Here is a 57,671-nt window from a genome sequence, read left to right as displayed (position 1 = left end):
TGAGACCAAGGTTGCTACGATTTCGGTTAGCCCGCAAGACCTGAGATATGTGAAGCAGGTGAATTATCAAGGCAGACGTTGCATCATGATTGAAGTGGACGAAGATGTCGTGATTGAAGGCTTTACCCTTAATACAGAAAAACTTATAAATGAGTAATTGATTCTAGATCATGAAGATGAAGATGTAAAATAATCCTGCAAGGACGAATAAACGTCCATTTATTGCAAAAAGCCCAAGCCAAAAGCAACAGTGAACTGCTCCTGTCATAGTAGACCGTAGAAGACTACGATGGGAGCAGTTCATTATCGCCAAGGCATGGGCTTTTTTGCTGTTTCATGACTGTCGCAGCAGTTGTTTGATATCCGCTGCCGGACTGGAGCCAAGCTCCTCTTTGAGCAATTCCTCCAGCACCAGATACTGTCGCTGCGCTTCGGTTCTTCGTCCAAGCGACAGATACAACAGGATGATCTCGCGATGAATATCTTCCCGAATCGAATCAATCTGGAGGATACGTTCAAAATAATACAGCGCCCGTAACGGCTCGCCTGCCTTCGCGTGATAGTGGGCCGCAGTTTCCATCGTCATGATGAAATCCAGCTCCAGCTGTCTGGACCAAGCGAAAGCCCACTCATAATGCCTTCCTTTCAGAAGTTCACCCGTATACAACGTATCCATCCGCTCGAAGAGCTCGGGGCGATGTGCCGAGGCCTGACGCATCTGCCGGAACAAAGTCTCGAACTCGTACAGATCACAGTTAATCGCTTCCCGGTCGATACGGATACCGTTTCTGTCCTTGAGAATGATCGGCACGTCACTGTTATCACCGATGGCACGTCGCACGTAGTACAGTGTGGAATTGATGTTGGTCCAGGCTTTCTGCGGACTGAGGTCCTTCCACAACGTATCGGCCAAGGCATCGCGGGTGGTTGATTTGGTATACAGCAAGAATGCAAGTAACTCTTCGGTTTTGGGCGTTCTAAGCTTGATGGGACTGTCTGCTCCGGCACCGCCAAACACGGTGAATTCACCGAACAGACGAACGTTCAGTTTGGGTCCAGGCACCGCTGGTTCAGGTGTTGTCACGGACTTGTGAAGCTTTTCCTGCAACCGTTTGATGCTGCGGTTCAGTCGCTCAGCCGTGACCGGCTTGATGACGTAATCGATGACCTCTTTGTCGAAGGCCTGCACCGCATATTCCTCATAACCGGTCACCAGCACGATTGGAAGCGAAGGATGATGTTTACGCAGTTCACCAATGAGTTGCATACCCGAGATGCGAGGCATCGTAATGTCCAGAAATGCCGCATCGAAGCTATTCTCTGCCGCATATTCACAGGCTTCCTCCGGGTCATGAAACGCACGAGATACCTTGACTTCTCCGCTTTCTGTCAAAATGCGATTCAGTCGCTTCAGCGACAAATCCTCATCGTCCACGATGATGACTTTCATCTTCATGTTTCATAACCTCCGTTCCCATCTGTGCTTAGACGTTGATTTGGAAGATCAAATGTAATCCGCGTTCCCTCGCCGTCCAGACTTTCCATCTGAAGGTGTCTGCCATACAGCAGGTTCAACCGGCTGGAAATATTCCATAGTCCAACGCCGTTACTGCCGTCCGTGGATTGCCGAATTTCGTCCATCCGTTGCTTGGTTATGCCGATTCCGTTGTCCTCGATGGTGAACCGTGTTTCCGTATCATTCAGATTGCGGATAGACAACATGACCCGACCACCGCGAATGCTGGACATCAGCCCATGCCGAATCGCGTTTTCGATCAGGGGCTGTAACGTGAGCGGTGGAATGTCCATATTCCGGTTCACGTCCGCATCCACATCGATAATGACCTCCAACCTTGAGCCAAAACGGGCTTGCTCTATGGCTACATATGCCTCGATCATCTCCAGTTCGTTCATCAGGCTAGTTTTTGAGTCGAGATGTTTAAAGTGCACACTCCGCCGTAAGTAACTCGATAATTGCAAAATCAATTGTTCTGCCCGATTCGGCGCATCCACACACAATTCGGCAATGGCGTTCAGGGCGTTATACAGAAAGTGTGGGTTCATCTGAGACCGCAAAAAAGATATTTCCGCATCTCGCGCAGCTTGCACGGATGTTTTCATCCGAGTCAAACCGCCGATCCGTGCCAGCAGTTCCTCCGATTCGAACGGCTTGGATACAAAATCATTGGCGCCTTTCTCCAAGGCCAGCTTCAATTGATTAGCTTTATTACTCGCCGTCAGCATGAGTACAGGCAACTCGGAAGGAGAGAAGCGCTCCCTGATTCGTTCCAGCAATTCGTAACCCGACATGTCGGGCATCATGATATCAGCAATGACGAGATGTACGGCGGGAAGCTGGTCGAGCAGTTCCAGTACGGAAGGGGAACGTGCAGTTACCGCGTAACTGTATCCTTCCAGCTTCAAGAGATTCACTATTGTCTGCAAATTAGCCGAGTCGTCATCCACAACGATGATCCATTCGTCTTTATTCCCTTGTACAATCGTTGGTTCTTCGAATCGGAGTAGCCGATTACCAGAACCTGTAGGAGCGATGGTAAGCGGCATGACGTTAGATCGTTTCTCACCTTTGCCATCTGCCAGTGGAAAAGTCAGGATGAACGTGGCACCCATGCCGGGTGCTGATTCCGCATGAATGGTTCCCCCATGCAGCTCGACCAGCTTGCGCGTAATGCTTAGTCCCAGACCGGTGCCTCCAGCAACGACTGGTCCCGTATCCGCTTCCTGCTCGAACGGCAGGAAGATGTGCTCCAGTTTGTCCGTACCGATACCACGACCGGTATCCACAATGCGTATTTCCGCTTTGCCTTGCACAACCGCAGCTTTGATGCTTACCGTGCCACGTTCCGTGAACTTAACGGCATTGCCGATCAGATTATGCAAAATCTGAATCAGTCGGTTGCCGTCTGCATAGATCGGCGGGAAATGCGCCGGGATGCGGTTGATAAGCTCCACCTTTTTCGCGCCAAGCAGGAAGGAGTGCATACGCATGACCGATTCGACAAACGAGTACAGATCGGTCGAAGACCGGTGGAGCGGGATGTCGCCATGTTTCATTTTCGAATAATCCAGCAATTCATCGACCAGATAGGTTAATCGTCTGCCACTTCCCGTCACGATCGCCAGATTGTGCGCTTGCTCATCGGTAAGGGGACCTTCTGCGCCTTTAAGCAGGCTTTCACTGATGTTAACAATCGCGTTCAGCGGTGTTTTGAGCTCATGCGAAGTATTGGACAGGAAGTCGTCCTTCACCTTGTCCAGCAAGAGCAACTGATCTTTGAGGGTGCGGACCGTACGATAGGCCTCGAAGAACCGAAGCACCGCTAGAAACAGCATCAGGATGCTGAACAGGACAATGGAAGCCTGCCCGATATTCATATTTTCCTTGAGCGAGATCGAGAAGAGATTAATGTCCAGACAATACAGCATGATGCTTAAGAGAGCTGCGTACCACAGAAAAGTAGACAGCCGTTCGCCCTTCTCACTAGTTAGGAACTGTTTTGCACATTGATACAGCAACCAGAGCAACATCAACGTGTACATAACGACGACGTAAGGCGCAGCCAGCCCGTAGATGGAAATAGGCAGGAGCGTGACCATACATAAGTAAGCTCCGAAGATGATCAGGATCAACGCCGTGAGCATACCGGACAGGATGCCTGTTTTGAATCGGTAGAAGTAAAAGGTTAACAGACCCAGACATGCCACAGAGCAGAAATCTTTTAATTTATAGAGTGTGCTAAAGGAGATTTCCGTGCCCGCCATCGATAACACACGTTCGCTGATCATGCCGTTATAGAGTGCATACAGCAGACAGATTAGACCAATCAGCAGCAGGGAGTCGTCCCTGTTTCGGTAGAGTGCAGACCCCAGGTAACTGATGAGGAATATGATCGAAATGGTACCCAGTACAGCAAGCGTGCCAAATTCGATAGCTGTGTTGAATTGATGTTTTTTCAGCATGGCTGCTTGTTCGCCAAAAAAGAGTGGACCCGGAATGCCAGAGTCCGTGTAATCGTAATTAGCCACCCGGATCAAAATCTCAATGTCACCGCCATGATAGGGGAAAAAGCCAATCTGGGGGGAGTTGCCTGGTCGGTAACCTGCGGATTTTGCCACGGCATGCCCGTCTTCCAGCAGCTTGTTGCCATTGATGTAGATTTCGCTAGCAAAACGGATGTTCATTTTTTTGATCGCCAGTGTTCCTTCAACAGGTGCATTACGCAGCACCAGTCGATACGTGGCGAAGCCGTGGGTTGGCAGTCGTTCACCATCCACTTTAAGTCGATTCCAGGAGCCGGGAACGGTTGCATAAGTGTCGGGTGCTTTCGTTGGACCAGCCTGATTCGATGTTGCAGATTCGTCAGGAAGCAATCGCTCCCAGTAAAATTCCCACTCCCCGTCCAGCTTGATCCGCTCGTCTTGTTCAGGGTCCCAGGCCGAGAGGTCCAGAACACCTTGACGGGCATGAAGCGCAGCAGATTGTGGTTCTCTGATCGTTGACAGCAGCAGTACTGTAATAGCGAGTAAAACAGTCAGGACAACGCCTGAAATTTTTAATAACACGAAATGCTGCTCCTTTAGAGATTGTTCAATCCTTTGGTAGCTTCGGACAAAATCTCTTGTATTCTATCGGCATTGTAGCGAATATCTCTGGGGGGCGCAATCACATTTCGACAAATTTTTTTCTGTTTATTGCTTGTTTATTGTGATCCATTATAATGCGGAAGCAAGATATGTCGAACGGACGCAGAAAAAGCATCAAAAGACCTATCTTTGCGCGACTATGGGCTGATGGAGTTGAGAGAAATGAAGAGGAGCATCACATCATGGCGTTTGCGGCGTCAGATGATTGGCTTGCTGGCTGTACTGATTGCTGTGGCATGTCTGAATGGATATACAGGTGTATCCGTTGCCAAAGCCGCTGGAACCGGACAAGTGGCCATATCGGGAGCTGAAAAAGTGTATCAGTCCGCGGCGCAAGCTGTCTTTTACTTGAAAGCGTATCGCAAGGACGGAACGCTCAAAACGGTAGGTACCGGTTTTCTCATCGGTAATGGTAGAGCACTTACAGCAGCCCATGTTGTGAAGGACGGGGTTTCTTTCGAAGCTGTATTTGAAGATGGTTCCATTGAAAAGATAACGGTTCTGAGCGCTGACATGGATACCGATGTGGCTATGCTGTCTGTGCAGAATAGTAAAAAACGTCCGGTCCTTACCCTCTCAGCGGACAAGCAGTCTGCAAGATATGGGCAACGATCGTTTGCCATCGGATACCCGCTAAAGGATGGCAAGATCATTACGGAGGGCATCGTGAATGCACCAACCGCCGAGGTGAACGATGTCATTCGCTTGCTGACTTCCGCGCAGGTGTCTGCGGGCATGTCGGGTGGTCCTTTGTTAAATGAAGAGGGTCGCGTGATCGGATTAATCTCCGGTTCGTTTCGGACAATGACTGGCATTCATATCTGTGTAACGATCGAAGATATTCGCAAGCTGATGAAGAAGTCGAATACATAACGGGGAAAAAGGGGAATCTCGCATGTTCAAAAAGTTATCAATCTGCCTGCTTGTTGCCTTGCTGACGTTGACGTCTGTGAGCTGGCCACACCTGCCGACCGTTTCCGCAGCTGCGGAGTACACGGATATTCTTATTCCGAATGGCGGCGGCAAAATCATCAATCGGGAAGACATGTCTTCCTGGAATAACAACGTGAAGAAGGACGAAGCGAACAGCTTTGGAATATTTGCTGGCAAGGCACAGGGCGTATCCACGGATTTGAAGAATGTAAAATCATTGGGACCGAGTTACATGACTTTTGAAAAGGGTTTTGCAATGGATACAAGATTCAGCGGAACGATTAACGTTCAATCCAATCCCGTCTTGAAGCGCCTGGCTGAAAGCGGTGATGCCAAAATGCTATTGAAAATCAAACGTCTTACAGGATCCTGGACAATGGCAGCTAGTTTGGATGTTTCCGTTAATGGAGGTTCCAAATATAGGCAGGGTGCAATGCAATCAGGGGCCTCCGCAAATTCGTCATGGATTTCATTTGGCGCTAATGATACCATTCAAATTTCGATTACGGGGTTTACGATAGAGAACATCGACGACATTGAACTCTATTTCGCGGATATCACACCCCCTACATACAACGGCAATACACTGACCCATACCGGTGCAGTTCGATTCAATGCTGATCCGGCGGTACAAAAGAATGAATTGTTCCTAAAGCAAGGGAGCAACCTCAACCTTGCGCTGAACTTCAGCGAGCCGGTGTTTCCTGATTTTGCAGAGCTTGCCTCTGACCGAATTGATGGCAAATTCAGCTTCATGCGTACCGAACTGTTCAGTAATCCGGGTGGAGACGGCTTCGATCCTTCCGTTTATTATCTAACAAGCGCAGATAGCGGATACAGTGACTTTTCGCAGGGTGGACTGGATCGGAACATTCATGCACGCTCCACTTTTAACCTCCGATATCAGGCTGCGTTAAATGATAGCACAGGCAACATTCCTATTGATCCGAAGCGCCTGATCGCGCCCTCCGAGGAGGACCGTCCAACATTGCTGGAACGGATGAATGCAGCGGGCTTTATCGATGGCGCGGGTAATCCCGTTGCCGCTTTTAACGGCATTGGAACAGTTCCTTTTGCCGATAACGCGAACCCGAGTGGTACGTTCCGTACCATTATCGACGCGCGAGTACCGCAGTACTCAGCATCTCGCAACGGCGTACAGCCTGAAGTACTTACGGGACTTGTGCTGAACAAGGGCGACGTTGTTGATTTTACCGTGTACCTTAACGAACAGGTGATCAGCGCGTTTACTCCGACCGAGGATACACGACTCAAGTTTACCAATGGCTTGACCGCAGCATATGTTGGCGGCCAGAACACAAATACATGGACGTTCCGTATGACGGTTCCAGATGGCAAGAGCATCGAAACGTCATTGCTGGAGACGGCTGCCTTGGAGCATGCCAGTAATCCTGGCGACGGGAAGGCTCTGACGGACTACGCTGGTAACGTGCTTACTGAGCCAGTCAAAAAGATTGATTGGGCTGGATTGTCTGTGGACAACACGGCACCTGAAGTGAATTTTGTTTATGAGAATCAGGACGGAGAAGTCATTCCCGAAGGGCAATACGTGGGAAATGGATCATTCACGATTAATGCGTTCGATCCCGACTTAAACGGCCAGACGAGCAAAGGATTGTTCCGTCCAGGCAGTGGTTCAGGGCTCGTGTATTATGTGCTGAACCAGAGTCCGAATGATCCCTTCGCTGGGCAAAACGACAACTTTGCCGCTGTGAAACGGTATTCCCTGACACAGAAGCAGCCTTCCGATGAACTGTATACATCTGGTTTCCAGGATGTTGTATTGTCTACCGGACAGAATGGCGTGACAGTAGAACTACCTGATGACGGCAAAGATTTGAACGGGAACTGGTACTTGCATACATGGACTGCGGATATGAGTTGGGACTCGGCACGTCAGCGGATGCAATACGACAAAGGCAGCAACGAACGTGCGGCTTACCTTGCCCAACATCCAGATGCAACACCTGCTGAGTTAGAGGAATATTATCGCTCAAGTATATTGCCAAATCTGTCCGATTACGGCAATACGACGCAGTGGCCTTTGGCCGATTTCAAACAGGATGATTCCAATTGGTCGTACCATGTCGGCCTGTTGAAAATTGATAATGACGATCCAACCGTCGAAGTTGCAAACATCGTGGACAATAACTCCGACAATGTGAAGATTACGGTTAAGGCCACTGATCCGACTTCTTCTATTAAAAATAACAACGTGCAATACCAGTTCGTGGCAGCGGGCAAGAGCCCTGTCGCTTCCGGGTGGCAGGATGCCGAGCTGAACGCACAAGGTGAAGCTGAGATATCAACATTGAATGATCCGGCGATCTCCAAAGGCGGACAATACGAGCTGCATGCCAAAGCCGAGGATGTGGCGGGCCATTCAGCCACCGCCGATCCCAAAGCGGTCGATGTGCTTGTTATCTCAACCAAGTTCAAAGCCTATCCGGGTACCTATGCGATTAATGACGGACCCGACTTCACCGTAGCCGGTGTTCCGATCGATACGATTGAATATCAATACAGTGAAAGCTCTGAACGTCCTGTGGGCAACAGCAAATGGATTGCTTTTGAGAATGCACCGAAGGAAACAAAGCTTGGGGAAGTACCCGCCGAGCGCTACAGCTTCCCTGCCGACAAAACGTTGAACGGGACCTGGTACGCCCATGTGCGCATCAAGCAGCAGGATACCGGACGTTTTTACTACTATTATCAGGAGTACAAATTCGACCATCTGCCACCTGTTACGAAATTTGGTTCGCAGGGATACTTGTATCCGATGCCAGAGCAGACGGTACAGATTGATGTGTCTGACACGTTGGTGGACTTTAACGGTGTAGCAGCCAAGAACATTCGTTACCAATGGATCAAAGTGGTTGACGGGCAAGACGAGAAGGAACCAGATCCGGAAGGCAAGGGCTGGAGCGTGTCCCCTGCGGATCGTTTGATCACATTGCAGGTAGACAACAAAAAGGACAACGGTAATTACCGTCTGTACGTCCAGGCCAGCGATAGCCTGGGTAACAGTAAGCTTTACCACACAAGTGGTCTGTTCTCCGTGTTTTATTTGAGCAGTGAACCACCTGTTGGTAGCGCGCGTTTGATTCGGACAGAAGGTCCAGGAGATGACGGGTACACCGCCATTATGGAACTGACGATTGATGTGCCAGCACAGGAAGGGTACTTCTATTCCGTTTCCACCAACGGCGGAGACAATTGGAGCACTTGGCTGCCGTATACGAACTATGTCGGCGTTCCTGTTGGTACGAATGATTCGGGACAACTCAAGTCACAGGTTCGTGTCAAATTCAAAGGTTACTACGACAACATCAGCGATATCGTAACACCTGAGATCGAGCTTCAGGATGCCCCTGCATATGGGCTTGCTTCATTGGAGCAGATCATGCCGGTTCGCGGAGGCGAGAAGTTGCAGGATGGTGGGCAGAACGAAGGACAAGAGATCCTGTTCGACCTCGTTGATGGCAAAACCGTGAAGCCAACAAACAGCAACCCGGAAATGCCGGAAACGCTGGAGGCGAATAAACGGTTCAAAATATACCGCAACGGAAGCTACTCCTTCACCGTGAAGGATGGCAGCAATACAGCAACCGTGTTCATCGTCGTCTCCAACTTCGATGATACTCCGCCAATGGTGAATGCGAAGTATTCCACGATTGCGGCAACGAATAGCACAGTTAAAGTAAGTCTGCAATCGAGTGAACCGATCCGCATCACGAATCTGCCAACGTCGTCCAAAACGTTCCGCGAGAACGGAGAATTCACGTTTGAGTACGAAGATGCGGTTGGCTTTACAGGCAGTGTGATAGCAACGGTGAGCAACATTGATACCACGCCGCCGGAAGCAGATATTGTCATGCACTACAATCATCCCGATCTCAAAGCGTTGATTCGTTACGGTAGTGGTACTGCTGTCGTGGATAGCGCGGGTGATGGATACAACGCAAACGGAGAATTTACTCATTTCGCAACACCGACAACAAGTAATGTGATCGCGTCTAATCTGATTGTGGCGCAAGTGCTGCCGAAACAGGGACAAGTTCAGGATTACCAGGTGGTGTCCAATAGCTCGGGGACGAACCAATCTTCATTGGTCATGACTTCGGGCAGTAAAGCACGCTTCTCATTGGCAGATGCCGCAGGGAACAATGCAAAGCTGGAGTCCGATGCGATTACAACACTCGTTGGATCGATCCCGGCTGTAGAAGAGATTACGATGGTTCGAGTAGACAATGACGGACAGACCATCGATGACAGCAAGCTGGTGCAGATCGGCGATCAAGCCTACTCCAAAGGCAAAGTGCGTGTAGGTCTTGTGATGCCATCATCTGTAGTGGAAGGCAATACGATCTATGCGGGGGCAACCCCGGTAGCAAACTTTAGCGCCGACTACGCCAGCAATGGCGAGCATTCGATTTTACTTTCAGACGTACTTGGTAACAAGAAACAGGTCAACTTTACGATTGCGGGTCTGGATAACACGGCACCAACGATCCGTCTGAACAAAGCTTCCACAACGGTTCTGCAAAACAAACCAGGCTTCGATCTGGTCACCGATCTGGGTGGATACACAGTGAGTGACAATCTCACATCTGCGGAGCAGATTCAGGTGACGGCTGCGGAATATGTTCTGGAAGGCGGACAATACGTGGAGAAACCTCTGAACCTGACGGTGACGGGTAAACACACCATTCGTTACACCGCGAAGGACCAGCTCGGCAATGCAGGCTACGCGCTCCAAACGGTGTTTGTTCGTTCGACAGATGGCATGTTTGTTACGGCCAATGGCATTCCGTTGTCGGATACCGAATCCGAAACAGCAATCGTGAATACAGGTACAGTCACGTTCAATGTGAACAACTTCCGTACGATCGAGACCGCTGGCGGAACCAAGCTGGAGAACGAACTCGGCACGTACGACATTTATTATTTCCCGGGTCTGGTGCGCGAAGGACAGATGAAATACATCGCCACCCGAGTGACCTATAAAGAACTGATCAGCAAAGACTTCAAGGTTACACTGCCCAAAGCAGGATGGTACACCATCATTGTGCAAAATCAGGAGCGCGAACGCGTATACTCCACGCTGCTTGTTAATCGGGCCAATTAGAGAAACGGAAGGGGTTCACCCATGCGACGGAACAAAATCATTCGGATAATCGCAACGTTGATGGCCATGGTCATGCTGATCAGCGTCTTGCCAATTCACATCGCGGTAGCAGCCGTTTCCTCAGCGGGAACGACATCCATTAAGAACGGGTTTATCAAGGTAACAGTGGACAATGCAAGTGGGCGCTTTAGTATTCGTACAGAAGATGGCCAGCCAATCCGCAAAAAGGATAACGGTGTGGATATGATCTTTGGTGGAGATAACCCGGAGACGTCGTTCACAACGTTCCGTATTAACGGAACGGATCTGATCTTTGGTAATCCGTACAAAATGGCACCGAACTGGACCTCGGAGGTTACACCTCCGAAGGTCGTAACGGGTAATGACGGTACTCAAAGTCTCTTGACCGTATGGACCGTTCAAGGTATTCGCATTAGCCAAGTCATCACTTTGCTGTTGAAGGAAGACAAGGATCAGGGCGGAAATGCCCGTGTTCAATATGTGGTGGAGAATACGACAAATGCCAAGGTAGAGATCGGGTCACGTGTATTACTGGACACGTCGGTCGGTGGCAATGACGGCCCGGCCTTCCAGATCGGGCAGAATTATTCCGTTCCACTTACGGTGGAGCGCAAACTGGTTCACGAGCCAGAGAAACTCGGTTACGACAAAAACGTGGACGAGCAGGCATACAATCTGCATAAACTGCCACCTTACTGGGTGATGCGGGACAAGCTTGATCTAAGCAATCCGCTGGCGACAAATGTCATTGCTTATGGATTTAACAACTTGTTCGAGGGCGGTATTAACATCGTTGATGAAATGGTGGTAGGCCATTGGGCCAATCTTGCCGGAACGAAATGGGAATATGAACCGGACGAGAATCTTGATTTTACGCAGGATACAAATGATTACGGTACAGCCGATACGGCCGTGGCTTTCTATTGGGAGCCTGATACGGTTCAAGCTGGCGCCCAGCACTCGTATGAACTGGTGTACGGTTTGGGAGAGATTGTATCCCCAGAGAAGGTATTTGATGTTCGTTTCCTGGATCCAACGCAGAAATTGGAGACCAATGAGGAAGAGACAGGTTACGTTAACGACGGCGTGTTCGAAGTGAACACGGAGATCGAGAACCTGGAGATGTTCAACACAAACCATAGCCAGATTGATGTGACTCTGACACTGGAGAAAGGTCTGAGCTTTGTGGATGAGAATGGGAAGGAACTCAATGCAACAAGCCAGAAGCTTACCTTCCGCAAGGATGTTCCGCCGGAACAAGCTGCACAGGGCATTGAATTCATTCCGTATAAACCGGGCGAGGTCGTCGCAGCCAAATGGCGAGTGAAGGGTACAGGCAAAGCCTGGCCTTCAACGCGCCAGTATATGGTGACGGTGAGCAGCCCGGAGACAGAGAAAAAGCTGGAGACAGCTGCTCAAGAGAGTGAGGGACTTCCGGAATCGGAAATTCGTGCAATCTATGAATCGTCAAGAGCAGGTTTTATTTTCCTGCCACCGGTCGGTGAATTAAGAGAGACATTGGTCTACGCCATGTCACCGGAGGAAGCGTACAGCAAGGACGAGAAGTACATCACGCTGAACGTGTCCAATATCGCTGCCTACAATGTTGGCAATGAAGCAACGTCAACCGTTGCCAACTTTGACATGTATCTGGTGAACTTGAAGAACGGGGATCGTTACAAAGTGCCGGTGACCCGATCTGTAACATCCCAGCCGCTTGGAAACGGGTTCGCGGGAGATTTGAAGCTGGTATATCGTGGCGGGGAAAAGGTGAATGCGGATGGCACAACGCTCGAAGTGCTGAACGACGCGATCTTGCCACTTGGTGAATATGCCGTGCAAGTGGACTATCGGGACAAGTCAATTCCCGAGATGGCTGAAGCGCTGAGCTTCAAGACAGACCAGACCTTTGCCATAACTGAGAACGAAGAGAACCGGGTTCGCAAAGCCGGCATTCTCGCTGTATATAAAACCAAACTGGACCTAAATGCAGGTGCTGGTGAGAAAGCGACGTTTGCCAGTGTGCTGCCATGGACGTACGGTAACCTGACGGACGCGCAGTTTAAAACGAAGTTGGATCAGGATCGGGCGAGACTAACTGCTGCCAAGCAGGAAATGGTAGCAGCATCACGCAAACTGGACCCTGCTCTGGATGTAGCTGGAGCCATCGATGCATCGGCTTCGCCGGTATATGCGGTCCAGACGTTCGAAAATGAAGCGGCATTCGAAACGTTCAAAAAAGGACTTGATGATGATACCGAGCAGGAGGTTGTTCTGGAAGTGCGCGGTAAGATCGTGCAGTCCGGTACGGGGGCAAACGCCCAGTACACGGTTCAATCGGATACAGAACCTGCGATTCTCAACAAGAGTGTAGCTTACAGCGGGAAAGACCTCACCATTTCAACAGGGAACTTCCCGCTCGCCAAAGATTTGAGAGCCAATACGGACACGCCGTTCTTGCAAACCCTCTTTGTGGGTGGCGACGGTACCCTAAGTGTGGCGAACAGCGGGTTCGTATTCCATTCCGGCGAATGGACCGTTGATTTCTACAACGGATTCGATAAGTCACTCGGAACGGAATCAAAGCTGACGGATGAAGAGCAGGCATGGGAGGAAGGACGCAATCCGGAAGACCCTACCCTGAACGGAACCCTGACTTGGGCTAACGGTATGCTGGGCGATGCGCTCAATCCATATCGCAATCTGCTTGTCTCCTATGTGTACTTTAATAAACACACATTGTTTTCAACACCTACCTTCTCGCTGAATGGCTTTGGGTTGAAACTCAATGACTTTGTACTGCGGCAGGATGGGGTGTCCTTCGGTGGTGCAATGAAGATGTTTATTGTAAACGGGGAAGTAAGCAACGTTATGTTCAACCAATCGGGCTTTGTAGGTATTGATTCCTCACTGGCGTTTGAACTGGATAATAGAATTGGTTTGTTCAAACCGGACTCTGAGGATAGCGTAAAAGGTGGTATCAATGTTACGCACTATAAAGACCCGAACAAGTACGGCGTCATGAATTCGTACGGCGTTAACTTTGAGGCGAAACTGGAAAACTTGTTCTCCATTAGTGCGGAACTTGCCTTTAAACGCGTTCCCGACGGACGGATTATTCCAGACGTCATTGCTTTTGGATCGGACCTTCCTGATCCGGGCATCATGATCAATCCAGCTACCAAAATCTCAAGTATTCGCGGCGCAATCCGTGAACTTGCGATGACGATTGCGGGTGGTACCGAGCGCTTGCCACTGACGCTGGAGGCAGGCATCGATATGGAGCTGGGACAGAAGCCAGCTGTTTTCTCAGGAAGTGTAGACCTGACACTCAAAGCTACCGGATTCAAAGTGGTGGGCAAACTCGGCTTCGGTGAAGGCAGCAAAGTCATTCCGATGCTGACCGAAGCACTGGTTCAAACCCAATGGGCCAGTCCAATGTTTATTCGTGCGCGGGCACAGATTGATGTTGGTGGTTGGGATATCATTGTGGGCAGTGCCAGCCTGTTTATCGGCGAGAACCTGGAGAAGGGCCGAGTCGATTTTGAAGGCATGGTCAGCTCCAAAATACAAATTCCAAGTTCAGTGCCGGTTGTCGGCGGTTTGGGATTTGGAACCCGTGCAGGCGTTAATAACGATGAACTGTGGGCAGGAATCTCCTTGTTATTCCTCACCCTGGGCATCAAATATTACTGGGGCGGCGGCATCTCATTCATGACCGATGGATCGGCTTTGGATAACGAGGCGCTCGCACATCTGGCAATTAATGATCCGGAGCAGGGACCGCGCCTGTTACAGATCGGAACAGGTATAGAGACGCTTGCGACATCATGGGAAAATGAGGAGCCTGAGCGTTACGAGATTAGATATACCGCCGTTGGGGACGGTATCGATATGATCGAGGATAGTTCGCAAAATCTCGGCATTGGCGGCATTCGCACGTCCAATGGAGGGAAAACACATGTGATCCCGATGAGTGGAGTGACAGGGGATGCGCTCCTTGAATTGGAGTATTTCACAACAACCAGACCTACTCTGACGCTGAAACGTGACGACGGAAGCACGTATGATATCGTGTACGGAGAAGCAACGGATCGGAACGCAACGGCGTTTGAACAGATTATCAAAGCACCTAAAGAGGGTGATCTGAAGAGCGATGGTACAACAGTGACCAAAAAAGAAGAGCTTCAGGGCACCGATATTCGTCGGATCTATGTCGCTATTCCACAGGAAGACGCAAAAACGGGAAGTTGGACGCTGACGTCCAGTCAATCGGTCAAGTCCAAGCTGATGAACATTCCGGTACTTCCGGAACTGTCTTCGACGGAACTTGCGATAGATACACAGGATGCGGACCAATTCACAGCAACCTGGACCGTGGATAACGCTTCGCCTGGAGATACGGTTGATCTGTATCTGTCTTCGGACCGTTTGCAGGCCACACCTACACCGGACGAATCCATTGATCCAGGGATCATGATTGCCAAAGGCATCGAGATCGAAAGTGCCGATATTGGTGCTGACGGTCGTGCATCAGGCGAGATGACCTTTGACGTGAAACAGATTGCGTACCTCGGCGGAGTAGACCTTCGTGGTTTGCTGCAACAAGGGACATATTATCTGCGTACGGAACTGAAAACGGATATGGCATTCTCTGTCTTGTCTTCACAAGAAGGGTACACGCTCGTAGATCCGTTTGCTCCCAACGCCGTGCCGGTAGTGGAAACGAGAAGCATCGGTAACGGGCAGTTTGAGGTCGCTTTTCCAGCAATCACCAAAACAGCCGAAGAAGAAGCGGAGGAGTTCACTTACATCCTGACCGCATCGGATGAGCAAGGACATCTGTATGATCCGTTCGGCGAAGAAGGATACAGTGAATCCGAATTGAAAACCACGCTCAAGGATGGCAAGTATCATGTCACCGTAGGTGGATGGAATGCACTAGGAACGCCTAAGCTGGGTGCGGACGGCAAAGTGCAGCGCAATGCAGACGGCACCATTGCCATGGAGGATAAAGAGGTACGCCATTCCGGACTGGAGCCGGGCAAATCGTATCGCATCGGCGTTACGGTCGCACGCCAACCGGCTTCCGATGAGCAAGCGAATCTTCGTTTATCCACAACGACGTATAGCGGGTCGAAGCTGCTTCCTGCCCCTACAGGGCCAGTGCTTTCGCTCGATAACAAACAAGTGGTCAACAATAAATACGAGGTTATTACAAGTTCGAATCAGGTAACCGTGAACGTGGCTTCGAATCAGCCAAACGTGGTTGTAGAGGCTTCGACGGACGATGGTTCGATTGGCACTACTAACCTTGTAACAACAGACAAGCTGAAGTTCAACTTTGAGGTAGATGGTGTATACGCAGTCCAGCTCAAAGCTCGTAATACTAACACGGGGGATACGTCAGTTACAATGCTGTATGTGACGATTGATACGACGGCTCCGATGATCTATCTGGATTCGCCTTCACAAGGTGAACGGGCACAGGGAGGCGTTGCGCTCGTACAGGGTACAACGATGACCGACGCCCAAGTGACGGTAACGGATGCCGATAGTGATCAAGAATTGGCACAGTTCAAACCGGACGAGAACGGAGTCTTTAAATATGAGGTGCCGATTGATGCAAACCGCATGAAGACCCGTCTCCGAATTAAAACCGAGGACGCGGCAGGCAATGTGAACTCTGCCGTTGTTGAGGTGCTGAACGACGACTTCAAGCTGCCGCGCAGACTGAAACTGGTTATGCCGGAAGAACTTGTTGCTGGTGGAGAACAAGCTACGGTTCAGACTTATGTGGAGTATACGGATGGAACTCGTGAACTCGCAGACAACGACAGCATCACCTACAGTGTGGTTATGGGTGAAGCGAACGCAGCCGTTCAAGATGATGGCCTTCTCGACGGAAAACGTGTTGGAGCTGCTCTAATCCAGGCCGATTATACATGGCAAGGTACGGAACTCAGCACAACGGATATTGTATCCGTTGTTGCACCGAAGACGGGAGCTGCACCACCGGATTACATGGATACGATTAAAGCATCCACAATCGGAACGGGCAAAAAGGGAGAGACACGTGTCTCGATCAGTGCTGCCGGACACAAAGGCAACATGGTTGGCAGTGAACTGGCATACCGGATTTTCACGGAACAATTGCAAGTGATGCTGCCAACATTTGAACAGGATATCAGTGGATGGAACACGCTGCCTTCCGATAAAGTCATCAAAGCAAAACCAGGCGAGTGGGTTGTTATCGCCAAACGAACAACGAGTGAGCCAAAACTCACGACAGCATCCTCTGCTGCGGTGAAGGTGAATGAGCGGATCTCTTCAAGCGTGGAGCCAAGCGCGCCAAGCTCGGGTGGCAGTAAACCACCGGCATCCAATGTGCCTGTTGGTCCGTTGACGGTGGGTGGCGTAGCCATCGATAGTGCCGTTGGAGGTAAAGACATGAAGGTACCTCTGGAACTGGATGCAGTGCAGAAGGATGGATTGTTGCTGGTCGATGTTACGCCAGGCGTAAGTGGCCCAACTGTGGTTGCTCATCCTGTGCGAGAAGCGCTGCTTGATGCAGTCAAGCAAGGTCAGCGAATTCGTTTGCACGTTGCAGGCCAACTGGAGCAACTACGCTTCGAACTGGATGCGGATCTGATTAAACAACTCGCTGCCAAAGACATTTCGATGGATCTGGAAAGCGATTGGGGCAGCTACCGTTTGGATTGGAATGCCATCGATCTGAACGCACTTGAAGCAGCTTTCCCGACGCAAAAGGCCGAGGATATCAAAGTAAGCTTAAATGTAGGTAAACCGGATCAGGCATACGAACGGCTTGCTGCGAAGCTTGCCAGTGAGGGACGTACGATTCCAAGAGGAACCCCGGTTGCCTTCAACATGACGGCAAGTGACGGTACCAAGTCAATCGAGATTGGTAAACTTTTGAAAATGACAACCAAAGAACTGTACCTGCCGGAAGGAGAGGACGAGCGCTCCGTATCGACCGTGGTCGTTCTTGAGTCTGACGGCAGCTTGCGGCATGTGCCTACTCGCTTCGAAGTGCGGGAAGGCCGGATGGTTGCCATCGCAAGCAGTCTGACCAACAGCGTATACTTGCCGATTCGATATGACACTGCGTTTAGCGACATGAAGGGCCACTGGGCAAGCGAAGCAGTTCATGATCTGGCATCACGTCTGGTTGTGAATGGCGTGTCGTCTGCTCGTTATGAGCCTTCGCGTAGTATGACTCGGGCAGAGCTTGCTGCACTGATGGTGAGGGCCTTTGGCCTGAAACCAGACACAGGCGTAAGTTCACCATTCGCAGACGTTAAGGCAGCAGATTGGTACAACGATGTGGTGCAAACGGCAACTGCCTATGGCCTCATGACGGGCTACAGTGGTAATCGTTTCGGTCCGCAGGATGCCATGACACGTGAGCAAGTGATGGTCATGCTGATCCGTGCATACGAGATGGCAGGACATACTGCACCAGCTGCGAGTAGTACAGCTAGTAGTCTTGACAGCTATACTGATGCATCAACGTTGTCTGATTGGGCCAAAGACAGTGCCGCACAAGCGGTGAAGCTGGGTCTGATTCAAGGCAAATCGGCAACGACACTTGAGCCAAAAGCTCCGGTAACTCGTGCCGAGATGGCAACTCTTGTCCGCAGATTACTTGTGGAACTGGATTTGCTGTAAACATGAAGTTGTTGATTTGAACTGGAAAATCCCGAGAGTCATCATGACTTTCGGGATTTTTTGTATCTTTTTTATGAGCAGGGTTATCTCAATATACAAACGTGAATTCATACCCACCCCGTGAATTCCAATATTGAGGCTTTTGCAGACTGTGCTTCTGTATGAGCGCCTTTGCGCCAGGCTTTAGGCGATTCGCCCATCAGTTTGGCGAAGCAACGGTTAAAGCTGGAGATGGATCGGAAGCCGACCTGCTCAGAGATGGACAGAATGGAGGCCTCGGTGCTTTTTAATCGTTTGCATGCCTCTTCAATCCGGGTACTGTTCAGAAAATCAAGCGGCGTGGTTCCCATAATTTCATGGAACTTGCGGCGAAAATGCGTTGTACTCAGATGACACAGATCAGCGAGGTAATCTATGGTCACAGGCATCATATAGTTTTTGGTGATAAACTCCAGCACGGGTGAGATGACCAAGTCACCTTGGAGGTCTCTTTCCCGTTCGTGATCCTGAGATGACAAGCGTTCGCTGCTCGCATGAATTCGAAGCAGTTCGATATATAGAGACATCAACAAGCCGTACGCGCTCTCCCGATAGTAGGGGGACTGCTGCTTCATTTCTTCAACGATTGAAGTTGCGAGCATATGAATTTTGGGATGCTGTTCCTTATTCAGAATGCAATTGGTTCCCTGAATCGCCCATAGATTCGGTTCAATGTGAGTTTGTGCTGTTTTGAGCGAATGACGGAAGAGTTCTTCCGGTGAAAAAAAGATATAAGCCCACAGGCTGGCGTTATTAGGTGAACTGTATGTGGTATGTGGAAGATATCGGGGAATGAACGAGATGTCGCCTGCTCGAAAAGGCACAGATTCTCCCTTAATCTCCATGATGCCTCCATCTGAATAACAGATGCCAATCTCCATGTGGTTATGGAAATGAAGATGCTCACTCTTGATATCGGATATTCTCCAGCGGTCCCCACTGAGTAACAGGACAGGGAAATCAATGGGCAGGCTGTAGTGACGATATTCAATGACAGGTTTCTTCGGTTTGGGCATTTTCGAGGACTCCTATGTATAAATGATTGAAATTGCGCAGTTTTGTTATGAATATGCTTAGATTGAGACTATTTTACTGCGTACAATGGAATAAGTAAAGCGTTTACAACAATGGACGGACACCTCTCAGGGCGCACTTGGGAGCGTGTGCGCAGGGAGAGGGGAATAACAATGCTTCAAGTGAAATATGACAGGGATCAAATTCTACATGTAATCGAGAACGTTACCAAGAAAACACTGGATATGGATCTGACATGGGATTGGCCCGGTGGAGTGGCTTATTATGGTGTATCCAGAGCCTATCAAACGACAGGCAACCAAGAGATTCTGGACAGGCTGGTGAAATGGGCAGACGAATATATCGAGCTGGGGTTGCCAAGTTGGACGGTAAATACATGTGCCATGGGCCATGTGCTCATCACTTTATATGAAGAAACCGGGGATCAGAAATATTGGGACATTGTCCTCAGTAAAGTCGATTATCTCCAGAATCATGCACTTCGCTTTGGAGACAATGTGCTTCAGCATACGGTATCGGTTTCCAATGATTTCCCCGAACAGGCTTGGGCGGATACCTTGTTTATGGCGGCATTTTTCCTGCTCCGCGTAGGTAGCAAATTAAAAGATGAAGCCATGATTCAGGATGCGCTGAATCAGTATTACTGGCATATCAAATACCTGCAAGATCCGACCAGCAGTCTGTGGTATCACGGTTATAACAATATTAATAAGGACCACATGTCCGGATTTTACTGGGGCAGAGCGAATGCTTGGGGAGCCTATACGATGTCTCAGGTGAAACCTCAGCTCAACGACTGGTACTTGTATCCGCAATGTATGGATGTAGAGTGTGCCCTTCGTGATCAATTGGCGGCTCTCAAGCTGGTACAGACCGAGAACGGCTTGTGGCGTACGGTTCTGGATGACGAAGAATCGTATGAAGAGGTATCGGCTTCCGCAGGTATTGCAGCAGCGATGATCAATAACGGTAATCCACTGCATACCAAATACGTGCAAAAGGCACTTGAAGGTATCCTGAACAACATTAGCGAAGATGGACGCGTGCTTGGTGTATCTGGAGGTACCGCGGTGATGAAGGATCGGGCTGGCTATCGCAATATTCCAAAAGACTGGATTCAGGGCTGGGGTCAGGGCCTGGCACTGGCTTTTCTGTCCGATATGTTGAGATAGGGAGGGAACCCAATTGTCCAAATTAACCAAAGGCTCCTTTACACTACCGGGAGAATCCGGTTATGAAGCACTGACGCTTGAACTTGCCGACCGCTGGGGTGCCGATGTGATCCGTGACAGTGACGGTACAAAGTTGTCCGATGAGATTATCAATGCCGGATACGGCATCTATTCAACCATTTGCATTATTCGGGATCATAATGAGTGGGCATCCCGTAATCTGGATAAGTTGCAGCAATGTTTTCTCATTACGAATCCGAAGGTTGCTGTGCAAGATTATGTATCCATCTATCTGATGGAGGACTTCTTCGCTGAACAATTCAGGGTGAATGATTCGAAAGAAGCGTTTAAGTATTGGCAGGTGTACGACCGAACGACTGGGGAAGAAGTTCCTAGAGGACAGTGGAATTATGAAAGGGAATCTGGCAATGTTGTCATTACCGGCGTTGCTCCTTGGCATAAATACACGGTGAGTTTCATGGTTTATCGGATATGGGAAGAGATTTCCATGTACAATCACACGACGAATAATTGGGACAAAGAGCATCTGATGCAGATTGACCCGATCTATACAGACACCCAAACCTATTTGCTGGATTGGATGGAAAAGTGGTGCCAAGAACACCCGGAAACAACCGTTGTACGTTTTACGTCCCTATTTTATAACTTCGCCTGGATCTGGGGCAGTGATGAGCGGAATCGCCATCTGTTCTCGGATTGGGGTTCATACGATTTCACGGTAAGTTCGAGAGCGCTGGATCTGTTTGCTCAAAAATATGGATATTCACTCTCCGCCGAGGACTTTGTAAATGGCGGTAAATATCAGGTCACTCATATGCCTGCGGATCAGCGCAAACTGGACTGGATGGCATTTATCAATGATTTTGTCATTGAATTCGGTAAAAAGTTAATTGATATTGTACACAATCATGACAAGCTGGCGTATGTCTTCTATGATGACAGCTGGGTAGGCATGGAGCCGTACAATGACCGCTTTGAGGAGTTTGGATTCGACGGCATGATCAAATGTGTGTTCTCCGGTTACGAGGCAAGAATGTGCTCCGGCGTTAAGGCTGATACCCATGAGATTCGCTTGCATCCCTACTTGTTCCCAGTTGGCTTAGGCGGGCTTCCTACCTTCAAGGAGGGCGGAGACCCTACCCTGGATGCGAAGAAATACTGGATTAATATCCGGCGTGCGCTGCTGCGTGAGTCGATTGACAGGATTGGACTGGGTGGATATTTGCATCTGGTTGAGCCTTACCCGGACTTTGTGGATTATATCGAGAAGATTGCCCATGAATTCAGGGAAATGAAAGAGCTACATCAGGCTGGAAAGCCTTATCAGATCAAGACAAAGGTAGCTGTGCTGCATAGCTGGGGCAAGTTAAGATCGTGGACCTTGTCCGGTCATTTTCATGAAACACATATGCATGATCTGATCCATGTGAATGAGGCATTAGCCGGGTTGCCTGTTGACGTGCAGTTTATTGATTTTGATGATATTCGACAGGGGGCATTGAAGGATGTAGATGTCGTCATCAATGCCGGCTCTGCAGGTTCAGCATGGAGCGGTGGAGCGCATTGGAGTGACCACAAGTCTGTGGACTTATTGACCCAATGGGTGTATGAGGGTGGTACCTTTATTGGCATTAACCAGCCTTCGGCAATGGACGGGTACGACAGCTTTTTCAGAATGGCTCATGTGCTTGGGGTGGATGAGGATACAGGTGCAAGGGTTGTTCATGGAAAATGGTCGTATGAGATTAATGATGAGTATGGTTTGGTGCCTGAGGGGGCCAGCATACTTCCGAAAGATAACATTTATCTTACTGATGGATCAGCAGCTGTAGTGAGTGAAACGGATGGTCAGATCACACTGTCCACACATGCTTTTGGAAAAGGAAAAGGGATCTACCTGCCTTCCTTCGAATTCAGCTGGGAAAATACAAGACTACTTCTGAATTTGATTCGATATGCGGGCAATGAATTCCATGAAACAAAGTACATCACGGATAACTTGTATACCGAGTGCGCGTACTACCCTGAGAGCAACATATTGGTTGTGATCAATAATAGCAATCAGGTTCAGTCCACGACGATCAATACAGAGCATGGAAAACAGACCGTGGAATTGGAGCCGTATGATACGGTGATCACCAAAATTGGTTTAACAAAATCGGTATCCCCATAGAATAATGACTCGATAGACCGTATTCCTTAACCAGGGAGCGGTCTATTTTAGTTATTAGGACGTGTCTGAAAACTCTGAAGAAAGCAGATTTTATCGTACGGATATTACTTTATAGTGTTAACACTATTTAGTAGAATATCTAAATAAGGATAGGGATCATGAGCCCTAATATATTATTGTTTTCATCTTTTTAAAGGAGAGAATGCCCTAATGTACAGTTATAAAATGTTGGACAAGATAAGCATGGAGACACTTCACGAGGCGTTTGTGGATGCATTCTCCGACTACCAGGTTAAAATGGATTTGCCTTTTTGGAAGTTTCAACAGATGCTCCAACGAAGGGGTTATCACCCCGAAATATCTATGGGAGCCTTTAAAGATGAGAGAATGGTTGGATTTGTTATCAATGGACTTCGAAGTTGGAATGGAAAGACAACTGCATATGATCTTGGGACAGGCGTTGTAAAAGATTGCAGACGGCAAGGCATTACAAGCAATCTGCTCTTGAATATTCAAAAGCTGTTAAAAGAAAAAAATGTAGAGCAATATTTGCTGGAAGTCATCCAATCCAACGAATCTGCAGTTCAGCTGTACAGTAAACAAAACTTCAAAATTCAAAGGGAATTTTCATGTTTCCAGTTGCAAAAAGATCAATTCATACCGCAATCAACCTGCACGGTGGAATGTGTGGAGAGAATCGATGTGGAGCAGTTCAAGGAATTTTGGGATGTGGAGCCCTCCTGGCAAAATTCAATTGATTCCATCTACGCTGTACCGGAGGCTTTTATCTATGTGGTAGCACGTCAGGATCACAGCATTGTTGGTTATGGCATTATAGATCAAAAAACAGGTGATATTCCCCAGCTTGCAGTGAACCAAAATTACCGGGGCAAAGGTATTGCAAGCAGCATCCTGACAGAGATGGTCCAACGCACAGAATCGCCTAGAATCAGTGTCCTCAATGTGGAGTCTCATCTGAAACCGATGCAAGATTTCCTCCTGGTCAAATCAGGTTTTGTATATCATGTGGGCCAGTACGAAATGCTCTTGAAATTATAACGAGATACCCGTTTCGACTTAAGATCAGATCGGGTTCATACGAAAATATGTGGGGTGTTAGTGTCTGTCTTGTTGGGCCAGTTGAACGGGAGGTTGATTAAAGGCTTCCCGGAAATCCTGGATTGCAGTATCCAACCCATCCTGTACTCGTTATAATAATGTTGATATATGACATGGTTAGAGGAGACAAAGACATAACATGAGCCGAAAGAAATACTGTAAGCGTATTCAGTTTCTGGATGATTGGAGTCTCAAAACCAAGTTGTACATATTGTTCATTTTTTGTGTGCTGGTCCCGGTCCTGGTCACAAATACCGTGTTTTACCAAAGCATCAAAGGTAACATTGAAGAGAAGGAGCATAGCCGATTCAATGAAATGCAGCAAAGGATCAAGTTCAACCTGCGGAACAGTATAGACAATAGCTTGTATGTGTCCAATTTTCTCTATACCGATGGAACGCTGAACCGGTTCATGGAGTTCAAGTATCACGATCAGGAAGACTATTACTCTGCCTACTATGATATGCTTAGCAACAACAATCTGGTCAGGTACTACTACAGCTACCAGCAGGTGAATCAAATTACGTTTTATGTTGGCAATGATACCTTCGTCAATGGAGGAAACTTCATTAAGCTGGATGATGAGGTGAAGAAAAGTGATTGGTATCAAGCGCTGATGAACACAAGCGACCATATCATGATCTATTCGTATTTTGACAAACAGCAGGCGGAGATGTCGCAAAGTCAGGGAGGACGCAAAGTAAGCATTATTCGTAAGCTGGATTACTTTGGGGAGCAGCAGGTTGAAAAGGTGTTAAAGGTTGATCTGGACTACGCTCTCATCAACAAATCGCTTAAAAATGAGGGAGCCAATGGGAAGGTGTATGTCGTTTCGGATGGCAGGGTCATTTTCTCGAACGATTCAAAAATGAATCAGATGCGCAAGCCATTTAATCTGATTGCAAACAGTCCAATTGACCCTGTTCAATCCATGCAATCAATCCCCGTCGTATCCGAGGATTGGCAGATTGTCGTCAGCACGGAGAAATTGGACGTTCTGTCGGAGATTGTTAATTCCAAGCTTAATTTGACTTTGCTGATCATTCTTAATCTGTTGGTGCCGACACTGCTAATCTGGTTGATATCCAGATCACTGGTCATCAGAGTTGATCGGATAGCAAAGCACCTGGATCAAGTGAAGCATGAGAAATTTGAGGTGATATCGGGACCTGTGGGCAAAGACGAGATCGGAAGCCTGACCCATAGTTATAACATGATGGTCATCAAGATCAAGAACCTGATTGAGATTGTGTTTAAGGGCCAGGTGGATCGGCAAGCCCTTGAGCTCTCCAAAAAGCAGGCGGAGCTGAAAGCCCTTCAGAGTCAGGTGAATCCCCATTTCATGTTCAACACGCTTGAAACGATCCGTATGCGGAGTTTGATCAAGGACGAGCTTGAAACCTCCGATGTCATTCATAAACTGGCACTGCTGTTACGTCAGACGATCAATTGGGGCGATGATCTGATTACAATTGCAGAGGAAATCAATTTTGTGGAGAGTTATCTGAGTATCCAGCAGTATCGCTTTGGTGAAAAGTTGCAATTTGCAATCCGGATCACAGACGAATCCATTGCTGCCATGATGATACCCAAGCTAACCGTTCTCACCTTTGTGGAGAATGCTTGTATCCATGGTATTGAGGGGACGTCGAATGATGGGGTCGTGGAGGTATTATTCGAAATTCGAAGTAATGAGCTGTACATTTCCATTCGAGATACCGGAGTCGGTATGGATCAGGACAAGCTGGCCTCGCTCCGCAAAATGATGCAAGACCCGAGTATGGATCGGATGAGCGAGCTTAGCAGCATTGGTATGATGAATGCATATATTCGGCTGCGGATGTATTTTGATGATTTCGTTCAGGTGCACATATTCAGTGAAAAGGGGAAGGGAACAACGATTGGCATTCAAATTCCTCTTATGCAGGCATCTCAAGAATAAGGAGCGAGGATATGATCAACGTGCTGATTGTGGACGATGAGCCATTTATTCGCCAAGGACTTCTATTGTTAATTGATTGGGAGTCTTACGGGTTTCAGATTTGCGGTCAGGCTTCCAATGGCATGCAGGCATTGGAGTGCATACGCGCTATGCAGCCCGATCTGGTGATTTCCGACATTAAGATGCCGGAAATGGACGGAATGCAGCTTGCCAAAACCTTGTACGAGCAATATAACGGTGACATCAAGCTGATTCTTCTAAGTGGATTCTATGAGTTCGGATATGCCAAGCAGGCGATTAAATACCAGGTGGATGACTACATTCTCAAGCCTATTGTGAAGACCGAACTGGTTCAGGTGCTTGAGGAGTTCAGGGTCGCATTTAATGCGCGGACGGAAGAGAAGCGATATCAGCAAAAAAAAGATCGAATTATTATGGCTCAGCATATGCAGTCAATCTTGCTTGGGGTGGCTGAGGAGGATGCTGTTACGAGTCTGCAGGCCCACTATCAAGATGTCGGCATACTGCGTTGCATCCTGATTGAGGCGGAAGCCGGTCCAGAACAGGGAACGGATTGGTGCGCTCGGGTTGAGGCATGGGTGGGCAAGCCCTTGCCAGGACAAATTTTGAAGCCCTTCACAGGTGATAAAAATGCGGTTCTGCTTATGGTTACGGACCTGATGGTGAACCGTGAGGCAGTGACCTTGGAGCAATATTTGACCCGATTACATGCCGATCTGAGCCATGGTCAAGAGGCGGCTATTGCTTGTTATGTCGGGAAGGAAGTACATGAGTTGGAGGCGCTGCACGAGTCTTATCAATCCTGCGGCATAATGAAAAGCTTACGTTTCTTCACCACTTGCAGGCCCATTTATTATTTCGAACTTATGGATACGACCTTATTTGTTAATCGGCCGGGACAGTTCGAAAAACAATTATTTGATGGGCTAGTCAAGTCTATTGAGGAACAGCAGACGGATGAGTTATACAGTCATGCAAAGGCCATTTTTCAATTTTTTCTGGATGAGCGAATCGAGCCTGGTATTGTCCGCATCCACTTGCATTATTTGGCATACACATTGCTGGATCTCGTGAATAACGATACGGTTACTCCAGATTCGGGGTTGATGGAATCGACTTTTCTGAAGGTGAACTACGCGATGTTATCCATGGAGGAAAACATTGAACATTTATGCGAATTCTCGCTCATATGCGCAGAGAAACTGAAGGAGCAGCAAAAGTCAAATGCGATGGGCGTATTAGCCAAAATTGAGGCCTTCATTCACGAGCATTACAGAGAAAATATCAGCCTGAAATTGCTCGGGGAGCAGTTTTACATGAATAGTGCATATCTGGGTCAGATTTTCAAAAAGCATTTCTCGATCAGCTTCAGTGATTATTTGAATCAATTGCGTATTGAGGAAGCCGCCCGGCTGTTGCGCAGAACAGATCAAAGAGTATACGAAATCGCAACAATGGTGGGATATCGGGATTCCGATTACTTTATTAGCCGGTTCGAGAAACTCATGGGGGAGACTCCTGCACAATATCGTAAAAGTGCCCATGCTACGTACTCTCTTGATTAACATCCTGCACTCCTTGACGGAGCGGCGGGATATTTTTTTTCGCAGATGCTGGAATTAGTGGGATTCCATCTATAGTTTATCCCGTTGAGAGGGGCATGGAAGCATGATAATTTTAAGTCAGCCTTTGGAAAGCGCTTTCCAAAAAGCTTCTGTCAATATAATCGATGGAGGGGTCATGATGAAAAAGGATGTTAGAAAAAGAATCAAGTATAGTGCTCTGCTCGCTTTAATACTGGTCATCGCACTCACTGGATGTACACCGGGATCGTCCTCGAAAGGGGAAAAGACAGCAGATGGAAGGGAATTGAAACAATTTTCCGCATTTTTTGCCGTACCGGGAAAAATTGCGCCTGACGATAATCGGGTGTTAAAGGCTATTGAGGAGAAAACAGGCGCCAGAGTCACGATGGACTGGCTTACGGGCCAAACAGCCAAAGAGCGGATTGGTGTACTCATTGCAGGCGGCGAATATCCCGATTTTATCGATGGGAGTGATGGTACTCAGCAACTGGTAGCAGCAGGAGCGTTAGTACCTCTTGAGGATTACATCGATAAATATCCAAACATCAAAAATTACCTGGGCGAAGACTGGAAGAAGATGAAAAATACGACGGATGGACATATCTACTTCATTCCTCAATTCGGCAATATACAAGAAAAGTCGATGAAAGTATCCCATGACGGAGAAGCATTCTGGATTCAGAAGGCCGTACTGGAGTGGGATAATTATCCGACAATCAAAACGCTTGACCAATACTTCGACTTGATTGAACGATATAAAGCAGCTCACCCGACCGTTGATGGTCAGCCAACAATTGGATTTGAAATTATCTCCTATGACTGGCGTTATTTCGCACTGGAGAACCCTCCGCTCTTCATGGCTGGTTATCCTAACGAAGGCGCAGCCATCGTTGATAAAGAAACGCTGACGGCCAAAAACTATAATACCATTCCGGAAGCGAAGGCATATTTCAAGAAGATCAATGAGGTATATCATCAAGGTTTGGTCGATAACGAAACCTTTACAGCAAACTATGATCAATATATTTCCAAAATTTCAACCGGACGTGTGCTGGGCATGGTGGACCAAGGATGGCAGTTCCTTGACGCCGAGGCATCACTCGTGAAACAAAAATTGTATGACAAAACCTATGTACCGTTGTCCATTACACTCTCCGAGGATGTTAAAGGGCGCTATCAGAACAATCCAATCCTTAACGTGAATGGTGGCTTGGCCATTACAAAGAGCTGCGAGGATATCGAGGGAGCACTTCAATATATTAATGATTTGTTGGACCCTGAGATGGAAGTATTGAGAACTTGGGGACAGGAAGGCGTGGATTACCAAGTCGATGACAAAGGTGTGTTCTCCAGGAATGAAGAGCAACGTGCAAATTCCAAAGATCCGGACTGGGTGCTGGCGAACACGGGAAGCCCGTTGGTCTATTTCCCGCATCATGAAGGCATGACCGCTGACGGGAAGAATGCCCTTGACCCTAAGGAGCAGCCGGAGGAGTACCTTGCCACTTTGAATGACATCGACAAAAAAGTGCTGAAGGCTTACGGATATACGAAGTTTACCGACTTCCTGGAGCCTGCGGAGGAAAATGAACCGTGGTTCCCAATCTATACCTATAATTTTGAACCGAATAAACCGGAGACCATCGCCAGACAGAAAATGGACGATGTAAAACGCAAATGGCTGCCAAAAGTGATTATGACTTCACCAGCCGAATTTGATAAGGCTTGGGAAGAATATCAAGCCACGCTCAAGGAAAGTGCAGATATTAAAGCGTATGAAGATGCGCTGACGGAAGAAGTCCGCAGACGTATGGAACTGTGGGGATAAAGGCCTGTCACACAGAAAGGCTATGGGGAACCCCGTAGCCTTTCTTACACGCTAGATTGGGAGATTGGATAGGAATGGAATCGATTCACCCAGACTGGGTGATATAGATAAACTCGTAAGCAAGGAGAGAAAAACATGGCCAAAAAGGAGTTGCAGCCTTCGTTAAAAACCAGCCATATCCCAGCGGGAACAAGCTGGATCGGGTACAACCTGTCCAGAATGAAAAGTCAGCGACAATTAATGTGGATGTCATTTCCGTTTATTGCGTTTATCGCTATTTTTGCGTATGGACCATTATGGGGCTGGTTGATGGCGTTTCAGAATTATAGACCGGGCATTGGTTTTATGGAGCAGGATTGGGTTGGGGTGGATCATTTTCGAACGTTATTCACGGACCCTACATTTTTACGTGTCATTCGCAATACGCTGGCGATGAGCCTGATCAGTCTGTTTCTGGGATTTGTCGGCTCGATTGGTCTGGCGCTCTTATTGAATGAACTGCGAATGGTATTGTTCAAACGCGTGGTACAGACGGTTTCCTACCTTCCGCATTTCCTGTCATGGATCATCGTAACAGGTATTGTTGCGAATGTATTGTCAACGGAAACAGGAATAGTGAATGTGCTATTGACGAAATTGGGCCTGATTGATGCACCGATCAATTTTTTTGCCGAACCAAAGTACTTCTGGGGGATTGTAGGTCTGTCCAGCATGTGGAAGGAAATTGGCTGGGGCACGATTATTTATCTGGCGGCCATGGCGTCGATTAATCCGAGCTTGTACGAGGCAGCTTCCATCGACGGAGCTGGACGGTTTCGTAAAATGTTCAATGTCACGCTTCCAAGCATCAAACCAACGATTATTATCCTGCTTATCATCAACGTTGGTAACGTACTGAACGCGGGTTTTGAGATTCAATACTTGCTGGGGAACGGACTTGTGCAGGATGTATCCGAGACGATCGACATTTTTGTTTTGAAATACGGGATTAATCTCGGCAACTACTCACTTGCCACCGCAGCAGGCATTTTCAAAAGTGTGGTCAGTCTGGTGCTCATATTTATCGCCAACGGGATTGCCAAGTCTCTTGGTGAAGAGCGATTGATATGATAAGGGGGCAGAGCTGTGAAACGATTTAGTAGAAACCGAAGCTTGGGAGACTCTATTTTTTCTATCACCAATGGCATATTTATGTTGCTTGTCATGGTTGTTACGTTATATCCTTTTTTAAACACCATTGCCGTATCTTTCAATAACGGGCTGGATACGATCCGCGGGGGGATCTATCTCTGGCCGAGGGAATGGACGCTGCAAAATTACGTTTCCGTATTCCAAAACCCGAATCTGACACAAGCCGCATTTGTTTCGGTCGCCAGAACCGTGGTGGGAACGGTTGTACAGCTGTTCTGTACAGCCATGCTGGCCTATGTGCTGAGCCGCAAGGAGTATATGTTTAACAAATTGGTCACAACGCTGTTTGTCATGACGATGTATTTCAGCGGCGGCTTAATTCCGGGATACATGCTGATCAAACAAGTGGGGCTGCTGAACAGCTTCTGGGTATACATTATTCCCGGGTTGATCGGGGTGTTCAACATGATCGTCATTCGTACCTACATTCAGGGACTATCGGAGGGATTGATTGAATCCGCGAAGATGGATGGAGCCGGAGATTTTCGGATTTTCATGCGTATCGTGCTTCCCCTATCCAAGCCGGTTCTGGCTACGGTTGCACTGTTTATTGCTGTAGGTCAGTGGAACTCCTGGTTTGACTCTATGTTGTACACGGCGGGAAATCGGAATTTGACCACCTTGCAGTATGAGCTGATGAAATTGTTATCCTCTGCGACCTCACAGGGGGGGACCGTCAACGTGGATTCATTCAAAAATGTAACCAACATGGTGACGCCTGTATCCATTCGGGCAGCAATCACGGTTGTGACGGCAATGCCGATTGTTTTACTGTATCCGTTCTTGCAAAAATACTTTGTGACTGGACTAACCATTGGAGGGGTAAAAGAATGAATAATGCAACTCAAAGCGAACAATGCACGTTTAACAATCCGATTATGCCCGGGTTTTATCCAGATCCGTCCGTATGCCGGGTGGGTGAAGATTTTTATCTGGTGACATCAACATTTGCCTATTTTCCTGGCGTTCCGATCTTTCAGAGCCGTGATCTAGTGAATTGGAAACAGATTGGAAATGTGCTGGACCGCCCTTCGCAATTAAATCTTCAGGGAGCAGGCCATTCACAGGGGATATTCGCTCCAACGCTTCGGTATCATGAAGGCACCTTCTATATGATTACAACTAATGTATCACATGGCGGCAATTTTGTTGTAACCGCTACCGACCCGGCTGGGCCATGGTCTGATCCTTATTTTATTGAAGGCGCAGAAGGCATAGACCCTACAATTTTCTTCGATGATGGCAAAGCGTATTACCTTGGTACACGTCCTTGCTCCGAGGGAGTTCGTTACAATGGGAACTGGGAAGTGTGGCTACGGGAGTTGGATCTGGGCAGTATGAAGCTGGTGGGAGACAGTTACGTTCTGTGGCGCGGGGCGATGGTGGATGTCATCTGGCCGGAAGGCCCGCATCTGTATAAGATCGATGAGTATTACTATTTATTGATTGCAGAGGGAGGCACAGGGCCAAACCATGCCGTGACCATTGCTCGTAGCAAAAGTTTGACCGAAGGATACGTCGGGAATCCGAATAATCCAATCATTACACATCGCCATTTGGGTAAACGTTACCCTGTTGTTAATGTAGGACATGCCGACTTGGTGCAGGCTGCGAACGGTCAATGGTTCATGGTCATGCTTGCTTCGCGTCCATATGGAGGGAGCTATAGCAATCTGGGGCGGGAGACGTTCCTTGCTTCTGTCGTTTGGGAGGACGGATGGCCTGTTGTCAATGAGGGCCGCGGAATCCTGGAGGAGCAGGGCACGTTGGATTTGAAGCCTGTTCCGGTAGAGCCGCAACTGCGTTTTGACCATTTTGACAGTGATAAACTGGGCTTGCAATGGATGTTCCTGCGCAATCCTCAGGAGGATCTCTATTCATTAACCGAACGAAAAGGATACTTGCGACTGAAGCTGAAACCGCAAACATTGAAGGAAAAAGAAAATTCCAGCTTTGTTTGTCTGCGTCAAAGGCATATGGATTATGTCGCAGCTACAGCGATGGAATTTGTGCCCGGGAATGCCAATGAAACGGCTGGTCTTGTCGTCATTCAGAACGATCTGTATCACGTACGGATTGAGCGTGCTCTGGCGGATAAACAGCAGGTGCTACGTGTGGTGACCGTTATAGATGGTCAGGATACCCACATTGCGCAAATCGCGCTGGAGGGTGATGTATCGCGAGTGTATATCAAACTGGCTGCGACAGGTCAGCAACTAAACTTCTATTACAGCACGGATGGAAGTCAGTATCATCTGGTGGCGGAACAGGTGGATACAAGCAGCCTGAGCACCGAAGTAGCCGGCGGCTTTGTTGGCTGTTGTATCGGAATGTTTAGCAGCAGCAACGGTACTTCTTCCGATCAGGTAGCGGATTTTGACTGGTTTGAATATGGTTCATATAAATAATATTTAGATGACAGAATAACAGCAAGAAAGCTCAATCCGGTGGCGGTAGTCCAGGGATTGAGCTTTTTTCGTTCTTTTTGCGAAAGGGCTATGGGGAGGCATTACAGTCTATTGTCCAGCTTCATGTGCTGAGCTTTTTATGATGTTAATTATTTTACGCTGCGCATCCCTGGCCTCCGGAATCGGATAGAGGACAAAGACATGGTTCATTTTGGGGTAAACGTACGTTTGATGATCGATTCTTTGATCCGTCAGCAGTTTGTCGAGCTTCATATTATCAGGAAACAAACCCTCGTGAGTCCCGATAAAGATGCTGATTTTGCCCAGACCGGCGAAATCTCCGTAGATTGGACTGATTAACGGATCGTTCAACGGTTTGTCAGCTGCCCAGATCCGCCGGATGACATCATACCCTTCCACAGCGAGCATAGGGTCGCGTGTCTCGTAATCAAATATGACCGGATTGTCCAGCACCATCTCCACACAAGGTGATAACAAGATGATATCTTTGGGCTGCGGGAGATCATGCATCTTCAGATAATGGGTCAAGGCTAGGGATATGTTCCCGCCTGCGGAATCCCCCATAATGGTGAGTTGTGCTGGGTCGTCCACGGAGGCAAGCAGATCCCGGTATAGATTGAGCAGTTTCGGATACGTGTGCTGATAATTAAAATGCGGAACCTTTGGATAGATGGGAGCAACAACTTTGGCATTCAGAGCCTGAGCCATGCGGTCCATGAATTTCCAGTGTAAAGACAGCGGCTGGTGTGTATGCGCCCCGCCATGAATGTAGAGAATGACCCTCTGTTCACGGGAATGCTGATCGTTTAAGGTGAACACCTGCATGTCTTCATGGGAGCGCTCTTTAATGGAAGATGACAGTTTTGTTTTACCCAAGATATAAGGTTTAATGTTTTCCAAGCCCATATGATCCAGGTGTTTGCGGGTAAGCTCGCGTGTTGAAAAAATTTTCTTGGTATCTAACGTTCCGATATATTTCTCGAATAGAAAGCTCGTCAACGAGCGTTTGTGATTATGGATATACAAGTTCATTGAGGAATCACCCTTCCTGATGGAGTTCAGATATACGGTCTGTGGAGACTATAAGTAAAGTATAAAGGTTGAAGTGTACTTCAAGGTCAATCTTGATTTTTCCATCAAACCGTTATGGTTAGAGTAAAGCATGGTACCCGTTCTATGTTATGATATTTGCATCTTCAAAAGTTCGATTGAAGGGGCATAGCGTATGAATCAGAGCATACAACAGTTTAAAGCGGATTTTTTCAAAGCATTGGCACACCCGATGCGGATTCAGATTCTGGAGCTGCTGAGTGAAGGAGCCAAGAACGTGAATGAACTGCAAAGCATTCTGGGATCGGAAGGCTCTGCCGTTTCACAGCAACTGGCTGTATTGCGCAGCAAAAACGTTGTCCACGGAATCAAAGAAGGGACAACCGTCACCTATTCGCTGCGTGATCCGCTGATTAAGGACCTGCTGGCAGTCACCAAACAGATTTTTGACAATCATCTGGTTGATGCCATTTCCATGCTGGAAGATATTCGTAAAGAGTCCTGACACAATAAACAAGAGCAACTGGGTGTAAGCTCCGGAGGTTCTTGTTTTTTTGTGTTAGGTTCCTGCTGGGATTGTGCGTAATCCGATTGACAGGACGTATGCAGGGGAGTAGTCTTTTAAATATATTCAAATATTCAAATATATGAAGAAAAGAAGGTTTTGGTACATGAAATGGATGGGGAGATATGCAGGGTACAATACTGCCGCTTTTCGCAAGGATCTGTTATCAGGACTGATTGTAGGTATCATTGCGATTCCACTCGGTATGGCGTTTGCCATCGCTTCCGGGGTCAAACCGGAGTATGGATTATATACCACAGTAATCGCAGGGATTCTCATTTCCTTGCTGGGTGGGTCCAAGTTCCAGATTGGCGGGCCAACGGGGGCATTCATTCCGATCCTATTTGCCATTGTGATGCAGTATGGATATGAGAATCTGCTGATCGCCGGAATGATGGCCGGTTTGATGCTTGTACTAATGGGCGTATTCAAGCTCGGGGCATTAATTAAGTTTATTCCAAAGCCGGTGACTATCGGTTTTACGGCAGGGATCGCCGTCATTATTTTTAGCGGACAAATTACGAACTTTCTGGGACTTCGAGGCATCGAGAAACACGAGGATTTCTGGTCCAATATGAAAGAAATCGGGATGCATATCTCTACGATTAATATATACAGTGTGCTTACAGCTGGAATCTGTCTGGCTGTTCTTCTGCTTGTGCCCAAGTTTGCACCAAAGGTGCCTGCATCACTGGTGGGGCTGGTTCTTTCGACGGTAGTCGCGGCGTTCTTTTTTGAAGGGCAGGTGGCTACAATTGGCTCGTCCTTTGGCGCCATACCTAACTCTTTGCCTCAGTTTCATGTGCCAGAGATCACTTGGGAGCGTATTGTGAACTTGCTGCAACCCGCTTTTGTCATCGCCATGCTGGGTGGAATTGAATCGCTGCTATCCGCAGTTGTTGCCGATGGCATGACCGGAAGTCGGCATAACAGCAATCGAGAGTTGATTGGGCAGGGGATTGCTAATATGGTGACGCCGTTGTTTGGTGGTATTCCTGCAACAGGAGCGATTGCACGTACAGCAACAAATATCAAATCCGGCGCAGTATCGCCATGGTCTGGCGTGATTCACGGTGTGGTGGTTTTGCTGGTACTTGTTCTCTTTGCGCCATATGCATCCCACATTCCTCTTGCCAGTATGGCTCCTGTTCTCATGCTGGTTGCCTGGAATATGAGTGAACGGAGATCCTTCATACATGTCATGAAAACCAAAACGAGTGATTCACTCGTTCTGCTGATTACCTTTTTGCTGACCGTATTTACAAGTTTAACAACGGCTGTAGAGGTTGGGTTGATTCTGGCGGTCCTTTTATTTGTTAAACGGATGAGTGAGATGTTGAAGGTTGCCAAAGTACTACCCGATCCCGATCATAAACATGAGAAAGTCATGGCCCACATGGTTCGGGAAGGACATGACTGCCCGCAAATAAGCCTATACACAATTGAAGGGCCACTTTTTTTCGGCGCAGCGGATACGTTCGAGAAGTCGGTCATGGATTCGATTCATCGTCGACCAGGCACTCTGCTGTTGCGAATGGGTAAGGTGCCTTTTATGGATACAACAGGTGAATCCAATCTGGCCCGTGTTGTCAAACATATGGAGAGATCCGGGGGCAGGATTTTACTTTCAGGCATTCAGGCGCAACCGTTGGAGATGTTGAAGAGAACAGGTTTGATTGAACGGATTGGTCCGGATCATATGTTTGAGCACACGGGTGAAGCCATCAATTATGCATTATTGCATCTGGATGTTCAGAAATGCAGGGGGTGCAAACATTTTGCCTTTCGTGAATGTGCTGCATTGTCGAGTGCTGGCACCGACCCAGAGTGTAATAACCTGCTGAAACCTGGAAAGCGAGTCAATGTAAATAGCCCTATCTAACCTGCTGATGAGAGAGATGGAGCTATAAGAGTCTAGAGAGTATTTGCTTATCAAAATATATATTCTGGAAAATAAACGAAAAATATACTATGTTATAGGTTGATAGGTGAAAGGATTACATCGTCTATTAGATGAGAAATAATCATATTAAACCGAAGGAGCAACCATATGTCCATTCAACCGACTGCTTTACGTTCAGTGCTTAACCCCAGGTACCTGGAGTCTGCATTGAGGAATCACTATGACATTGGAACATGGGAAGAATGTTTGTTTTGGCTTAGAGGATTGAATGATACTTACCGGGTTCGCACGTCCAGTGGCATGTACATTCTCCGTATCTACCGCACTGAAATCACGGAGGCAGATGTTCAGTATGAGCTTTCATTATTGTCTCAACTGAAGAACGTTCTAGGTTCTGCGGAACATACCGACATTGGAGAATACATCGAGAAGAAAGATCATACGGGATATACGGTGTTGGAGGCTGCGGAAGGCAAGCGGGTTGCTGTAATGTTTCGGTATATTGAGGGTACGGAGAACAACCTGGAGGATGAGGAGTCTTGTTACGTTTTTGGTCAATCTGCCGCTGAATTGCATGAGGCTATGGATCAGGTGAACATGGAGCTGCCACGATATGAGCTGGATCTGAAGTTACTTATTGACGAACCCCTTGAGCGAATTATCCACTATATCGGTGAGAACAATGAAGCAGCAGCATTTCTCCATACGTTTGCCACAACGTTAAAAGAACGCATCGTTGCCACTTCCAGACAAGAGCTGGACTTTGGTCTGTGCCATGGCGATATGCATGGAAATAACAATGTGTTTCAACAGGAACATCAGTTCATCCATTATGACTTCGAGTGGGCAGCCAAAGGCTGGCGTGCCTATGATTTAGCTCAAGTGAAAGTTCGAAAAAGGCAGTCTGATGAGCGAAAAGCAGCATTATGGGATGCGCTCATGGCAGGATATCGTTCAGTCAGAAGTTTCTCTGCCGAAGATGAGCAGGCGGTTGATCTCTTTATTGTTGCTCGCCGATTCTGGGTGATGGGACTAGATGTTGCTTTTATTGAGAGTGATATGGGTGCGCTGGACTATGGTTCGGATTGGCTGGATAGTTTCGTGGAAGAATTCCGGGATACGGGGATTATATCCTAGCGAATGATGAACATTATTAGGTGTAGGTTTGAATGCTTTAAGACCCTTCCGAGTAAACTTGAACTCGGGAGGGTCTTTTTCATCTTATATTGAAGGTAACAGGGTCACTCATTAATTCGATGATGATGAAGCGGCAGCAGCCGATGCTGCGGCAGTTGCGGCCATGGCCGCTTGTTGAGCGATGATAATATTTGTGATACTGGTTGAGATTGCTGTCGTAAGCACACCGTTCCGCAGATTCTCCACATGTTGAATGGCTACCAGAGCAGACGAGAACAGGAGCAACTCCTGTTTGTCGATTGACCAGGCACCGAAGCCTTTTTGAGTCCGTAACCAGTCATTTGTTTCCGCGACTTCATCCACTAATGACTCTCTGTCCGAAGGCAGTAGAGAAAGTATTCCGAGAGAGGGTAACGTATACGTTTTATCCATTCGGAGATTCCTTTTGCGAAAAGCTTCATTTAAAGCAATCACACGAGCACCTGCATCCGGGGGATCATCTCCAAGAACCAGGACCTGTGTTAACGCCTGCACACTGTTTCTGGAAGAGAACTCTGGTTTTAATTCCCCGTAGAGTTGTTCCATACGTGCCACACCAGTAACCACCTCGAGATCGGAAAGGGCTAACATGGCAGCGAAAATGTAGTCATCCTGTCCAGTGAGGAAACGATGCTCTGATTTCATGCCGTCATAAAATAATTTAGCCCGCTCCACCGTAGGTTGAAACTGGTCAGGTGATGTCTGATTAGCGATCTGATAGGCGGCAATAACCAGATAATCGGAGTTGCGAAATTTAATCTCTTTCATCAAGTCATAGACATGCAAGGTGTCTGCCAGTCTTGTCTCTGCATCCGTTGTAAGGGAGAGCATGGCAGCAATGCTAATGGCCGAATTACCTCTGAATGCAGAGAAAAGTTTTGTGTTTTGCTTAATCAACTCATGGCTTTGACCAATAGCTTCCCCATCCGCTGTTTTATTCTCCGTTGCATAGAGCAGGGCAACCAGACGTTGCATCATCGCGTGTTGCCATTTGAACGACTTCTTGATGATCTGGGTATTGGAAACAAATAATTCAACTCGTTCTGCATGATGCTGCTGCATGGGTACACCTCCATATTCACTGTTATTCTACAGTACTCTATTTCATGATTAGATTACCTTCACGCTGTAACATGACCTCTTCCAATGCCTTGAAGCTGCTGGATTCGGGGTCTCGTCTACGATGGCATATTTTGATTTGGCGTAATCCACTTTATTATCTCCATTTAAGAAAATATAGAATAGACTATCAATCTATTATTACCCTTTTATTTAAGGGGTGCCACTTCCATAAATAAGAGAGTCTAGTTGTTGAATATAAAAAAGACCGCAATCAGCGGTCGTAGGTTAGATTGATCGGTGATATAGGACTAATCTAATTGAAAGAAATTGTGTAGGCTACGTTAGGGTATGCCGTCGTCGATCCTGGAACACGTTCTACGACAGTGATCAGCGTACCCGGATTGTAGTAGGCTGACCCGCCATTGTAAGTATTGTTGCTTACGATAACTGTACCGAGGTCGAGTGTCGTATTATTGTAGTTCCAGTAGTAGCGCAGTTGAAGGGTATTGGCTGCATTTGTCGTAATTTTCACGCTGGTACCAGTCGTTTTAGCGTTAGGAAGAATATAGGCGTATCCTTGCCCGGCCGAGAGCGCATGGGAATAGGTACTTCCATAACTTACGATGGCGGGATTAGCGGAAGCGGTCAGGCTAAACAGAAGGGAGATACCTAGAATAAGTGCAAAAAATGTGCTAATGCGTCTTTTCATAGAATGCCCATCCTCTCAAAATAAAGTGTTTTTATAGTTTAACTCAATGTAAACCAAAAACCTTTTCGAAACGGATTGGAGCCCCTCCTTATTCAGTTTATGTTAGCGCTGACATTCCTAACGACTATACTATATACCAATAAATTACAGATGTAAATAGTGGATCAGATTAGATGATTAGGAATATCAAATGAATTAAAGCGATTATTCCCATAGGGTAGATCAATGATCTGGAGAACCCGTTTTTAAATTCATTTCGAGGATGTTTTTCGAAAAAGAAGTGTAATACGGTATGTATGATGAAAAAGATATCCAGCACCCAAAATGTAATGGTCTGATATGAGCTAAAAAGAAGAGAGAGGATGATGGTATACATTGGCAGGTGAATCCAAGTGAAATACCTATAGGCTTTATCATCTTCCATATCTTTTAACACCATAAACAATTTCCACTCGGACCGCCTGATGGCATCCATTTCGTGAAGCAGAAAGAGAGACAGGTTAAACAAAAATAAAACCAGTAAAAAGTCAGGCATGCAAAGTCTCCTTTTCCTATTCAATCTGTTCCTATCTTACTAAAGGTCATTTGATTTGGCAAAATATGAAAAAAAGGTTCACGCTCCGTTCATACGTGCTTGATATGCTCTCGAAAGAAAGCGTAAGGAACAGGTATTAAAAAATATGCGGAGTGGTGGGGGCAAGTCATGTCATCGTTGATAAGAAAGATTTTTGGGAAAATGATTTTACTGGTGTTATTGTTAGGCATGATATTAGGGGCAACTGGATTAGGGACCATGCCACTATCGGCAGCAGTATCCAATCCGGGATTAAATTCGGGCAAATTGGAGCAAGGAGTCGTAGCGAATCTGGATGATTCAGATCAGTTAACGGCATTCATGGATGGGATGATGGATGTGCAAATGCGATCTTTACAGATTCCAGGCGCAGTCATTTCGATTGTGAAGGATGGGAAGATCCTGCTCTCCAAAGGGTACGGACATTCGAACATCGAAGAAAATAAACCCGTGGATCCCCAAACCAGCTTATTTCGAATTGCTTCAACAACAAAGCTGTTCACATGGACCGCCGTGATGCAATTGGTTGAGGCGGGCAAGCTTGATCTTGATACAGACGTCAACACTTATCTGAAAACGGTGAAAATACCGAAAACCTATGAGGAACCGATTACGTTGCGCCATCTCATGACCCATACCGCAGGATTCGAGGAGGGCGGTGTAGGTTACCAGATCACTACCGATCCGGGGAAACTTCCCGTCTCTATTGCTGAAACGATGGCAAAACATATGCCTGCAAGGGTTAAGCCACCAGGCGAGATGCTGTCGTATTCCAATTATGGCGCCTCACTCGCGGGACTTATCGTCGAAGAGGTCAGTGGTGTTGCCTATAATGACTATATACAGAAAAATATATTTGATCCGCTGGGCATGAATTATGCTACGGTAGAGGAGCCTGTTCCAGCGTCTCTGGAACCTTATGCCGCCCTTGGATACGCCCGAGCTAACGGCGAGTTTGTAACCAAACGGCCAACGTATGAGGGCGGATTCCGTCCTGCGGGATCAGGGAGCGTGTCGGCAAACGATATGGCTCATTTCATGATCGCCCATCTTCAAGACGGGCGATATGAAGATAAACAAATACTCAAGCCGGAAACAGCCAAGCTCATGCATTCTCCGGCATTCCAGTTTGATGAACGTTTACCCGCCATGGATCTGGGCTTTTACGAGTTGAATATGAATGGACTGCGTGTGATCTCTCATGGAGGGGCCGATGAGCTGTTTAATACAGCCCTTTATCTTGTACCGGACAAAAAAGTGGGCATCTTTGTTTCCTATAGTGGAGGGGAAGGCGGAACGGCAGCAGAAGGGTTGGCGCAAGCCTTTTTTGACCGATACTATCCTGTACATGCAACTAAGCAGCCTAATGAAACTTCTATCGAATTAGGGGAGTCTCTGGAAAAATATGCAGGCTCTTATCAATTTACCCGTCGCAATCACACGAAGATCGATAAGTTTTTCAGTTTTCTGACTCAAATCAATGTTGAGTTTTCGGATAACCGACTGTTTATTGGAAGTGGTGCAGATCAGCAAGTGTATACTCCGATTGGCGTGAATTTATTCCAGGAGGTCGGAGGGACACATCAGATGGGGTTCCGCACCGATGCAGAGGGCAAGGTCACGTATCTGTTTCTGGATATATTAAACCCAATGCCGCTGGAACCTGCACCGTTAATGAACCAATCGAAGTTCTGGCTCCTCTTGCTCGGCATTTCGGTTGTTCTGTTCATCACTGTATTGCATGGATTTGTTTATCGCAGACGCGAAATCAGAGTGATGCCAAAAGCACAGAAATGGGCAGTTCGACTGTCAGCTATTACGTCTATATGGGGATTATTAACCTTGGGCGCAACACTTCTGGTGTTGAACATGAATCTGATTGATCGGCTTAGCCATATTCCACTATCTTTACGTCTCTATCTGTTGATGCCGGTTATCCTTGTAGGGTTGACTGCGGCAATATTCATCATGGGCGTTCTGGTATGGAAAAACCAATATTGGACGTTACTGAAGCGTGTGCGCTATACATTTGTAACGGTAGCAGCAGTGATCTTGAGTTTATTTTTCTATCATTGGAACCTGCTGGGCTGGCATTTTGGTTGAAGGCCTCCTCTTAAGTGGAAGAAAAAAGATAGATATCGGAGGCATACATTTGATATGACCAAAATCCTAGTTGTGGATGACGATGTGCATATTCGTGAGCTGATCACCTTGTTTTTACGTAATGAAGGATTCGAGATTGTGGTAGCTAAGGACGGAGCGGAAGCACTGGAGATTGTGGGGAAATCCCAAATCGATCTGGTAATCCTTGATATTATGATGCCGCGATTGGATGGTTGGGAATTATGCAAGGAGATCCGGCGTATGGATCTGAATATGCCATTGCTAATGGTCACGGTAAAAGGGGAATCGGCCCAGAAAGTAAAGGGATTTCAGTTGGGAACAGATGATTATTTAACGAAGCCCTTTGATCCGCTGGAACTTGTGATGAGAGTAAAAGCATTGCTGAAACGTTACCTGATTGCCTCCTCCCAGACCATTCAACTAGGGGGCATTATGCTGAATCGACGTAGCTTTCAAGTGATTCGTGGAGAGGAAACAATCAATTTGCCTCTAAAAGAGTTCGAGTTGCTGTTCATGCTGGCAAACCAGCCTGGGCAGATTTTTACCCGGGAACAGTTAATCATCAAGATCTGGGGGAGTGATTATGAAGGGGATGACCGGACAGTTGATGTTCATATCAAGCGACTAAGGGAAAAATTCGCTGGTGATGCACACCATTTTCAGATTGAAACGGCTCGCAGTTTGGGCTACCGGTTAGTCATCACATGATCAAAACCTTATATGTTCGTATTATTTGCACGTTTCTGGTCGTCATTGTTTTCAGCTTGCTGACCTCTTTTTTCATGGGGGTCTTCCTCTTCAAAAAAGAAGTAAATCATATCGGTCAGAATGACATGATTTCTGTAGGGGAGGAACTGATCCGTCTATATGAGCAAACGCAACCTGAGGACAGGGATGCTTTCATCAAAAGTATGGTGAAGGTGTCCACCTATCCCATTCATCTATATGACGTTTCGGGTAACGTAACCTTTTATGACTTAGACCATACAGAGACCGTTGAAATTGCACCAGAAGTGGTTCAAAAGGTGTTGCAGGGTCAGGTCTATCGTTCTCCCGGAGAAGTGGAGCAGACGTTCATAGGTCTTCCTTTTCCATACAAAGGGGAACCACAAGCCATGTTTATGCAGTATTCTCCGCAGAACGAAAATATCATTAATCGGATGATTTTACTGGTGTTATTGCTTGCACTGTTGATCGGAAGTTTTTGTATCCTTATTGCTGCAAGGTATTTGGTGAAGCCGATTCAGGTGTTGACGCGGGCAACCAAACGACTGGCGAAGGGTGATTTTAATGTGGAAATCCAAACAAAGCGCGTGGACGAAATGGGAGCATTGACGCAGAGTTTTAATGAAATGGCGAGTGAGCTTAAACAGCTGGAACAGATGAGACAGGATTTTGTTTCCAATGTATCTCACGAGATTCAAACGCCGCTGACCTCTATTTCCGGTTTTGCCATGGCTTTGAAAAACAGCAGCCTGGTCGCTGAGGCCGATCGTAACTATTACCTCGATATCATTATTACAGAGAGTGGACGACTATCCAGACTAAGTGATAATCTGCTGGAGCTTGCGTCTCTGGATTCCGATCATCATCCGTTCGAGACAACCACCTATAATCTTGATGAGCAAATCAGGCAAGTGGTGGTGACTTGCGAGCCTCAATGGTCAGCCAAAGGCATTCGAATTCACTTAGAATTGGCGGACGGTATCAAAATCAGGGCAGATCAGGATCAGCTTAACCAAGTGTGGATGAATTTACTAGGCAACAGCATTAAGTTTACTCCCGTGGGCGGACGTATCGAAATACGCACGAACCAGTCTGTGGATGGAATCTTTTTCACGATAACCGATTCGGGCATTGGAATAGCGCCGGAGCAACTGGATTATGTTTTCGAACGGTTTTATAAAACAGACCTGTCACGCGATCGTAGCATTAGTGGTAACGGTCTGGGCCTCGCCATCGTCAAAAAAATCGTGATGCTCCATCACGGAACTGTTGAAATGAGAAGCCAGGTGGGCGTGGGGACAACGGTGATGGTTCATTTGCCTTCCGGATGATTACAAAAATGGATGTAGAGCTGCCAAAGATATTTTTCTGGTAGCTCTTTTTTTATGAGTTTTCAGATCCCTATTCCAGTAGGGATAAAAATCAGGATTAATCTGATTGCAATAAATCATCAAGGGTTATCCTAATCATGTCAGGTGAGGGCATGAGGAAGAGGCACCTTTTTCATGTAAAAGCCCTGTTTAGCTAAACTTCCTCACATTCCTTGTTGTATTTCTGCGGCACATCTCGTACAATTTGGTGGAGTAATTCTGCATTGCGTTAATGTGAATGTGAAAATTAAAGATTACATCAGGAAGCTGTACACAAGAAAAGGGGAGAATCGTTTGGAATCAAAGCAACTATCTAGAGGGCTAAAGCCCCGCCATGTAGAGCTGATTGCACTCGGAGGTACAATCGGCGTTGGTTTGTTCATGGGATCGGCAAGTACGATCAAATGGGCAGGTTCATCCGTGCTGCTGGCTTATTTATTGGCTGGTATCGTTATCTTTTTTGTCATGCGCATTATGGGGGAAATGTTGATTCAGGAGCCGGTCACGGGTTCGTTTGCAACATTTGCTCACAAATATATTAGTCCGCTTGCCGGATTTCTGACCGCCTGGAGCTACTGGTTCCTATGGGTTACGGTTGGTATGGCGGAAGTTACGGCGATTGGTATCTATGTCGGGTATTGGTTCCCGGATATTCCACAGTGGCTGCCTGCACTTGCTGGGGTGCTCATCATTGCGGCGGCAAATCTGGCGGCGGTGAAGTTCTATGGGGAATTTGAATTCTGGTTTGCGATGATCAAGGTGACGGCTATTGTGGCGATGATCGTGATCGGAACCGGGCTCATCTTCTTCGGCTTGGGGAACGGGGGAGAGCCAATCGGACTGTCGAATCTGTTCAGTCATGGTGGCTTCTTCCCTGGAGGCATCAAAGGTTTCCTCTTCGCATTGTGTATCGTAACGGCTGCGTATCAAGGGGTGGAGATGGTCGGTATTACAGCAGGCGAAGCGGAGAATCCGAAACACACTTTGCGTAAAGCGATCAAAAATATCGTGTGGCGTATTCTTATTTTCTACGTTGGTGCCATATTTGTTATCGTAACCTTGTACCCTTGGAACGAAGTAGGCGAGACGGGCAGCCCGTTTGTGCTCACCTTTGCCAAAGTTGGTATTGTTGCTGCAGCGGGGATCATTAACTTTGTGGTGCTCACGGCGGCCATGTCGGGATGTAACAGCGGGATCTACAGTGCGGGACGGATGTTATACACGCTGGCTGAGAATGGGCAGGCACCTGCCTTTTTCAAAAAGCTGTCCAAAGGTGGGGTTCCCCGCAACAGTATCGTCATTACAATCTCCTTGCTGCTGATTGGGGTTGTGCTGAACTACCTGATGCCGGACTCCAAGCTGTTCCTGTACATCTACAGTGCAAGTGTTCTTCCGGGCATGGTTCCATGGTTCGCGCTGGCGTTCAGCCAGTTCCGATTCAGAAGGCGTTGGGGCAACGAGATGGCGGATCATAACTTCAAGTCCAAATGGTTCCCGATCAGCAATTACATTATTATTGTGTATCTGATCCTCGTCATTATCGGTATGGCATTTAACCCGGATACGCGCTTGCCTCTGGTTGTTGGAGCTACGTTTATGGCAATCGTGGTGGCAGGATATTTCGCATTTGGCATTGGCAAAAGACAACAGATAGATGGCGGCGAAGATCGCTAGTCTAATATTCAAAAATCAACTTATATCGTAATTTCATACGTGCATTCCTTGAATACAATGGAGAACCTGCGGGTGATTCAGCGTCATTCAGGGAGTGCATTTTTTTATCCGCAAAATTCATGCTTGAATCTCCTGTAACTGGAGGTTTTAAGATTGGAGGTAGAAAGGGAGGCTTTAAGCATATGAGGACAGTAGAATGGATTTATCTTATTTTTAACTTGCTTATGTTCGTGGGGGTAATCGGGATCGGGAGACAGAGTCAACATTTTCGGAAAATGGTATGGGGTGGATTCGTCATATCGGGTGTGCTGTTGATCGTCCATAGTGTGGTCGAAGGACTTCGTTGGCCGATGATTCCGGCGTATCTGCTCACGTTGGTTCCACTGGTTGTGTTAGTTACACAGGCAAGACGCCAGCAAAAGTCAGGTGCAACTTCGCTGAATAGTAAATGTTCCGAGGCGCCATCTTCGACATCACCTGTAGCGGGGAAATTCGGACGTGTTCGAATCATCGCAACGTCTCTCTTGGTGGTGGTATACGCTATTGTGAGCATTGGCTTGCCACTGCTGTTCCCGGTGTTTTCGTTTGCCAAGCCAGCAGGTCCCTATGGAATCGGAACGGTATCCTACGATTGGACAGATAACAGCCGTGAGGAGTTGCTGACGAGTTCTGCCGGTGATCAACGGGAGCTGATGGTACAGATCTGGTACCCAACGAATTCAGACGCAGAGGGCGCAACAGCTCCTTATGTTAATAAGCCGGATATCTATGCGACAGCCTTCAATGAAGTGCTGAAACTGCCAAAGCTTTTATTTTCCAGTCTGAGTCAGGTCAAAACACATGCGATACAGGAAGCTCAGTTGTCTGAGGCCGAAGCCAAGTATCCGGTTGTTCTCTTCTCTCATGGTCTGCATGGGTATGAAAATCAGAATACGTTCCAGGTCGAGCAGCTAGTGAGTCAAGGATACATCGTTGTGGGCATTAATCACACGTATAGCAGTCTGGTGTCCGTATTCCCGGATGGACGTGTGGCGCAGTTTGAATCGGAAGGGAAAGAAGGTTTTGAGCAGCTACAATTCAGTTACATGGACAAGTTAAATGAGACATGGGTGAAGGATGCACAGTTTGTGCTGGATGAGGTAGAGAAGTTGGGTGCGGAAGATCCGAGCGGACGCTTTACCGGACGTATGGATCTGGACAATATCGGCATGTTTGGGCATTCATTTGGCGGAGCAACGACAGTACAGATGTTAATGGATGATCCACGTGTGAAAGCAGGCATGAATATGGACGGTGTATTGTTTGGCGAGAAACGTATCCCTGCGGAAGGCGTGGGCAAGCCGTTCCTGATGATGAGTGCAGACTCAACCGTTGCAGGTACAAGTGTGATGAGTGACGAGGAAATTGCTGCGATGGGCACGACCCGTCCGGAAGCCGAGAAATATTACGAGGAAGTGTACGAGCGCTATGAGCCGGTAACCGCAGGAGGGAACTTCTGGATGGAGCTGACCAACACCAAACATCTGAGTTTCTCCGACCTCTACCTGATCTCTCCACTGCTCGAATGGACGCAGGGTGTAGATGCGAGGGGGACACAACAGTTGGTTAACGATACAACGATTGATTTTTTCAACCACTACTTGAAAGGGCAATCGCTTCATTTGGACACGGAAGTGGGAGAACATGAATCCTATTCGTTGAAAAAAGGCTAAACGTATAAATGGAAGGAGACTGGAGTTCAGTCTTCTTCCATTTGTTTTAATCGTAACCGCATGCCCTCCTGCAACAGGTTAATGCCATCTACAATCTGGCTCCATTCGGGATTCATCACCTTGCACAGCTTGTTAAAACGCAGAATGCGATCGGTCACAGAGTCCAGCATATATCGGGCCTGTTTACTAAAAAATACTTCAGGTGTTTCGGCATGCTCGACACTTGCATACATCAACACAAAGTCCCACACCATGCTTTGCACAGCAGGGCTATCGATTGCCCAACGCTTGTCCAGCGCTTCGGTAGTGCGAATGCGAATAGCCTCCATTTTTTTCACCCAGACGTCCGCTTCGACTTGTGGTTGATTCACCATAATGAAGAATGGAACCTCCAGCCGAGCTAGATCAGCCCAATAGGCCGGATCATTGATCAGTTCCTGAATTTCCTTCCAGGCCAGTGTTTGCTGAGCCGTCAGTTTGGTATCTTTCATCATGTATTTATCAAAAAAGTGCAGAAACGACACTCTCCACTCCTGCGGAATGCTGTCCAGCAGATGGGATTCATCCACCTTGGCAGCAACAGATTGTTTTCGCCTGCTCGCATTGGCCGTTAGCGATTCTACCAGACTGGAGATGTAGGTAAGAGACTGCTCCGAGCGCAGTGAAGTTTCTTCTTCATGCTGCCTCGCTTGCTGCAAAACGGAGAGCATGGAATTCATCGTGCCGATCTGGGTTTCCAACGCTTCAATCTGCAGATCCAGTGCCTGTGCTACCGCCAGTTCACCGGACATGAGCTTTCGAATATCCGGTATGCTGAAATTCAGATAACGAAGTGTTGTAATGAGTTCGAGTTGCCACAGGTCTTGCGTTGTATAGAGTCGATGCCCACCTTCCGTATGACTGGAGGGTTGTAACAGTTCAATCTCATCGTAATAACGGATCGTTTTCACCGTGGAGCCGATCAGTTTGGCTGCTTCACCGATGGAATAGGGTTCTTTGTTTGCATTCAACGAGATCACCTCATGATTCATTATACAACCTCCTGTCACTGGAGATTCAATGTTAGACGACTGTCATGGAATTCTGGCGGGCTTAGTTTAAATTCCACCCATCTCGGTTACAAAGGAAAGAGTGCAACTTTTACGCAAATTAAATTCACAACAAATAAAAAATACGTTTATACGATGGGTATCGTGTAAATAACCAAGGAGGAAATTGAACATGGCTAATCAAGATCAGCACACCATGCAAGATCCAACGACCCAATATCCAAAGGCGACACCGGAGTGGAAACAGCAACAGGATGAGCCGGGGCTCCAGCGTGAGATGACCCCTGTTCCCGATGCGGGTGAGAAAAGTTATAAAGGCAGCGGACGTTTAACAGGACGTAAAGCGGTTGTGACCGGAGCCGACAGCGGAATAGGCCGGGCGGCAGCGATTGCGTTTGCTCGTGAAGGCGCGGATGTCGTTCTTGCCTATCTGCCGGAAGAGGAAGCAGATGCGCAGGAAGTTGTGAAGCTGATTGAGGAAGCCGGTCGCAAAGCAATTACGATGCCAGGTGACCTGAAGGATGAGAAATACTGTGAAGAACTCATTGAATCTGCGGTAAAAGAGCTTGGCGGGATTGATATCCTTGCTAACGTGGCAGGTAAACAGCAGTTTGTGGAGCAGATTGCGGATCTGACCACCGAGCAGTTCGATGCAACGTTCAAAACAAATGTCTATTCCATGTTCTGGCTCTGCAAAGCAGCTGTGAAACACATGAAGCCGGGCAGCTCCATTATCAACACATCATCGATTCAGGCATACAAACCTTCGCCAATCCTGCTGGATTATGCGACAACGAAGGCATCCATTAACACGTTCAGCAAAGCGCTGGCGCAACAGGTGGGTAGCAAAGGAATTCGTGTCAACGTTGTTGCACCAGGCCCGGTATGGACACCACTTCAGGTCGTGGGTGGACAACCAGTCGAGAAGCTGGCCGATTTTGGCTCCAATACACCGCTTGGTAGAGCAGGACAACCTGCCGAGATGGCTCCGGCATTTGTGTTCCTGGCAAGCCAGGAATCCAGCTATGTGAGCGGAGAGACACTGAATGCAAATGGCGGTACGGTTAGTCCGTAAACGTTGGATATAAAAGGCCTATAAATCCTAGGTCAGTACTCATAGGAAATTTAAGCAAAACACTCCATTCCCGATGAAGGTGAATGGAGTGTTTTATTGTTATGTTATTTTTTATGAAAATAAAATTACTTCTGCTCTGGTTTCGGGTCCAGAATGGCATAACTGCCTAGCGTGGCTAATTGTGCTGTATTCAGAAGGGCTTCATCCACTGCAGCGAGGGCTTCGCCGGCAGCTGTCATCAGCTCATCAGAGTCAACAGGTGAGGCGAAACGGAGAATGACCCGGTTCTCTCCTTTTTTGAGTTCACTCTCAGCCTTGGTTTTGTACTCATTAATGGACGCGACTTCGAGATCATTCTGCACATAATAATCATTGGCATCGCTCTCGCCATTAAACATCGTGAGCTCGGAATCAAGCCAATAATCTTGATCCGCTATCGTTTTCTGACTTGCAGCAGTCTCATCATTGGCATTGTACAGGAAATACGGGATGCCGGAGTTCGTCAGGTTGTTGGTGGCATCGACATGGAACCATTCGTTCCCGATTTTGACCTTGTTCCATGCATGTGGAACGCCGCTGGAAGCGCCCGTTACAACGATGCTTTCCAATCCCGAGAGATCGGAGAGCAATTTGTAAACGGAAGCATAGCTGGCACATACCCCAACTCCTTTGACCAGAATACCGTATGTGGTAAACGAGTCATTAAACTGTGGATCGACATTTTTGAAGTTGTTTTGCTCCGCATTTTCCAGCGCTGCATCATCATACTTTGCGTTATCGTTCAGATAATCGTAGATGGCTTTCCGTTTCTCGTCTTCGTTCATACCATTCTTGATAATGGAAGCCACCACTTCGTTTGCTTTGGCAATAATCTCATCTTGCTTCTTCTGGATACCACTAGCCGATTCATTGTAATAAATGGAAAGGGTAAGTGTACCATAGTTGTATTCGAAACCTTCCACACCAAGAATCAATGGATTCTGGTACATCACTTTCAAAACAACATCTGAGAGTGTCGTGAAATTTTGAGCTTCGGGGAAAGCTTTTAACGAAATTTTATCTTGTGCCGCAATCATGTTCTTGGCTAAAACTTCTTCCAATGCGGAATCTGCATTGATCATTGCATCGCCTGTAGCAGGCTGAGGCACGGTTTCCTCATTACCTTGTTCTACATTTTGCTGTGTATTCGATTTCTGTTCATCTACCAGGTTGTCTTCTTCAGCTTCGGGAGCTGGAGCAGGTGTTTCATTGGAAGTTTCTTCAGAAGCCATATCTGAAGAATTATCAGAAGTATCATCGGAAGCCTCAGTAGATAGAGGATCAGTTGCATCTTCTGACGTTCCAGTATCGGTTGTAGACTCTGTAGTTGAAGTTTCCGAAGCCGGTGCTTCCTCTGTTTCCGTTGCAGACTCAGGTGCATCATGATTGTTAATGATCGTTGGCACATCAGGTGCAGGAACGTAAGGTGTGTCATTCTTTGGTTCCACCAGTCCGTTGCTGGAATCGGCTACGGTTTGCTGAGCAAGTCTGTCCAGGTCTGCTTGGGTCACATTTTCTACGCGCACGTAACTTTTCAAAGCTGTTCCTTTAACGTGAAAAGGAATATTCGTTTCATTGAACTCTGAAATTTCTACGCTTTTGGTATCATAGACAATGGTTTCACGAGCTAGAGAGCCGTCATTGTACTCAACTGTTGCTTTCTGAGGAAGTACATCTATATTCTTTAATTTCTCCCTATACAATTGTTCTTTCAGAGATGTTGGCAACTGGGAAGCAAGCGGAGCTGTAGGGACACCTCTGCTAAAATTGGATTCTTTGCCTCCGCCGATTGCAGTGACGTAATATTCTCCTCGTATACCATGGTTCTGAGTGGTAGTTATCATTTCATTATAAGTGCCTAGCCCGCCTTTTCCGTCTCTCAAAAAATCATTGAAAGACGTCTCTGTCGTTACCGCAATATCTAAAGGCAGACTATTACTGAACGCGTCCTCTGCGCCAGTTAGAGGTACATTTGTATCGAAGTTGGTTAGGTCAGAACGTTTATAAATTTTATATTCTGTGGCACCTTCAACCTTGTCCCAGACCAACTTGAACCGTCTATCTTTGTCAATTTCGTATCTTAGGTTAGGTACGGGTAACTCCGATTTTACTGTAAACGGAATAATGATGGGCTGATCGAGTAGTGTTAGCTTCTCAGCATCTGGATCATAATTCAGACGAATGTAATAAATGGGGGCACCGCCCCAAGAACTTTGATCCTTGTTCATCATGGAATCTGAACTTAAAACGCCCCATCCAAGAGGTCTAATAGAAATACTATTGTCATGAATATCTGATAATAAAGGTACTTCACTTGCTTTGAGTGCTTTAATATCGGTATGTACGGATATGGTATCTCTCAGGGACCAATTAGATTTTCCTAAATCTGCTTTAAACTTGAACGTAAATTCTTCATCCTGAGCTACGTTGTACATCGGCATGATCGCTTGTTCCGATTCAGAGCCGTATTTCTGCTTCAAACTTAAAATGGTAGAACCTTCTACTACTTCTGTAGGGTTATTTTCGGACGGACTACTCTCCTGTTCAGTACTCTGGCATCCAGCCAGTAACAGGGTGAGTGCAAACATAATGAAAAATAGACGTTTCATGATACACCGCTTTCTTGTTTTTCTGAGTTGCTCTAATGCTACGTTTCTACACACCGAAAGACTATCAAAATTGGTTAAAACCCATACACGAACCTCTTAACAGCCAAACCTCCTATTAATTTCCTAATATCCTTTGCTAGTTTATGGTCATATTGACGCATTGTCAAGGTGAGAGGGTAGGTTTTAAGTCCTGTAGAACAATAGAACAGTTGTAATTCCATAGCGGGGGGACCATGTTAAAATACAAGAGTTACTACATATTTATATATATAACAGAAGAATAATTGAGGAGGCTGGATTGGCGTATGACAGCAGAACAGATTGTCAGAACCTTTTTTGAAGAAGTCCGATCAGGCCGGAATCCTGATTATGCAAGCAGCGTGATGGCGGAACAAGTACTGGCTCATCAAGTAATATCCGAAGCTGAGGTCACGGTCACCCGAACACCTTCCGATTATACGGATCATGTGCGAGAGATGATTGAAGCATACGGGGAGTTTTCACTCGAAATTCTGGAGTTGCTGACGCAAGGCGATAAAGTCTATGTGCGCTGGAGACAAACCGGTACCCATGTTGGCGAAGTGGACGGATACAGCCCAACCAAACTCCCGGTTATTGAAATTGCCAGTGCGGTATACCGAGTGGAAAACGAACGAATTGCAGAGTATTGGATACAGATCGACAGGTTGGGCATCGAGAAACAATTGGAACGTAATCGGAGCTGAGTTTCTCAGCTCTTTTTTAGTTTTCAGTTCTTTGTAAGCGTTCCCGTGTTATAATGGACAAAGTTGTATACAAGTTACCTAAAACGTTTTCTGTCTTTTAACTCCATAATCTGAAAGTGAGGTTCAGTGATGATTAAAGCAACGGAAGATAATCAATATGTTGAACTAACAAGCCCGACAAGTTTACCGAAGGCATCCGGATTCCTTTGGAATGAAAAGATGATGATTCATGTGAATTGCCGGGGGTACGCGGTGGCCCAATTCATGCAGCCCGAACCTGCTAAATACTCGTATGCGCCCAACCTGGAAGCCAAGACGTTTATGCAACCGGAGCAGCCATACTATGCCCACCATCCGGGACGGTTTGTCTACATTAAAGATGAAATAAGTGGCGAAATTTTCTCAGCCCCGTATGAACCGGTTCGCAAGCAGGCGGATAGCTATACGTTCGCTGTCGGTAAACACGATATTCATTGGAAAGTGATTCAGGACGACATTTGCATCGAGATGTCCCTGCGTCTGCCGAAGGAAGATGTCATGGAGCTATGGCGTGTGAAGGTAACCAATCTGTCTTCGAGAAAACGCAAGCTGAGTATCTACCCGTATTATACGGTCGGTTATATGTCCTGGATGAACCAATCCGGTTCATATGTGGAAGATTTGCAGGGCATTATCTGCTCGGCGATTACGCCGTATCAGAAATATCAGGATTATAGCAAAATCAAAAACTATAGTGACAAAACCTATCTGCTTGCAGATCACCAACCGACTGGCTGGGAAGTAAATCATGAGACTTTTGAAGGCGAAGGTGGGCTACATAATCCTTCGGCCCTGCAGTCGGAGACACTGGCTGGTGGAGATGCACGGTACGAGACACCTGTAGCTGTATTGCAATATAGAGTCGAACTGGAAGCAGGAGCGGAGCAGGCGTATCGATTCATCTTTGGTCCGGCTCATGATGAGACAGAGATTGAGGGCATTCGTCAGCATTATTTTGTGAAGCAGAATGAGGAAGGACAGGATGGTTTCACCGCAGCCGAGCAGGAGTATGCTGGTTATATTGCGGAAGGGCAAGGGAACATCCAGATTGAGACACCGGACAGCTGGTTAGATAATGTCGTGAATCATTGGTTGCCTCGCCAGATGTACTATCATGGCAAAACCAACCGTCTGACAACCGATCCGCAGACGCGGAATTATTTGCAAGACAACATGGGCATGAGTTATATTCAGCCGCAGATTGCACGAGCTGCGTTCTTGACCGCTTTGTCTCAGCAGCATATAAGCGGCGCGATGCCAGACGGCATTATTTTGCACCCGGACGCAGAACTGAAATATATTAACCAGGTTCCTCATACTGATCACTGCATCTGGCTTCCGGTCTGTATGAAGACCTATTTGGATGAAACGAATGACTATAGCATTTTGGAGGAACAGGTTGCTTTTACAGACAGTGAACAAAAGGTTTCCGTACTGGAGCATATGAATCTTGCAATGCGCTGGTTGATCCATGAGCGTGATGCGCGTGGGTTGAACTATATCAATCAGGGTGACTGGTGTGATCCGATGAACATGGTGGGGTACAAAGGCAAAGGCGTATCCGGCTGGTTAACCATTGCGTCGGCATATGCGTTCAATGTGTGGGCAGATATTGGTGAACAGGCAGGGCATGGCGAGGTTGCAGCGGAATTCCGTCAGGAAGCCACTCAGACCAATGCTGTAGCCAATGAGTATCTGTGGGATGGGGACTGGTATGCCCGCGGAATTACGGATGATAACGTAGTGTTTGGTGTAAGCAAAGACGTGGAAGGGCGCATCTATATCAATCCTCAGAGCTGGGCACTTATGAGCGGTGCTGCGGATCAAGATAAACAGGAGAAGTTAATCCGTGCGGTAGAGGAGCAATTGGAGACGCCATATGGTGTCGAGAAGCTCGCGCCGTCTTTCACAGCGATGCGGGAGGATGTAGGCCGTGTTACGCAGAAACATCCGGGAAGTGCAGAGAATGGTGCCGTGTACAATCACGCGGCGGCGTTCTATATTTATGCGTTGTACCTGGTGGGCGAGAAGGAGAAGGCGTATCGTCTGTTGCGTAAAATGATTCCTGGCCCCGATGGCGAGGATATTCTCCAGCGAGGTCAGCTACCTGTATTTATCCCGAATTATTATCGCGGAGCTTATCGGCAATTCCCACGTACAGCTGGGCGCTCCAGTCATCTGTTCAACACCGGCACAGTACCTTGGGTGTATCGCTGCCTGATCGACGGATTGTTTGGACTGCAAGGTCATGCACAAGGACTTCAAGTGCGGCCGCAGTTACCAGAAGATTGGAACGAGGCATCAGTTACGCGGTTGTTCCGCGGGGCTGAGCTGAATGTAAACATGAAGAAGGATGCAACTGTCCGGACAATTGAGGTACATGTTGACGGTCAACGGATTGCAGGCGACATCATCAAGAATATACAGGCTGGCGTGAAATATGAGGTGCTGGTGAAACTGCCTTTGTAGAAAGAGTACGGAGTAGCTGATAAACGGTGTGAAGAGTTTTGGACAATCACTAAGAAAAATTAAAAACTGCCTTTCCTTCATAGGAGGAGGGCAGTTTTGCTTTCAAGATGTTGTTTTGAATTAATCTGTTTGTCAGACTGAATATGATAAAAGAATCCACAAGCTAAGCTTGATTAGCAAACACTCTATTCTTTGACTCTGTACCAATAGCTATAAATCTCTGAATAACCCAGCTTGGCGTAAAGCTTCAAGGCAGGTGCATTATTCGCAACGACTTGCAGATAACTAGACGTAGCGCCATTCCTTTTTGCCCAATGCAGGAGATGCAAGATCATCTGTTCAGCAAGTCCCCGATTCCGGAAGTTAGCGTCTGTAATGATATCATACAACCCGATATAGCCACGTTCGATGACACCAAACCCACAAGCGACGACTTGCCCGTCGATCAACAGCGAGATGAAACCTACCTTTGTTCGGATATTGTCCAACATTAATTCCGTCGTTTCCCGTTGCAGATCATTCACCTGATTTAACCTGCAAAAATGATCCAGCCACGCTGTGGTCAACTGTTCGTCGATCTGTACAGTTTGGTGCACAGGCTCTTTGATCTCTTCCAGACTCCGAGTCTGGATACGGGTCAGATCGACAACGCCATACCCTTTTTCTTGCAAAAGCTGGTCGAGATGATCCGGCTGAATAAACGGCGTGATTTTGAATATGGTACTTAACTGATTGGAGGCATAGATGCGCTCACATTCCTCAATCTTTTTATGCACATCCAGAGTGGAGTCGTAGATAGGTTGAACGGAGTTGGCACGTTTGGTATATCCTTTGGCAAAACGCAGTACCCAGCCGTCATATAATAAGGTGGACAAGGGTTGCCAGTGGCTAAGCGATAGTTCTTCAATGGTTTTATGTTCTGAATCTATGGTATGTGTCATATCCAACCTCCGATTTTATAATTAAATAATAATACATAATTCTGTATAAAAATACAACACAAACATATATATCGCCGAACAGTATGCATTATAGCCGGAGATGGTATACAATTTAATTTGGTTGAATGAATAACTTCAGAAGCGGAGCGCGTTATGTTAACTATAGAATTAAATAATCACAGCATTAACTGTCATATCCAATACGGTAAACGCAAGAAAGTGTCCATCACGATGGACTTGCCTTATATGGTAACAATCAAAGCACCCAATGGTACCAGTGAAGACATGATCCGGCAACTTGTAGAGCAGCACGGGGATGTAATTTTGAAGAAATCCGCACTGATGCAGCGGGCGCTCGAAGGTCCTCAAGCCAAGGAATACGAAGATGAGGGCAAGGGGAAGTTTCTGCTTTTTGGCAAGGAGCATGCATTGCATGACTTAATCCCTGTAGAGGGTCTGACAGAAGAAGAGCTGCGAGCGAATCTGAAGAAGTTTTATTTTGCCGAGTGTAAACGTATGATTGGGGAGCGCATCGGTCGCTATCAGCAGGAGTTGAAGGTGAAGCCGAAGTCAGTAGAAGTCGTAGATTCTCCCACCAAGTGGGGCAGTTGCAGCTGGGACAAAAAACTTACGTTCAATTATCGCCTGGCGATGGCGCCATTGGAAGTGATCGATTATGTCATCATTCATGAACTTTGCCATATTCACCACATGAATCATGATCGCTCTTTCTGGCGACGGATCGGCAGCATCATGCCGGATTACAAAACAAAAGAAGATTACCTGATGCGCAATGGTCGGGCTATGACACTATAATTCCAGACCCAAGTTTGTACTTGATACGATAGATCCCTCCATTATAATTCGTAAAATCCGCGATGGTCCCACTGTTTGCAGTGAGCGGCTTCGCGGATTTTCGTATTATCAGGTTAGCCAGTAATTACTGGTTGGCCTTTTTTTGTGGTCGTTTTACGATGGGGGAAGCCGGGAGAACGTGGCGGTTTTAGGGGCTAGGACCTCGTAACAAAAACAGTTCTCCCACGACCTTCCAAAAGACCATGTGT

Annotated in this window: 35 protein-coding genes (1 of these 35 running past the window's edge); 25 read left to right on the top strand and 10 right to left on the bottom strand. The window is 47.2% G+C overall.

All coding sequences use genetic code 11. From position 1 onward, the window contains the following. On the top strand, positions 1–157 hold the 3' portion of the coding sequence (locus AC1DE7_RS23835; RefSeq protein ID WP_036668338.1) for a DUF4317 domain-containing protein. 1,025 nt of this gene lie to the left of the window's left edge; only the last 157 of its 1,182 coding nucleotides appear in the window; its start codon lies off the left edge, out of view; its stop codon occupies positions 155–157. A gap of 177 nt (positions 158–334) precedes the next feature. Here the strand turns inward: AC1DE7_RS23835 and AC1DE7_RS23830 are convergent, their stop codons facing one another. Continuing rightward, complete coding sequence (locus AC1DE7_RS23830; RefSeq protein WP_053061355.1) at positions 335–1,456, bottom strand: response regulator; 1,122 nt, start codon at positions 1,454–1,456, stop codon at positions 335–337. Continuing rightward, positions 1,453–4,584 (bottom strand): ATP-binding protein, encoded by a 3,132-nt coding sequence (locus tag AC1DE7_RS23825; protein WP_127546809.1) that lies wholly within the window; start codon positions 4,582–4,584, stop codon positions 1,453–1,455. The genes AC1DE7_RS23830 and AC1DE7_RS23825 overlap by 4 nt, the downstream gene beginning before the upstream one ends. Before the next feature lie 243 nt (positions 4,585–4,827). Between AC1DE7_RS23825 and AC1DE7_RS23820 the strand changes: the two genes are divergently transcribed. Genes AC1DE7_RS23820 through AC1DE7_RS23810 form a run of 3 tightly spaced genes read left to right on the top strand, consistent with a single transcriptional unit; the run spans position 4,828 to position 18,460 of the window. Next, entirely contained in the window at positions 4,828–5,538 is a 711-nt protein-coding gene (locus tag AC1DE7_RS23820; RefSeq protein ID WP_282319395.1) for a S1 family peptidase, read from the top strand. A 22-nt stretch (positions 5,539–5,560) separates the two neighbouring features. Then, entirely contained in the window at positions 5,561–10,747 is a 5,187-nt protein-coding gene (locus tag AC1DE7_RS23815) for a hypothetical protein (protein ID WP_477535317.1), read from the top strand. Between the two features lie 21 nt (positions 10,748–10,768). Then, the gene (locus AC1DE7_RS23810; protein ID WP_477535316.1) at positions 10,769–18,460 is read left to right on the top strand and encodes an S-layer homology domain-containing protein; all 7,692 of its coding nucleotides are present in this window, start codon (positions 10,769–10,771) and stop codon (positions 18,458–18,460) included. A gap of 107 nt (positions 18,461–18,567) precedes the next feature. Here AC1DE7_RS23810 and AC1DE7_RS23805 read toward each other — a convergent pair whose 3' ends face one another. After that, positions 18,568–19,515: an AraC family transcriptional regulator gene (locus AC1DE7_RS23805; protein WP_101314773.1), complete on the bottom strand. Its 948-nt coding sequence runs from the start codon at positions 19,513–19,515 to the stop codon at positions 18,568–18,570. Between the two features lie 171 nt (positions 19,516–19,686). Between AC1DE7_RS23805 and AC1DE7_RS23800 the strand changes: the two genes are divergently transcribed. From AC1DE7_RS23800 to AC1DE7_RS23760, 9 genes are all read left to right on the top strand, one after another. Further along, positions 19,687–20,706 (top strand): glycoside hydrolase family 88/105 protein, encoded by a 1,020-nt coding sequence (locus AC1DE7_RS23800; RefSeq protein ID WP_036606011.1) that lies wholly within the window; start codon positions 19,687–19,689, stop codon positions 20,704–20,706. Between the two features lie 13 nt (positions 20,707–20,719). Continuing rightward, positions 20,720–22,900: a 1,3-beta-galactosyl-N-acetylhexosamine phosphorylase gene (gnpA, locus tag AC1DE7_RS23795; RefSeq protein WP_477535315.1), complete on the top strand. Its 2,181-nt coding sequence runs from the start codon at positions 20,720–20,722 to the stop codon at positions 22,898–22,900. A 210-nt stretch (positions 22,901–23,110) separates the two neighbouring features. Continuing rightward, the gene (locus AC1DE7_RS23790; RefSeq protein WP_340983455.1) at positions 23,111–23,959 is read left to right on the top strand and encodes a GNAT family N-acetyltransferase; all 849 of its coding nucleotides are present in this window, start codon (positions 23,111–23,113) and stop codon (positions 23,957–23,959) included. A gap of 199 nt (positions 23,960–24,158) precedes the next feature. Then, positions 24,159–25,961: a cache domain-containing sensor histidine kinase gene (locus tag AC1DE7_RS23785; protein WP_340983454.1), complete on the top strand. Its 1,803-nt coding sequence runs from the start codon at positions 24,159–24,161 to the stop codon at positions 25,959–25,961. Between the two features lie 11 nt (positions 25,962–25,972). Continuing rightward, positions 25,973–27,547: a response regulator gene (locus AC1DE7_RS23780; RefSeq protein ID WP_340983453.1), complete on the top strand. Its 1,575-nt coding sequence runs from the start codon at positions 25,973–25,975 to the stop codon at positions 27,545–27,547. Positions 27,548–27,725: 178 nt separating this feature from the next. Continuing rightward, the gene (locus AC1DE7_RS23775; protein WP_036606006.1) at positions 27,726–29,396 is read left to right on the top strand and encodes an extracellular solute-binding protein; all 1,671 of its coding nucleotides are present in this window, start codon (positions 27,726–27,728) and stop codon (positions 29,394–29,396) included. A 135-nt stretch (positions 29,397–29,531) separates the two neighbouring features. Further along, on the top strand, positions 29,532–30,506 hold the full coding sequence (locus AC1DE7_RS23770) for an ABC transporter permease (protein WP_036606005.1): 975 nt from the start codon (positions 29,532–29,534) through the stop codon (positions 30,504–30,506). A 15-nt stretch (positions 30,507–30,521) separates the two neighbouring features. Further along, positions 30,522–31,421: a carbohydrate ABC transporter permease gene (locus AC1DE7_RS23765; RefSeq protein ID WP_036668326.1), complete on the top strand. Its 900-nt coding sequence runs from the start codon at positions 30,522–30,524 to the stop codon at positions 31,419–31,421. Continuing rightward, positions 31,418–32,995, top strand: a complete 1,578-nt coding sequence (locus AC1DE7_RS23760) for a glycoside hydrolase family 43 protein (protein ID WP_340983452.1) — start codon at positions 31,418–31,420, stop codon at positions 32,993–32,995. Before AC1DE7_RS23765 ends, AC1DE7_RS23760 begins: the two co-directional genes overlap by 4 nt. Positions 32,996–33,103: 108 nt before the next feature. On the opposite strand, the gene AC1DE7_RS23755 is transcribed toward AC1DE7_RS23760, so the two are convergent. Then, a complete protein-coding gene (locus AC1DE7_RS23755) occupies positions 33,104–34,048 on the bottom strand; it encodes an alpha/beta hydrolase (RefSeq protein ID WP_340983450.1) in 945 nt (314 codons plus the stop codon). Between the two features lie 193 nt (positions 34,049–34,241). On the opposite strand from AC1DE7_RS23755, the gene AC1DE7_RS23750 reads away from it, so the two are divergent. From AC1DE7_RS23750 to AC1DE7_RS23740, 3 genes are all read left to right on the top strand, one after another. Next, positions 34,242–34,571 carry an ArsR/SmtB family transcription factor gene (locus tag AC1DE7_RS23750; protein ID WP_017690603.1) on the top strand — a complete coding sequence of 110 codons (330 nt, stop codon included), beginning with the start codon at positions 34,242–34,244 and terminating at the stop codon, positions 34,569–34,571. Between the two features lie 166 nt (positions 34,572–34,737). Next, positions 34,738–36,513 (top strand): SulP family inorganic anion transporter, encoded by a 1,776-nt coding sequence (locus AC1DE7_RS23745; protein WP_340983449.1) that lies wholly within the window; start codon positions 34,738–34,740, stop codon positions 36,511–36,513. Between the two features lie 168 nt (positions 36,514–36,681). After that, on the top strand, positions 36,682–37,671 hold the full coding sequence (locus tag AC1DE7_RS23740) for a phosphotransferase (protein ID WP_340983448.1): 990 nt from the start codon (positions 36,682–36,684) through the stop codon (positions 37,669–37,671). Between the two features lie 111 nt (positions 37,672–37,782). Here AC1DE7_RS23740 and AC1DE7_RS23735 read toward each other — a convergent pair whose 3' ends face one another. From AC1DE7_RS23735 to AC1DE7_RS23725, 3 genes are all read right to left on the bottom strand, one after another. Then, positions 37,783–38,772 carry a DUF4003 family protein gene (locus tag AC1DE7_RS23735; RefSeq protein WP_339285541.1) on the bottom strand — a complete coding sequence of 330 codons (990 nt, stop codon included), beginning with the start codon at positions 38,770–38,772 and terminating at the stop codon, positions 37,783–37,785. A gap of 313 nt (positions 38,773–39,085) precedes the next feature. After that, positions 39,086–39,481, bottom strand: a complete 396-nt coding sequence (locus AC1DE7_RS23730) for a hypothetical protein (RefSeq protein WP_036606000.1) — start codon at positions 39,479–39,481, stop codon at positions 39,086–39,088. Positions 39,482–39,650: 169 nt separating this feature from the next. Next, complete coding sequence (locus AC1DE7_RS23725) at positions 39,651–40,016, bottom strand: DUF6713 family protein (RefSeq protein WP_017690584.1); 366 nt, start codon at positions 40,014–40,016, stop codon at positions 39,651–39,653. Between the two features lie 168 nt (positions 40,017–40,184). Here AC1DE7_RS23725 and AC1DE7_RS23720 point away from each other — a divergent pair, with 168 nt between their 5' ends. The 5 genes from AC1DE7_RS23720 to AC1DE7_RS23700 all read left to right on the top strand — a co-directional run bounded on the left by AC1DE7_RS23720 (position 40,185) and on the right by AC1DE7_RS23700 (position 47,661). Further along, a complete protein-coding gene (locus AC1DE7_RS23720; protein ID WP_339285542.1) occupies positions 40,185–42,158 on the top strand; it encodes a serine hydrolase domain-containing protein in 1,974 nt (657 codons plus the stop codon). A gap of 54 nt (positions 42,159–42,212) precedes the next feature. Next, positions 42,213–42,887 (top strand): response regulator transcription factor, encoded by a 675-nt coding sequence (locus AC1DE7_RS23715; protein ID WP_339285543.1) that lies wholly within the window; start codon positions 42,213–42,215, stop codon positions 42,885–42,887. Further along, the gene (locus AC1DE7_RS23710) at positions 42,884–44,236 is read left to right on the top strand and encodes a sensor histidine kinase (RefSeq protein WP_339285544.1); all 1,353 of its coding nucleotides are present in this window, start codon (positions 42,884–42,886) and stop codon (positions 44,234–44,236) included. The genes AC1DE7_RS23715 and AC1DE7_RS23710 overlap by 4 nt, the downstream gene beginning before the upstream one ends. 333 nt (positions 44,237–44,569) lie before the next feature. Beyond that, entirely contained in the window at positions 44,570–45,949 is a 1,380-nt protein-coding gene (locus AC1DE7_RS23705; protein ID WP_477535314.1) for an amino acid permease, read from the top strand. A gap of 182 nt (positions 45,950–46,131) precedes the next feature. Beyond that, entirely contained in the window at positions 46,132–47,661 is a 1,530-nt protein-coding gene (locus tag AC1DE7_RS23700) for an alpha/beta hydrolase family protein (RefSeq protein WP_339285547.1), read from the top strand. Between the two features lie 26 nt (positions 47,662–47,687). Here the strand turns inward: AC1DE7_RS23700 and AC1DE7_RS23695 are convergent, their stop codons facing one another. Beyond that, positions 47,688–48,692, bottom strand: coding sequence for a MerR family transcriptional regulator (locus AC1DE7_RS23695; RefSeq protein ID WP_339285548.1), 1,005 nt, complete (start codon positions 48,690–48,692; stop codon positions 47,688–47,690). A 190-nt stretch (positions 48,693–48,882) separates the two neighbouring features. On the opposite strand from AC1DE7_RS23695, the gene AC1DE7_RS23690 reads away from it, so the two are divergent. Continuing rightward, positions 48,883–49,785 carry an SDR family oxidoreductase gene (locus AC1DE7_RS23690; RefSeq protein WP_017690578.1) on the top strand — a complete coding sequence of 301 codons (903 nt, stop codon included), beginning with the start codon at positions 48,883–48,885 and terminating at the stop codon, positions 49,783–49,785. Between the two features lie 125 nt (positions 49,786–49,910). On the opposite strand, the gene AC1DE7_RS23685 is transcribed toward AC1DE7_RS23690, so the two are convergent. Then, positions 49,911–52,433, bottom strand: a complete 2,523-nt coding sequence (locus AC1DE7_RS23685) for a transglutaminase domain-containing protein (protein WP_339285550.1) — start codon at positions 52,431–52,433, stop codon at positions 49,911–49,913. Positions 52,434–52,738: 305 nt separating this feature from the next. Here AC1DE7_RS23685 and AC1DE7_RS23680 point away from each other — a divergent pair, with 305 nt between their 5' ends. Both AC1DE7_RS23680 and AC1DE7_RS23675 read left to right on the top strand, forming a co-directional pair. Then, positions 52,739–53,158, top strand: a complete 420-nt coding sequence (locus tag AC1DE7_RS23680; protein WP_339285552.1) for an ester cyclase — start codon at positions 52,739–52,741, stop codon at positions 53,156–53,158. A 129-nt stretch (positions 53,159–53,287) separates the two neighbouring features. Next, positions 53,288–55,666, top strand: a complete 2,379-nt coding sequence (locus AC1DE7_RS23675) for a GH36-type glycosyl hydrolase domain-containing protein (RefSeq protein ID WP_340983447.1) — start codon at positions 53,288–53,290, stop codon at positions 55,664–55,666. Positions 55,667–55,851: 185 nt separating this feature from the next. On the opposite strand, the gene AC1DE7_RS23670 is transcribed toward AC1DE7_RS23675, so the two are convergent. After that, on the bottom strand, positions 55,852–56,607 hold the full coding sequence (locus AC1DE7_RS23670; protein ID WP_340983446.1) for a GNAT family N-acetyltransferase: 756 nt from the start codon (positions 56,605–56,607) through the stop codon (positions 55,852–55,854). Between the two features lie 153 nt (positions 56,608–56,760). On the opposite strand from AC1DE7_RS23670, the gene AC1DE7_RS23665 reads away from it, so the two are divergent. Beyond that, entirely contained in the window at positions 56,761–57,423 is a 663-nt protein-coding gene (locus tag AC1DE7_RS23665) for a M48 family metallopeptidase (RefSeq protein ID WP_036668307.1), read from the top strand. Positions 57,424–57,671 lie beyond the last annotated feature (248 nt).

The organism is Paenibacillus sp. 10L310 (assembly GCF_056395745.1).
The sequence above is the reverse complement of the archived record's forward strand: the minus strand, read 5'-3'. Positions and strand labels throughout refer to the sequence as shown.

Coding starts and splice junctions, on each gene's coding strand:
- AC1DE7_RS23725 (WP_017690584.1), bottom strand. CDS start 40,016: ATGCCTGACTTTTTACTGGTTTTATTTTTGTTTAACCTGTCTCTCTTT.
- AC1DE7_RS23665 (WP_036668307.1), top strand. CDS start 56,761: ATGTTAACTATAGAATTAAATAATCACAGCATTAACTGTCATATCCAA.
- AC1DE7_RS23800 (WP_036606011.1), top strand. CDS start 19,687: ATGCTTCAAGTGAAATATGACAGGGATCAAATTCTACATGTAATCGAG.
- AC1DE7_RS23755 (WP_340983450.1), bottom strand. CDS start 34,048: ATGAACTTGTATATCCATAATCACAAACGCTCGTTGACGAGCTTTCTA.
- AC1DE7_RS23695 (WP_339285548.1), bottom strand. CDS start 48,692: ATGAATCATGAGGTGATCTCGTTGAATGCAAACAAAGAACCCTATTCC.
- AC1DE7_RS23750 (WP_017690603.1), top strand. CDS start 34,242: ATGAATCAGAGCATACAACAGTTTAAAGCGGATTTTTTCAAAGCATTG.
- AC1DE7_RS23710 (WP_339285544.1), top strand. CDS start 42,884: ATGATCAAAACCTTATATGTTCGTATTATTTGCACGTTTCTGGTCGTC.
- AC1DE7_RS23680 (WP_339285552.1), top strand. CDS start 52,739: ATGACAGCAGAACAGATTGTCAGAACCTTTTTTGAAGAAGTCCGATCA.
- AC1DE7_RS23740 (WP_340983448.1), top strand. CDS start 36,682: ATGTCCATTCAACCGACTGCTTTACGTTCAGTGCTTAACCCCAGGTAC.
- AC1DE7_RS23830 (WP_053061355.1), bottom strand. CDS start 1,456: ATGAAGATGAAAGTCATCATCGTGGACGATGAGGATTTGTCGCTGAAG.
- AC1DE7_RS23700 (WP_339285547.1), top strand. CDS start 46,132: ATGAGGACAGTAGAATGGATTTATCTTATTTTTAACTTGCTTATGTTC.
- AC1DE7_RS23720 (WP_339285542.1), top strand. CDS start 40,185: ATGTCATCGTTGATAAGAAAGATTTTTGGGAAAATGATTTTACTGGTG.
- AC1DE7_RS23685 (WP_339285550.1), bottom strand. CDS start 52,433: ATGAAACGTCTATTTTTCATTATGTTTGCACTCACCCTGTTACTGGCT.
- AC1DE7_RS23770 (WP_036606005.1), top strand. CDS start 29,532: ATGGCCAAAAAGGAGTTGCAGCCTTCGTTAAAAACCAGCCATATCCCA.
- AC1DE7_RS23735 (WP_339285541.1), bottom strand. CDS start 38,772: ATGCAGCAGCATCATGCAGAACGAGTTGAATTATTTGTTTCCAATACC.
- AC1DE7_RS23805 (WP_101314773.1), bottom strand. CDS start 19,515: ATGCCCAAACCGAAGAAACCTGTCATTGAATATCGTCACTACAGCCTG.
- AC1DE7_RS23715 (WP_339285543.1), top strand. CDS start 42,213: ATGACCAAAATCCTAGTTGTGGATGACGATGTGCATATTCGTGAGCTG.
- AC1DE7_RS23815 (WP_477535317.1), top strand. CDS start 5,561: ATGTTCAAAAAGTTATCAATCTGCCTGCTTGTTGCCTTGCTGACGTTG.
- AC1DE7_RS23675 (WP_340983447.1), top strand. CDS start 53,288: ATGATTAAAGCAACGGAAGATAATCAATATGTTGAACTAACAAGCCCG.
- AC1DE7_RS23790 (WP_340983455.1), top strand. CDS start 23,111: ATGTACAGTTATAAAATGTTGGACAAGATAAGCATGGAGACACTTCAC.
- AC1DE7_RS23690 (WP_017690578.1), top strand. CDS start 48,883: ATGGCTAATCAAGATCAGCACACCATGCAAGATCCAACGACCCAATAT.
- AC1DE7_RS23745 (WP_340983449.1), top strand. CDS start 34,738: ATGAAATGGATGGGGAGATATGCAGGGTACAATACTGCCGCTTTTCGC.
- AC1DE7_RS23670 (WP_340983446.1), bottom strand. CDS start 56,607: ATGACACATACCATAGATTCAGAACATAAAACCATTGAAGAACTATCG.
- AC1DE7_RS23760 (WP_340983452.1), top strand. CDS start 31,418: ATGAATAATGCAACTCAAAGCGAACAATGCACGTTTAACAATCCGATT.
- AC1DE7_RS23780 (WP_340983453.1), top strand. CDS start 25,973: ATGATCAACGTGCTGATTGTGGACGATGAGCCATTTATTCGCCAAGGA.
- AC1DE7_RS23785 (WP_340983454.1), top strand. CDS start 24,159: ATGAGCCGAAAGAAATACTGTAAGCGTATTCAGTTTCTGGATGATTGG.
- AC1DE7_RS23730 (WP_036606000.1), bottom strand. CDS start 39,481: ATGAAAAGACGCATTAGCACATTTTTTGCACTTATTCTAGGTATCTCC.
- AC1DE7_RS23775 (WP_036606006.1), top strand. CDS start 27,726: ATGAAAAAGGATGTTAGAAAAAGAATCAAGTATAGTGCTCTGCTCGCT.
- AC1DE7_RS23820 (WP_282319395.1), top strand. CDS start 4,828: ATGAAGAGGAGCATCACATCATGGCGTTTGCGGCGTCAGATGATTGGC.
- AC1DE7_RS23810 (WP_477535316.1), top strand. CDS start 10,769: ATGCGACGGAACAAAATCATTCGGATAATCGCAACGTTGATGGCCATG.